This is a genomic window from Phyllobacterium myrsinacearum, assembly GCF_014138285.1.
Classification (GTDB): Bacteria; Pseudomonadota; Alphaproteobacteria; order Rhizobiales; family Rhizobiaceae; genus Phyllobacterium; species Phyllobacterium myrsinacearum_A.
Genome location: NZ_JACGXN010000011.1, coordinates 57,672 through 115,342, shown reverse-complemented (window position 1 = coordinate 115,342; position 57,671 = coordinate 57,672). Strand labels below are relative to the sequence as shown.

General features: G+C 55.2%; 51 protein-coding genes and 4 pseudogenes (1 of these 55 only partly in view). 18 read left to right on the top strand and 37 right to left on the bottom strand.

Going from position 1 to position 57,671, the window contains the following annotated elements:
* Nucleotides 1-828 precede the first annotated feature (828 nt).
* Nucleotides 829-1,212 (bottom strand): annotated as a pseudogene (locus FHW16_RS23435) (IS110 family transposase); the annotation flags it as partial.
* Nucleotides 1,213-1,508: 296 nt separating this feature from the next.
* Here FHW16_RS23435 and FHW16_RS23430 point away from each other — a divergent pair.
* Nucleotides 1,509-2,219, top strand: a pseudogene (locus tag FHW16_RS23430) (type IV secretory system conjugative DNA transfer family protein); the annotation flags it as partial.
* Nucleotides 2,220-2,529: 310 nt separating this feature from the next.
* Nucleotides 2,530-2,694, top strand: coding sequence for a WGR domain-containing protein (locus FHW16_RS23425; protein ID WP_432652077.1), 165 nt, complete (start codon nt 2,530-2,532; stop codon nt 2,692-2,694).
* A gap of 170 nt (nt 2,695-2,864) precedes the next feature.
* Here FHW16_RS23425 and greA read toward each other — a convergent pair whose 3' ends face one another.
* The 4 genes and pseudogenes from greA to FHW16_RS23405 all read right to left on the bottom strand — a co-directional run.
* Nucleotides 2,865-3,347, bottom strand: a complete 483-nt coding sequence (gene greA / locus FHW16_RS23420; RefSeq protein WP_182551709.1) for a transcription elongation factor GreA — start codon at nt 3,345-3,347, stop codon at nt 2,865-2,867.
* Nucleotides 3,348-3,509: 162 nt separating this feature from the next.
* Complete coding sequence (locus tag FHW16_RS23415) at nt 3,510-4,457, bottom strand: MYG1 family protein (protein WP_182551708.1); 948 nt, start codon at nt 4,455-4,457, stop codon at nt 3,510-3,512.
* Between the two features lie 564 nt (nt 4,458-5,021).
* On the bottom strand, nt 5,022-5,348 hold the full coding sequence (locus FHW16_RS23410) for a DUF736 family protein (protein WP_182551707.1): 327 nt from the start codon (nt 5,346-5,348) through the stop codon (nt 5,022-5,024).
* Nucleotides 5,349-6,059: 711 nt separating this feature from the next.
* Nucleotides 6,060-6,167: pseudogene (locus FHW16_RS23405) on the bottom strand (IS5/IS1182 family transposase); the annotation flags it as partial.
* A gap of 51 nt (nt 6,168-6,218) precedes the next feature.
* Between FHW16_RS23405 and hxlB the strand changes: the two are divergent.
* Nucleotides 6,219-6,788 (top strand): 6-phospho-3-hexuloisomerase, encoded by a 570-nt coding sequence (gene hxlB / locus FHW16_RS23400; protein WP_182551706.1) that lies wholly within the window; start codon nt 6,219-6,221, stop codon nt 6,786-6,788.
* A gap of 174 nt (nt 6,789-6,962) precedes the next feature.
* Here hxlB and FHW16_RS23395 read toward each other — a convergent pair whose 3' ends face one another.
* The gene (locus FHW16_RS23395) at nt 6,963-7,862 is read right to left on the bottom strand and encodes a LysR family transcriptional regulator (RefSeq protein ID WP_182551705.1); all 900 of its coding nucleotides are present in this window, start codon (nt 7,860-7,862) and stop codon (nt 6,963-6,965) included.
* Between the two features lie 111 nt (nt 7,863-7,973).
* Between FHW16_RS23395 and FHW16_RS23390 the strand changes: the two genes are divergently transcribed.
* From FHW16_RS23390 to FHW16_RS23370, 5 genes are all read left to right on the top strand, one after another.
* Entirely contained in the window at nt 7,974-9,056 is a 1,083-nt protein-coding gene (locus FHW16_RS23390) for a 4-oxalomesaconate tautomerase (protein WP_182551704.1), read from the top strand.
* Nucleotides 9,057-9,104: 48 nt separating this feature from the next.
* Nucleotides 9,105-10,106 (top strand): ABC transporter substrate-binding protein, encoded by a 1,002-nt coding sequence (locus tag FHW16_RS23385; RefSeq protein ID WP_182551703.1) that lies wholly within the window; start codon nt 9,105-9,107, stop codon nt 10,104-10,106.
* Nucleotides 10,107-10,117: 11 nt separating this feature from the next.
* Entirely contained in the window at nt 10,118-10,948 is an 831-nt protein-coding gene (locus tag FHW16_RS23380; RefSeq protein ID WP_182551702.1) for an ABC transporter ATP-binding protein, read from the top strand.
* Nucleotides 10,932-11,708, top strand: a complete 777-nt coding sequence (locus FHW16_RS23375) for an ABC transporter permease (RefSeq protein ID WP_182551701.1) — start codon at nt 10,932-10,934, stop codon at nt 11,706-11,708. Before FHW16_RS23380 ends, FHW16_RS23375 begins: the two co-directional genes overlap by 17 nt.
* Nucleotides 11,709-12,035: 327 nt before the next feature.
* Nucleotides 12,036-12,953 (top strand): LysR family transcriptional regulator, encoded by a 918-nt coding sequence (locus FHW16_RS23370; protein WP_182551700.1) that lies wholly within the window; start codon nt 12,036-12,038, stop codon nt 12,951-12,953.
* 14 nt (nt 12,954-12,967) lie between these two features.
* Here FHW16_RS23370 and FHW16_RS23365 read toward each other — a convergent pair whose 3' ends face one another.
* The 16 genes from FHW16_RS23365 to FHW16_RS23290 form a co-directional block, all read right to left on the bottom strand.
* On the bottom strand, nt 12,968-14,320 hold the full coding sequence (locus tag FHW16_RS23365) for an MmgE/PrpD family protein (protein ID WP_182551699.1): 1,353 nt from the start codon (nt 14,318-14,320) through the stop codon (nt 12,968-12,970).
* Nucleotides 14,321-14,358: 38 nt separating this feature from the next.
* On the bottom strand, nt 14,359-15,348 hold the full coding sequence (locus FHW16_RS23360; protein WP_182551698.1) for a serine hydrolase domain-containing protein: 990 nt from the start codon (nt 15,346-15,348) through the stop codon (nt 14,359-14,361).
* Nucleotides 15,345-16,127, bottom strand: a complete 783-nt coding sequence (locus FHW16_RS23355) for an ABC transporter ATP-binding protein (protein ID WP_210278249.1) — start codon at nt 16,125-16,127, stop codon at nt 15,345-15,347. Before FHW16_RS23355 ends, FHW16_RS23360 begins: the two co-directional genes overlap by 4 nt.
* Complete coding sequence (locus tag FHW16_RS23350) at nt 16,124-16,990, bottom strand: ABC transporter ATP-binding protein (RefSeq protein WP_182551696.1); 867 nt, start codon at nt 16,988-16,990, stop codon at nt 16,124-16,126. Before FHW16_RS23350 ends, FHW16_RS23355 begins: the two co-directional genes overlap by 4 nt.
* Nucleotides 16,983-17,915, bottom strand: a complete 933-nt coding sequence (gene nikC, locus FHW16_RS23345; RefSeq protein WP_182551695.1) for a nickel transporter permease — start codon at nt 17,913-17,915, stop codon at nt 16,983-16,985. Before nikC ends, FHW16_RS23350 begins: the two co-directional genes overlap by 8 nt.
* 8 nt (nt 17,916-17,923) lie before the next feature.
* Entirely contained in the window at nt 17,924-18,985 is a 1,062-nt protein-coding gene (locus FHW16_RS23340) for an ABC transporter permease (RefSeq protein WP_432652080.1), read from the bottom strand.
* A 21-nt stretch (nt 18,986-19,006) separates the two neighbouring features.
* On the bottom strand, nt 19,007-20,644 hold the full coding sequence (locus FHW16_RS23335) for an ABC transporter substrate-binding protein (protein WP_182551693.1): 1,638 nt from the start codon (nt 20,642-20,644) through the stop codon (nt 19,007-19,009).
* A 98-nt stretch (nt 20,645-20,742) separates the two neighbouring features.
* Complete coding sequence (locus tag FHW16_RS23330) at nt 20,743-22,170, bottom strand: M20 family metallopeptidase (RefSeq protein ID WP_182551692.1); 1,428 nt, start codon at nt 22,168-22,170, stop codon at nt 20,743-20,745.
* Between the two features lie 45 nt (nt 22,171-22,215).
* Nucleotides 22,216-24,042 (bottom strand): S9 family peptidase, encoded by a 1,827-nt coding sequence (locus tag FHW16_RS29230; protein WP_348643928.1) that lies wholly within the window; start codon nt 24,040-24,042, stop codon nt 22,216-22,218.
* Nucleotides 24,039-25,007 carry a prolyl aminopeptidase gene (pip, locus tag FHW16_RS23320; RefSeq protein WP_182551691.1) on the bottom strand — a complete coding sequence of 323 codons (969 nt, stop codon included), beginning with the start codon at nt 25,005-25,007 and terminating at the stop codon, nt 24,039-24,041. Before pip ends, FHW16_RS29230 begins: the two co-directional genes overlap by 4 nt.
* 351 nt (nt 25,008-25,358) lie before the next feature.
* Nucleotides 25,359-26,900, bottom strand: a complete 1,542-nt coding sequence (locus FHW16_RS23315; RefSeq protein WP_182551690.1) for an FAD-dependent monooxygenase — start codon at nt 26,898-26,900, stop codon at nt 25,359-25,361.
* Nucleotides 26,901-27,269: 369 nt separating this feature from the next.
* Nucleotides 27,270-28,655: an NAD(P)H-dependent oxidoreductase gene (locus FHW16_RS23310; RefSeq protein ID WP_182551689.1), complete on the bottom strand. Its 1,386-nt coding sequence runs from the start codon at nt 28,653-28,655 to the stop codon at nt 27,270-27,272.
* Between the two features lie 45 nt (nt 28,656-28,700).
* On the bottom strand, nt 28,701-30,224 hold the full coding sequence (locus FHW16_RS23305) for a tripartite tricarboxylate transporter permease (protein WP_182551688.1): 1,524 nt from the start codon (nt 30,222-30,224) through the stop codon (nt 28,701-28,703).
* A 54-nt stretch (nt 30,225-30,278) separates the two neighbouring features.
* The gene (locus tag FHW16_RS23300) at nt 30,279-30,779 is read right to left on the bottom strand and encodes a tripartite tricarboxylate transporter TctB family protein (protein ID WP_182551687.1); all 501 of its coding nucleotides are present in this window, start codon (nt 30,777-30,779) and stop codon (nt 30,279-30,281) included.
* Nucleotides 30,780-30,838: 59 nt separating this feature from the next.
* Nucleotides 30,839-31,822 carry a Bug family tripartite tricarboxylate transporter substrate binding protein gene (locus FHW16_RS23295; RefSeq protein ID WP_182551686.1) on the bottom strand — a complete coding sequence of 328 codons (984 nt, stop codon included), beginning with the start codon at nt 31,820-31,822 and terminating at the stop codon, nt 30,839-30,841.
* A gap of 77 nt (nt 31,823-31,899) precedes the next feature.
* Nucleotides 31,900-32,952 carry a 4-hydroxythreonine-4-phosphate dehydrogenase PdxA gene (locus FHW16_RS23290; RefSeq protein WP_432652079.1) on the bottom strand — a complete coding sequence of 351 codons (1,053 nt, stop codon included), beginning with the start codon at nt 32,950-32,952 and terminating at the stop codon, nt 31,900-31,902.
* Nucleotides 32,953-33,135: 183 nt separating this feature from the next.
* Between FHW16_RS23290 and FHW16_RS23285 the strand changes: the two genes are divergently transcribed.
* On the top strand, nt 33,136-33,819 hold the full coding sequence (locus tag FHW16_RS23285) for a GntR family transcriptional regulator (RefSeq protein ID WP_182551684.1): 684 nt from the start codon (nt 33,136-33,138) through the stop codon (nt 33,817-33,819).
* A 127-nt stretch (nt 33,820-33,946) separates the two neighbouring features.
* Nucleotides 33,947-34,069 (top strand): annotated as a pseudogene (locus tag FHW16_RS23280) (ABC transporter ATP-binding protein); the annotation flags it as partial.
* A gap of 255 nt (nt 34,070-34,324) precedes the next feature.
* Here FHW16_RS23280 and FHW16_RS23275 read toward each other — a convergent pair.
* Nucleotides 34,325-35,038 (bottom strand): DUF2076 domain-containing protein, encoded by a 714-nt coding sequence (locus FHW16_RS23275; protein WP_182551683.1) that lies wholly within the window; start codon nt 35,036-35,038, stop codon nt 34,325-34,327.
* A gap of 475 nt (nt 35,039-35,513) precedes the next feature.
* Here FHW16_RS23275 and mqo point away from each other — a divergent pair, with 475 nt between their 5' ends.
* The gene (mqo, locus tag FHW16_RS23270) at nt 35,514-37,172 is read left to right on the top strand and encodes a malate dehydrogenase (quinone) (protein ID WP_182551682.1); all 1,659 of its coding nucleotides are present in this window, start codon (nt 35,514-35,516) and stop codon (nt 37,170-37,172) included.
* Between the two features lie 138 nt (nt 37,173-37,310).
* Here the strand turns inward: mqo and FHW16_RS23265 are convergent, their stop codons facing one another.
* From FHW16_RS23265 to FHW16_RS23255, 3 genes are all read right to left on the bottom strand, one after another.
* Nucleotides 37,311-38,609, bottom strand: a complete 1,299-nt coding sequence (locus FHW16_RS23265) for an MFS transporter (RefSeq protein ID WP_182551681.1) — start codon at nt 38,607-38,609, stop codon at nt 37,311-37,313.
* 81 nt (nt 38,610-38,690) lie between these two features.
* Nucleotides 38,691-39,587 (bottom strand): dihydrodipicolinate synthase family protein, encoded by an 897-nt coding sequence (locus FHW16_RS23260; protein ID WP_182551680.1) that lies wholly within the window; start codon nt 39,585-39,587, stop codon nt 38,691-38,693.
* Nucleotides 39,584-40,894, bottom strand: coding sequence for an MFS transporter (locus FHW16_RS23255; protein ID WP_182551679.1), 1,311 nt, complete (start codon nt 40,892-40,894; stop codon nt 39,584-39,586). The genes FHW16_RS23260 and FHW16_RS23255 overlap by 4 nt, the downstream gene beginning before the upstream one ends.
* A 150-nt stretch (nt 40,895-41,044) precedes the next feature.
* Between FHW16_RS23255 and FHW16_RS23250 the strand changes: the two genes are divergently transcribed.
* Entirely contained in the window at nt 41,045-41,731 is a 687-nt protein-coding gene (locus tag FHW16_RS23250; RefSeq protein WP_182551678.1) for a FadR/GntR family transcriptional regulator, read from the top strand.
* Nucleotides 41,732-41,751: 20 nt separating this feature from the next.
* Here the strand turns inward: FHW16_RS23250 and FHW16_RS23245 are convergent, their stop codons facing one another.
* The 6 genes from FHW16_RS23245 to FHW16_RS23220 all read right to left on the bottom strand — a co-directional run bounded on the left by FHW16_RS23245 (nt 41,752) and on the right by FHW16_RS23220 (nt 48,711).
* On the bottom strand, nt 41,752-43,464 hold the full coding sequence (locus FHW16_RS23245; protein ID WP_182551677.1) for an IlvD/Edd family dehydratase: 1,713 nt from the start codon (nt 43,462-43,464) through the stop codon (nt 41,752-41,754).
* A 19-nt stretch (nt 43,465-43,483) separates the two neighbouring features.
* Nucleotides 43,484-44,266: an SDR family oxidoreductase gene (locus tag FHW16_RS23240; RefSeq protein ID WP_182551676.1), complete on the bottom strand. Its 783-nt coding sequence runs from the start codon at nt 44,264-44,266 to the stop codon at nt 43,484-43,486.
* The gene (locus FHW16_RS23235) at nt 44,263-45,177 is read right to left on the bottom strand and encodes an aldose 1-epimerase (protein ID WP_182551675.1); all 915 of its coding nucleotides are present in this window, start codon (nt 45,175-45,177) and stop codon (nt 44,263-44,265) included. Before FHW16_RS23235 ends, FHW16_RS23240 begins: the two co-directional genes overlap by 4 nt.
* Before the next feature lie 3 nt (nt 45,178-45,180).
* Entirely contained in the window at nt 45,181-46,131 is a 951-nt protein-coding gene (gene araH / locus FHW16_RS23230; protein WP_182551674.1) for an L-arabinose ABC transporter permease AraH, read from the bottom strand.
* A 10-nt stretch (nt 46,132-46,141) separates the two neighbouring features.
* A complete protein-coding gene (araG, locus tag FHW16_RS23225) occupies nt 46,142-47,653 on the bottom strand; it encodes an L-arabinose ABC transporter ATP-binding protein AraG (protein WP_182551673.1) in 1,512 nt (503 codons plus the stop codon).
* 65 nt (nt 47,654-47,718) lie between these two features.
* Nucleotides 47,719-48,711: an arabinose ABC transporter substrate-binding protein gene (locus tag FHW16_RS23220; protein ID WP_182551672.1), complete on the bottom strand. Its 993-nt coding sequence runs from the start codon at nt 48,709-48,711 to the stop codon at nt 47,719-47,721.
* A gap of 176 nt (nt 48,712-48,887) precedes the next feature.
* On the opposite strand from FHW16_RS23220, the gene FHW16_RS23215 reads away from it, so the two are divergent.
* The 3 genes from FHW16_RS23215 (at nt 48,888) to FHW16_RS23205 (ending at nt 51,726) form a co-directional block, all read left to right on the top strand.
* The gene (locus tag FHW16_RS23215; RefSeq protein WP_182551723.1) at nt 48,888-49,646 is read left to right on the top strand and encodes a FadR/GntR family transcriptional regulator; all 759 of its coding nucleotides are present in this window, start codon (nt 48,888-48,890) and stop codon (nt 49,644-49,646) included.
* Between the two features lie 14 nt (nt 49,647-49,660).
* Complete coding sequence (gene dgoD, locus FHW16_RS23210; protein ID WP_182551671.1) at nt 49,661-50,809, top strand: galactonate dehydratase; 1,149 nt, start codon at nt 49,661-49,663, stop codon at nt 50,807-50,809.
* Between the two features lie 431 nt (nt 50,810-51,240).
* Nucleotides 51,241-51,726 carry an RrF2 family transcriptional regulator gene (locus FHW16_RS23205; protein ID WP_182551670.1) on the top strand — a complete coding sequence of 162 codons (486 nt, stop codon included), beginning with the start codon at nt 51,241-51,243 and terminating at the stop codon, nt 51,724-51,726.
* 27 nt (nt 51,727-51,753) lie between these two features.
* On the opposite strand, the gene FHW16_RS23200 is transcribed toward FHW16_RS23205, so the two are convergent.
* From FHW16_RS23200 to FHW16_RS23185, 4 genes are all read right to left on the bottom strand, one after another.
* Nucleotides 51,754-53,256 carry a mechanosensitive ion channel family protein gene (locus FHW16_RS23200; protein WP_182551669.1) on the bottom strand — a complete coding sequence of 501 codons (1,503 nt, stop codon included), beginning with the start codon at nt 53,254-53,256 and terminating at the stop codon, nt 51,754-51,756.
* 96 nt (nt 53,257-53,352) lie between these two features.
* On the bottom strand, nt 53,353-53,769 hold the full coding sequence (locus tag FHW16_RS23195) for a cupin domain-containing protein (protein WP_182551668.1): 417 nt from the start codon (nt 53,767-53,769) through the stop codon (nt 53,353-53,355).
* 79 nt (nt 53,770-53,848) lie between these two features.
* On the bottom strand, nt 53,849-54,604 hold the full coding sequence (locus FHW16_RS23190; protein ID WP_182551667.1) for an SDR family oxidoreductase: 756 nt from the start codon (nt 54,602-54,604) through the stop codon (nt 53,849-53,851).
* A gap of 108 nt (nt 54,605-54,712) precedes the next feature.
* On the bottom strand, nt 54,713-55,192 hold the full coding sequence (locus tag FHW16_RS23185; protein ID WP_182551666.1) for a carboxymuconolactone decarboxylase family protein: 480 nt from the start codon (nt 55,190-55,192) through the stop codon (nt 54,713-54,715).
* A 251-nt stretch (nt 55,193-55,443) separates the two neighbouring features.
* Between FHW16_RS23185 and FHW16_RS23180 the strand changes: the two genes are divergently transcribed.
* Both FHW16_RS23180 and FHW16_RS23175 read left to right on the top strand, forming a co-directional pair.
* Nucleotides 55,444-56,358 carry a LysR family transcriptional regulator gene (locus tag FHW16_RS23180; RefSeq protein WP_182551665.1) on the top strand — a complete coding sequence of 305 codons (915 nt, stop codon included), beginning with the start codon at nt 55,444-55,446 and terminating at the stop codon, nt 56,356-56,358.
* 49 nt (nt 56,359-56,407) lie between these two features.
* Nucleotides 56,408-56,812, top strand: a complete 405-nt coding sequence (locus FHW16_RS23175) for a LysR substrate-binding domain-containing protein (protein WP_182551664.1) — start codon at nt 56,408-56,410, stop codon at nt 56,810-56,812.
* A 53-nt stretch (nt 56,813-56,865) separates the two neighbouring features.
* Here FHW16_RS23175 and FHW16_RS23170 read toward each other — a convergent pair whose 3' ends face one another.
* A complete protein-coding gene (locus FHW16_RS23170; protein ID WP_182551663.1) occupies nt 56,866-57,240 on the bottom strand; it encodes a winged helix-turn-helix transcriptional regulator in 375 nt (124 codons plus the stop codon).
* Nucleotides 57,241-57,287: 47 nt separating this feature from the next.
* Here FHW16_RS23170 and FHW16_RS23165 point away from each other — a divergent pair, with 47 nt between their 5' ends.
* On the top strand, nt 57,288-57,671 hold the start of the coding sequence (locus FHW16_RS23165) for an SDR family NAD(P)-dependent oxidoreductase (RefSeq protein WP_182551662.1). It continues 426 nt past the right edge of the window; 384 of the gene's 810 nt are visible here — the first part of the coding sequence; the start codon lies at nt 57,288-57,290; the stop codon falls past the right edge of the window.

Sequence of the window (57,671 nt, the reverse complement as noted above, 5' to 3'; positions counted from 1 at the left end):
CGTTACGAATAGACGATTCATTCCCCTGCTTAGAACAATTAGTTGAGATTGTTCTTCTTCCCTTGTTTCTCCAGAGTGCACCAAGCGTTGGCACTGCAGATATTCAGAACTGATTGAACAATTCTCAATGTGACAGCATACCAGATTTATAATGAGCCTGTTCTCCCCCAATTGGGGGAGGGAGTAGACGGCGCACTAAAAACTATCCAGCGTTCAGGAAGACCGGAAGTTCTTCCGTAGAGGATGCCAAGCAAACGACACAAGCCTGAAGAGATTGTCATGAAACTGCGTCAGATGGACGTTTTGAGTCCTGGCCAAGTGCGACCTGGCAGAGAGTTGGCAAGCTATTCTCATTATCGCATCCTCGCCATGCTCCGGGCACCGGTTATACGAAACGGATGTTCAGAGGCCACTTTGTAATGCGAAGTCGACCCAAGATAGCGAGGCTACGAAAATTCGCCAGCGCCCTGTGCCGCGTGTTCGGCCGGGATCCAAGATTGTCGCTACGCATCATTCATGGGAAACGACAAGGGTCAGGTTCTCGATATCAATGTCTATGCGAATGCTCGCACATCTATTTTGTTTCAAGAATCCAGCGTTCCACGAAGAACTCGAATGGCGTCTGTTGACAACACTTCTGCCCGCGGGTCGTGAGGTTTTTGACGTCCATCCTATTCGGAACATGCTCAAACCTTTCCGTGCCATTCATCTGAAAGGCGAAGAAGAAAAAACGCTGATAACAAAAGTTGTAATCGGACCGAAGAATGTCACGCCTATCCCTGTCGTGGAGGCTTTTCTCAAGAGCAGAAAATTTTTCGATATTGAGGTGATAAGGTCGTCTTCAACGTATGCCACAGCACTGGCTTGCGCTTCTTCACTCTTGACCGAAACAAAGCGCATAGTTGGCCGTTGAGCTGCCTCGCAGATAGCTTCAGCATCTGCGGCATCATTCTTCTGGCGTTTGACGAAAGGTTTAACATAGGCCGGTGGGATGAGACGAACTGAATGACCCATTTGGGCAATCTGCCGTGCCCAATGATGGGCTCCGCCGCATGCCTCCATGGCAACAAGACATATCGGCTGAACCGCAACGAATGCCAACACCTTGTCGCGGCGTAGTCGCTTGCGAAAAATGACGCTACCTGCAGCATCGGCACCATGTACCTGAAACACGTTCTTCGCTAGATCCAATCCTATCGTGCTGACTTCCATTGTGGACACCTCCTCTGGAGCAATGATATTACTGACTTCCATTTTGGCATATTGAAGCCGCTGATGGGGCGTCCACACCATCATTAAAGGGGCACAGATATACGGTAGCGAGCCAGCTGCTTGATGCGCTATCCCTCACTGAGGAATGCGACAGTCGAATCAAGCGAATGCAGGTGGTGAGGATGCAACATATTCCAGATGATGCGTGGGATGCTTGGACACCGGAACTGCTTTTTGAGCGTTTCCGCTATCAGCACCCGCCCTGGTATGTTGTTGGTGGCTGGGCACTAGACCTGTGGCACGGCTATCCGAACTACGCCGCGCTGGTATCGGGCTCCAGTTTCAAAACCGAAGATCTCGCAGACAGCAATGTGGATGTATTCATCAATCTTGATCTGAAGACCCTTGAGAACCATGCGGGGATCGCAAGGGTGATTATTGGGTCCTTCCTCAACGCGGTTTACAATCGTAACGGCGATATTGCGGGACGTACTCTGTTCCTGTTGGACGAAGTGGCAAGGCTCGGTTATATGCGCATTCTTGAAACCGCACGCGATGCCGGCCGTAAATACGGAATAACCCTCACGATGCTGTATCAATCGATCGGCCAGATGCGGGAAGCCTATGGTGGCCGCGATGCGACATCGAAATGGTTTGAAAGCGCTTCGTGGGTTTCGTTCGCGGCGGTCAATGATCCTGAAACGGCGGACTACATTTCCAAACGATGTGGCGCGACGACCGTCGAGGTCGATCAAGTGTCCAGAAACTCGAAGATGTCGGGAACGTCGCGAACCCGCTCCAAGCAATTGTCGGCAAGACCGCTCATTCAGCCCCATGAAGTCCTGCGCATGCGCACAGACGAACAGCTCGTTTTTACAGCAGGCAATCCACCACTGAGATGCGGAAGAGCAATCTGGTACAGGCGGAAAGACATGACAGCCTTGATGGGCGAAAATCGCCTTCACGAAACGGAAAATGCCTCTGTGGAGATGAGCAAGACAGTTTAACTCGACGACTGTTGTGAAGAATGAGGCTGGAAACTTGATCGTGGCTTCGGGGTTATTGGTGAAACGTCCATAGGAATAGTTATTTGATCCAAGACATGCTCGTAGCCAGGGACCTTGCCCGACCGAGACGCCGATCACGGTCAAGCTATTACAAATAACTCCAGTGTGCCACGCATAACGAACATGAATCGATGCCGTCACTTCGATTCAAAAGTCTCATTGGACGCGTGAAACTGAGGGCGTAATTCTGTATGAATGATGGTTCAACCTTATCATCTCCTATGTTGAGCGCATCGACCGTGAGAAAAACATGGCGCGGTTCTATGGGCTCGCCATCCGATGCTGGGATCGGATAGGAACACAGGGTCAGCAGAAGGTTCAGTTATTCAGTCATGAGACCGAGGCCGTTGACATATTTCTCGATCTCGCGCGCGTGAAAAGAAGAAGAGGTTATCGTCCGGGCCTGCAGCGTTAACAACGGCTTCACACCATAACGAGACTTACATTTCTTTAGCTTAGCGACAGCAACGATTACTACTGTGCAACTAGAGAATGATCGCATACCAAAGGGTTTGCGATAGCCATAAATTGGTCTGAGAATGCACCGTAGATTCGTTGCCGTCGCATGATGGCCATATGGGCGTTCTACGAGATGGCAATAATCTCGAGCTCTTGACCACCCACGTCTACTACATCACCGATAGCTTTACCCATGAGAAATCTTGCTACCGGGGATACGAAAGAAATCGATCCAGCCTTGGGGTCCGCTTCGTCCTCCCCCACGATGCGATATCTTTGCACGCGCCCATCGTCACGGCTAAAGGTCACTGTGCTCCCAAAGGCAACAGTGTCAATTGAAATAGGATCTGGGACAAGCTGGGCGGTGCGAACTCTTGCCGCAAGATAGCGCGTATCACGCAGCGGGTGTGCGGCTTGCCGCCGTCTTTCATTAACATCGTCAATTGCGCTCGTAGCTTCATAGGCCTTGCGAGCTTGTTGAAGTTGCAACTCGAGCGCCTTTAAACCCGCTTGCGTAACAAGGTTCGGGTAAGCTGAAATCAGACGGTCAGGTAGCAGGGTTTCCGAAGCAGTTTCGGAACTCTCTTCCTTGGTGAAAGCAACGGACAATCTCTAACTCCGTTTAGATGCAGCGCGCTCTTAAAGCACGGGCGATACCGTATATGTTTGTCACAACCATCAATACGAAAAGAATAGATGAACCGCCAATTTCGACCCCTGAACGGCTCGCAATCCTGCAGATCCTGCTTGACCGCTTGCGGATATACGAGTTTAGCGGCCGCTATTTGACCGATCCTCGATGGTGAGAGCCTCCCTTACCGCCAGTTCGGCCATAGCGAGAGCAGCTTCGCGGGACGTAGCTGCGGCAATGAAGCGGCCATTATGGCAAAAACTGGCACCAACTATGCCGCAAGCCGCCTCCAGATCACTATTGGTCAGACCAGCCCACGCTGCAGGCAGATCGGCCCGCAGCTCAAACCCCTCGTCCGCGCGGCGAATGCCGGTCAGGCACCAATCCCTTTCGCGCGGGTGAACGACAAATAGCAAGTGGTCGGCGCCCGCCTTCAATATGGCGGGACGGAAGGGCATTCCCATTGGGAGCTCCAGAATACGCCTTTGACCTGTATCTTTGATTGCCTGTTGTACAAGGGCCTCGGCCCGCAGTTTTGCGGCGCGTTGACCTATGCTTGCTTCGACAAAACTACGGGCAATGGCGAGGGCGTTGTGGAACCCGATATCTTCGGCCTCGGAGTTTGTCTCGTCGAAAACGGGTTTCAAGGTTTCCAGCAGAGCCGGCAACGTAAGCCCGGCCAGCCGCCCGGCAACCGAGGGGTTCAGCGCACCATTGTCCACCAGATCGACCGGCTGTACAAAGCTGGCATCGAAAGCGGCGTGTACCGCATCGATATGCGCTTCTGGAAGACCAGAGGCGGCAAGATAATCACGGCCATAGTGCTTCCAGATCAGTCCGAACGAACTGTACGGTTGACCATCTTCCCGCAGTGGTGCGCCACGCTGGTGATGATCGAAGATCCGCTCGGCAGCATCGTATACTCCGCCGACATCGTAGATAATGCGGTCTAAACCAGGTGCGATCCATTCCGGCGCCCTGCTACGGATGAGGCGAGCCTGTGGGAAAAGCCGGGTCAAAATAACGCTGGATAGCAGTTCATCGGCATGGAAGCCGCCGGAATGGGTGACAAGGAAATCTGGGACCATGCAGATATGCGCCTAACTGTTCGTGAAGAAGTGGTTTGCGGTGAGCATCAGATAACCATTGCTGGAAGCCATCTCAACCGGTCATTTGTTGATTTGGGTGGCATTGTTCTTACCGCGTGATCTCAGACGATTGTGCGCCTCCGCTGCCGGGCGTCAGGTCTCTGGCTATAGGCTTTTCTGCGATGAACGCAACACTGTCAGCCATACCAATTGCTTGTGCCTTCATTTTGGGCCGAGGCCAGAAATGCGGTTGTTTCGATAACTGTTTGCCAACTTCCGCACTTGCGTCAAGTGTTGCTACGGCTTCTCCATAGAGTGTGACAGGAGCGGCTTGCGTCGCCCCTCACCTGTCGTTCTCCCGTCTCTTCGAGATCATAGGCGCTTCCGTGCCCCCTCAATGGTCGAACAATCGGTCCATAGGCTTGCCGGGTACACAGATCCATCACCTGCCATGTAACATTCTTTGAGGGTTCGATCGTGTTGGTCATCGCTCGCATCCTTTCGATTTTCGTTGACGCTTTCAACGAAAAAGACCCCTTACGGGGCCTTCTTCTGCTTCGGGAATCAATCCCAAGGTATGACCGCCATGAGCGTTGTGTCGTCCTGTCCGGGGTATCTCCCGAGGTTGGCGTTGAGCTTGTCGTAGCCGGTGTTGATGGACACGGTGTAGTAAGTTGTGCCCTTGCCGGTGCTTGTCTTTTCCCAGATGCCGCCGATTTCGATCCTGCGGCCGCGGGGTGTCTTGGCGAAGAGCTTGAAGACCGGAGCCTTCGGGTTGTCGCTGTTCAGCTTCTCGCCTGTGATGTCGATGTCGAAGGCTACGGTGGCAATGTTGCCGGTGAGTGTATTGTCTTCGTTGATCTGGATGAAGTTAACGAGGGTATCGGTCATCGCGTTTGCTCCTTTGTTCGCGTTGTCGATGGACACGTTCAAGGACCGGCAAAAGGCCGGGATGCATCGGAACGACCGAAACGCATGTGAAGGACGGCCGGGGGCGAAGCGAGGCCGCAGGCTGAAGCGGATGATTTTGCCTCGCGAGGAATGACCCATGGTCAGGGGAAAATCATTCGGACTCGCCGTTGCTTACCGGACAGCCGGTTCTAGTGATCCATTACAAGACAACGCGCCGAACAAGAGCAGTAATAGCGTGATTTCGGCTACCCTCAGTACATTCAGAGCAATGGGGACGGCACATCTTCATCATCCATGATTCCTGCCACGCGGTTTTCATATTGTCTGCCACGGGCCAGCATCACAACGAGACAAGACGGAAAGATCGGACTTCTACAACGCTATTCAGCTGATCCACCCAAGCTACTGGCCCGATCAGTTGGTGCAACGTGCGAAAGACGGCCGGGATGGTCCGCGACTCCAAAACCACATCGACCCACACTATGACAAGCCATTCGCCATAAACTCGCGCTGTTCCAATAAACCGGATGATCTCGCCTTAATTGGCGTTCATGCCGATTGAGGGCAAATCATGAGGAGCCCAGCAATGGGTTTTTTTGTACGGGAGGGTCAAGGAATGCAGATTGACCGGTGTGAGGCGCTGGTGCATGGATCTGGAATTGAACGAATGGAGATCTTTGAAACAACTGATCATGCCGTGGCTGCCTTTCGGCGGACGGATTTCGGGCGTGCGCAGTCAAGCATGCGGTTGAGAACGGCGCTGCCGATGGCGACTTCGGTGTGCTGACCAGAAAAGCTGATAGGCTCGACATTTGAGATCAAACCGTTTGTGTCCGGGGAGGAAAACCGATGACAGATTTTCAATCAGAGGCGCGTCTGTACAGGCGGGCAATGCAGGATATTGGCCAGGCTGCCGAGGGTATTGATGATACTGTTGTCGATCGAATCGTAGACGCCATATCCACGGCACGCCATGTGAGCGTATTTGGCTGCGGGCGTGAGGGATTACAAGTACGCGGTTTCGCCATGCGGCTCTTTCATTTGGGGCAATCGGTATCCGTTGTCGGCGAAATGGTAACACCGGCAATCGGAAAAGGTGACCTGTTCCTGGTAACGGCCGGGCCGGGAGATCTTGCCACGGCATCCGCTTTGGTAGAGGTGGCAAAAAACGCGGGTGCCCGGGTGATTACGATTACCGCTCAACCACAAGGACGGGTACCTCAAGCGTCAGATGAGGTTCTGGTGATCCCTGCTCAGACAATGGCAAATGATCGGGATTCCGATCGCTCCCTGCTGCCCATGGGCTCGGTTTTCGAAGGAGCTCTGTTCGTGCTTTTTGAGGTCATGATTCTTAAACTCAAGGCAAAGCTGGGGGTTTCAGACGAGACTATGCGCAGCAATCACACCAATCTTGAATAAGCCAAGATGGATATGCGACTTCTCCGGTATTTCGTTGCCTGTTCTGAATGCAAGACCGTGCACGCTGATGCTGAAACTGCTGGTGTCTCACAAGCGCGGCCATTCCGGTCATTTTGTGCACCTCGCCCCAATCAACAGACAAAGTCGCAACCCGAACGCCAATTCTGCATGCATCTAGCCTTCCGACCACGTACCGATCAGCATGTTCAGAAACCGTTCGGCAGCCGGTGACAATGTTCCTCCCCGCCGCCTGACAACACCAATGGTTCGCGAAATTTCCGGATTGCGGATCGGGCGGGTTACAAGGAACGGATGCTCGTCCTGTGGCGTTGCCAGCTTGGGCAGCACGGAAATCCCCAATCCAGCTTCGACCAAACCCAGCGATGTCGACAAGTGTGTCACCTCGTAAAACCAGCGTAGTTTCAGATTGGATTTTGCCAGCGCCGCATCCAGAAGGGTCCGGTTGCCACTGGACCGGTGGACCGTGATGAGGGGGTAAGGCGTCAGGTCTTCCCATCCCAGTTCGCTCTTGGCCGCAAGCGGGTGGTCCTTGCGTGCCGCAAGCACGAATGGGTCCTCGATCAACCGGTCGAAAATCAGATCGGGGTCCGCTGCACCCATGATGTTAATACCGAATTCCACTTCGCCACGGGCAACGGCCAAAAGCCCGTCAGTCGCGGGAAGATCAAGAATACGGAACCGGATGTGCGGATACTCTGCGTTGAACTGCTTGATAACAGTTGGCAAGAAATAGAAAGCGGCCGTGGGCAGGCAGGCGATGGTTACAAGCCCACTGCGCTGGGCTCCGATGTCACGCACCGCAAAGAGCGAGCCGTCAAACTCCTCCAGCATACGCTGAACGAGCGGAATGAGCTCACTCCCCACCGCCGTTGCCGACACATGGCGTGTGGTCCGCTCCAGAAGCGGCGCACCAATTGTTGCCTCCAGCTTCTGAATGCGGCGGCTCAATGCGGGCTGCGAGAGATTAAGCGCTTCTGCTGCCCGGTGAAAGCTCTCCAGTTCCACCACAGCGAGAAATGCCCGCAGATCAAGTATCTCACAATTAATGCTCATATCGCATCAATCCTCATAAACTTTGCATTTCACATATCAATTATCTTACCGCAAAATGCAATAAATCAACAGATTGTTTTGTTGAACGCATGAATTAAAGAGCATTGAGCCATGAATGACCTTATTCGCATACCCTGTGTCCTGATGAGAGGCGGTACGTCCAAGGGTCCTTTTTTCCTGGCGTCTGATCTTCCATCCAATCCGCGTCAGCGCGATCAGATTCTACTGTCCGTGATGGGTTCCGGCCATCCCCTGCAAATCGACGGTATTGGCGGCGGCAACCCCGTCACCAGCAAAGTTGCAATCGTCGGCCCGGCAACCGTACCGGGCGCAGATGTCGACTACCTCTTTGCCCAGGTTCGCATTGATCAGCAAATGGTCGATACATCGCCCAACTGCGGCAACATGCTCGCGGCAGTCGGTCCGTTTGCCATCGAAGCCGGTCTTGTCAAAACGACAGGACCGATAACGCGGGTGCGGATACACAACGTCAATACGGGCAAGCTAATCGAGGCGGAGGTTCCAACGCCCGAAGGCCGTGTTGCTTATCTCGGTGACGCATCTATTGACGGGGTACCCGGACACGCTGCGCCGATTGCCCTGACGTTCATGGATGCAGCCGGTGCGCGGACGGGCAGTCTCTTCCCGACTGGGCAGACGCGCGAGTTTATCGACGGTATTGATGTCACCTGCATCGATTGCGCCATGCCCATGATGATCCTCGAAGCCGCCGCCATCGGAGCAACCGGCTATGAGACCGCAGCCGAACTCAACGCCAACTACGTCTTACGCGAGCGGCTGGAAAATTTGCGGCTGCAAGCGGGTCAGCGCATGGGGATGGGAGACGTACGGGCGCAAGTCACGCCGAAGCCTGTACTGATCTCAAAGCCAAAAGCAGGCGGCGATCTGAATGTACGCTACTTCATGCCGCACGAATGCCACCCCTCGCTTGCCACAACGGGAGCCGTTGGCATTGCCACGGCTTGCATCAGTGACAACACCGTCGCATCGGCTTTGATCGGCGAGCGCAAGCCTCCCGTTGTCCTTATTCTCGAACATCCAAGCGGACGCTTGGAGGTAAAGCTGGATTCGCGGGATGGCAAAACGGTGGCCGGCATATTGAGGACCGCCCGCCGCCTGTTCGAGGGCCAGGTCTTTGCAAAACCTGTGGCGCAAATGGTTTGCGCGGCATAATTGAACGCGGTTGCCGGGAGGGCAATCGCACATCTGGGAGAAAATACCATGCATAAACTTATGCTCGCTTTGGCGGCGACTGTTGCATTTACAGGGTCAGCGTTCGCCGAACCTGTCCGCATCAGCGTCGGCTCTTACAATCTCAACAATCTGCCATTTCCGGTCGCGTCAGGCCTGGGTCTTTACGAAAAAGAAGGCCTTGATGTCACCGTCGAGAATTTCGCCTCGGGCGGTTCCAAGACACTGCAGGCGCTTGTCGCCGGTTCCACCGACATAGCCGTTGGCTTCTACGACCACACGATCCAGATGCAGGCACAAAAGAAAGACGTCGTTGGCATTGTCTTGCTGGCGCGAAATTCGGGTCTGGTGCTTGCAGGCGGCAAGAACACAACGTTTGATCCGGCAAAGCCAGAAACCATCAAGGGAGCGAAGATCGGCATCACCGCCCCCGGTTCCTCATCTGATTTCTTCGTTCGATATTATCTGCAGCGTCACAAGCTCTCGGCCGATGACGTATCCCTCATCGGTGTCGGCTCGGGCTCCGCAGCCGTTGCTGCCCTCGAACAGGGAAAGGTTGACCTGCTGGTGAACTACGATCCGGCCGCTACCTTCATTGAAGCCAAAGCCGTCGGCAAAATCCTGATTGACGCGCGCAGTGACGAAGGCGCCAAGGAGATTTACGGCGGCATCTATCCGACCTCCGTTCTCTATGCCACGCAATCCTACATCGACAAGAATCCGGAAACGATCCAAAAAGTCGTCAACGCGACCGTCAAGGCACTCGAATGGATGAACAAAAGCGCACCGGAGGAGATCGTTCAAAAGCTCCCCGAAGCGTTCATTTCCGGAGACCGCGATACCTACGTGAAGGCCGTGGCAAATGCCAAGCCGATCTTCTCCGTCGATGGCCGCTTCGATGAAACCGACGTTGAAACTCCGCTGGCTGTTCTGAAGAGCTTCAATGACAAGGTGGCCGCAACGGACATCGATCTGAAGAAAACTTACACGAACAATTTTGTCGACAAAGCGCCCCGCGAAGGCACGAACTGAGGGAGAAGACCATGGCCCTGGCAATGGTAAAACCGGTTGTGCCGGCAACAGTCGAGCAACAACGAAAAGCGATGGTATCCATCGATTCCGTGACGATATCATTTGGCACGTTCGTTGCGGTGGAGAATGTCAATCTGACCGTGGCCGACGGAGAGTTTCTCGCCATCGTCGGCCCCACCGGGTGCGGCAAGAGTACGATACTGAACGCTATTGCCGGACTGCTCAAGCCATCGGGCGGCCGCGTTTCGATCGACGGCAATCCGGTGTCGGGCATTCAGAACGATATCGGTTACCTCTTCCAGCAGGATGCCTTGCTGCCCTGGAAAACATCTATCGAGAATGTGGAACTCGGATTGTTGTTCAAGGGCGTCGCAACAGCAGAACGCCGGGAACGGTCGATGATATGGCTTGCCAAAGTTGGGCTGAAAGGCTTCGAACATCGATACCCGCATCAGCTTTCCGGCGGTCAGCGAAAGCGTGTGCAGATGGCACAGGCACTGATCAGCGGCCCGAAAGTCATTTTGATGGACGAGCCTTTCTCAGCGCTTGATATTCATACCCGGCATTTGATGCAGAACGAACTTCTGCGCCTCTGGCAGGAAGAGCGCCGTGCCGTCGTGATGATCACGCATGATCTGGAAGAAGCAATAGCGCTTGGTGACCGGGTGGCAGTGCTCGCCGCCGGTCCCCGCAGCCGGGTTATCGACAGCTTCGATGTAGATCTTGCGCGGCCCCGCGACGTCGCTGAAATCAAACTGGATCCGCGGTTCATGGATCTGTACCGCAATATCTGGGCGTCGCTGCGCGGCGAAGTGGAGAAGAGCTATGAACGTCGCGACTGAACGACTTATTCAACTGGGTTTGCTTGTTGCCATTCTGGGCGGCTGGCAATTGGGGGTTTCAACCGGCGTCATCGACGTCTTCTTCTTTCCGGCACCGATCGACATTTTCAACCAGATTGTCACCTGGATCATCGATCCCAATTTCTATCGTCACGTCACGATCACGCTGACGGAAACCGTGCTCGGCTATGTCATAGGAACGGGGCTTGGCGTTGCAGCTGGCGTATGGCTTGGTCTCAGCCGCAGTGCTGCCCGCATTCTTGACCCTTTCATCAAAGGCCTGAATGCCATCCCTCGCGTTGTACTGGCACCAATCTTTGTTCTTTGGCTTGGACTTGGCCTCTGGTCGAAAGTGGCGCTTGCCGTCACACTCGTTTTCTTCATCACATTCTTCAATGCAATGCAGGGCGTGCGTGAAGTCAATCCGGTGGTCCTGGCCAATGCCCGCATTCTCGGGGCAAAGCGTTCGGAACTTCTGCGTCATGTTTATTTTCCCGCTGCGGCAAGCTGGATCCTGTCCTCTTTGCGCACCTCGGTCGGGTTTGCGGTCGTTGGTGCCATCATTGGTGAATACCTCGGCGCATCCGCGGGCCTTGGTTATCTGATTGCCCAGGCTGAAGGCAATTTCGATGCCGTTGGCGTCTTTGCCGGCATCATCATCCTGGCCATATTCGTTCTCGTCATTGACCGCGTGCTTGATGTGGTGGAAAGCCGCCTGATCAAGTGGCGGCCGAATGCTGCAGAAGAACGCACGGCCTGACTTAATCGACGACACAGGCTCAGCAAGGCATCATTGTTGCCGGCCTGTGTCGCAAAGCTTCCAGATGGACACAAGAAACGGCGCAATATCCGCTTGTCACGCAGCAGTGACGATTAACGGCGGCTACGTGCAGAGCAAACCTATATTTGCAGATCAGGCTGCGAGTGCAGCCAGCACGGTGTCCGAATGAATGATCAATTTCGTGCCAAATCCATAGTTTGTGACACAACAAGCTTTAAAGCGCATGTTGCATTCGCGTCGAAACCCGCAGAAGATATTCCACCAGTTGATGAAGGGTGTGCCACTTGAAATTGAAAGGCTGAATGCTTGGAACTCAAATGGTTTGAAGACTTTGTCAGCTTGGCGCGTTGCCTAAACTTTTCGAGAGCGGCGAGTGAGCGCAATATAACACAACCAGCTTTGAGCCGCCGTATCAAGCAGCTCGAAGATTGGCTGGGTGCTTCTCTGATTTCTCGCAAGACATATCCGGTGCAGCTTACCCCGGAAGGCCAGGAATTCTTTGCCAAGGCAACGGAGATTATGTCCACCCTTTCAGAACTGCGAAGCAGCATGCAGCAGCGTCATTTTCACAATGCCGATACACTCACTTTTGCAACGTTGAACACACTCTCACTTACTTTTTTCCCCCACTGGATTAAGTCCGCTGGATTTGCGACCCGGACACGTTTTTCCGAACCGAAGTCATCGTTTCTCGGGAATATTTCGTCACTTTTCAACGGCGAGAGTGATTTTTTATTAACTTACGCGCATGATTCAATTCCCTCAATGAAGCAACTTGAGGGATATGCTTTCCTGCCGCTCGGTCAGGAGAAAGTCATCCCGGTATGTGCTCCGGATATAACAGGGAAGCCGCTTCATCCATTGACCACGGGTCAAAGACCAATCGAGTATCTCAGCTATGGCGATTGCTCCTTCTTCGCCCACATGCTCAATCACGTATTTTCGCGCAGGCCCTTACCGCTCAAAACCATTTATGAGAATGGAATGGCGGCTGGGCTCAAGGCAATGACGCTGTCTGGCAGCGGCGTTGCCTGGATACCTGAGAGCCTCATAAGGACGGAGCTTGCAACCGGCACTTTGGTCTGCGCGGGTGACCGCAGCTGGGAACTTCTCGTGGACATCAGAGTATATCGACCGCTCGTATTTCGCAGCAGGCATGCGGAACAGTTCTGGCGAAAAATCGTCACTCAGGAGCAAGCTGTCGCCGAGCTCGCAGCTGAATAACACTGCCGGCTTTTTCACAGTGCAAAAACCGGTGTCAGAAAATGCATATCGTCCTGGTGTTCCAGCGCGCACAAACGTCTGTAGATATCCCTGCCGTTAGCCAGATTGCCACAACAGTCCATAAATTTTTTTTCGCGGTCCTGTGCGTCAAACGGGTCATCCAGTGCCCCCTTGGGTGCTTGCCGCTTTGCCTTCAATGTCCGTCCGTCAGCAAGGTGGATTGTTACGACGTGCGGTAACTTTGAACCACTGACAAGTTCCTGCTCTTCGGTATAGGGCGTCATGCTTACCCTGCCCATCAGTTCGACATCAGGATTGTTCCTCACCGCTTCCTGGGTGAAATCCGAAAGAACAAGAGAGTCGTTGCGCAGAATACGCGCCACACAATATTGCATGGAGAAACGCGCCTGCATTTCGTCCTGCGGCCGAGGATAGGAGAGGTTTCGCCAATTGGAAATGCCGACCAGCGTTTCAACTGACACGACATTATCAATCTCGAATTGCTCCAAGGCTTTCAGATCGAGAATTGCATCGCTTATCAGATGGGTAGAACCGCAGCATGGGTGACGCTTGGGAAGGACACCAGCCGTTTCGATCGTGTGCTTTACGGTTGCTGCGATGGCCCTGGCGTCCCATTGGCCGGGATGGCGGCCTCCAAACAATTCGCGAAAACCTTGTTCACCCTCCAGAATATCGAACCGGCCAGTCATACCGCTTGCAGCCATCTTGGCCGCATCGATTGCATTGCGTGCAGCAAGTCCAGCATGAAGCGGTTTGATAGGCGTCCCAAACTGACCTTTCATGCCGGATGCCAGACTGACGGCATTGCTCAAGCTTCGGGCGATTCCGTCCGCATCGAGACCGATCAACCAGGCGATGCCGGCCGCAGTACCAATCGTACCGATTGTGGACGTGCCGTGCCAGCCCGCGGTATAGTGCGAAGACCCGACGCCATCACCGACGAAAGCTTGTGCCTGTAGGCCAATCAGATAGGCATCGATCAAAGAGCTGCCGCCAGCATTGCGGGCTTCTGCGATCGCAAGCAGCGCAGGTACCAGCACTGCGGACGCATGGCTCATACCAGGCAGAAAATTATCGTCATAATCGAGAGCGTGAGCAGCTGTGGCGTTGATCAACGCGGCGACCGCTTCATTGGCCTTTCCGCCACCAACAATGCTCGATGGACCGTCCGGTGTAAGATAACCAGCGAACGCGCGCCTTGCCGCTTGCGGAGAAAAATCACTTTGTCCCGCAAACATGCAGCCGATCGTGTCGGCAATTGCATGCTTTGCGTGTTCGCGTGCCCCGTGACTGAATTCTGTTTGCGAACTGCACCACGCAGCAATTGTTTCGATGATACTGGTCATCGCTGGTCCCGTTCAGTTATTGTGAAATTAGTGGCCCATCAGTTTCTACGGGCCGCGAGCAGAAGTTTGAGCAATTTGCCGAACTGGAACCGGTCTACTTCCCGGTCTGCAATATCCGTATTGACGCGATGAATGATGACAAGATCGAATGCCGGAATAATCAGGCAGAAATGACCGCCTGCACCAAGGGCGTGATAGCTGTCGTCAGGCAAAACAACCTCGGGAAACGCGATACCACTGCGGCAAATCCACCACATATAACCATAGGCGCCGCGTGTCCCGGCGTCGGAGTAGGGCAACACACTGGTTGTCACCCAGTCCCGGGGGATGATCTGCCGGCCGTTCCACTCCCCCTGTTGCAGAAACAACTGGCCGAAACGGGCAAGATCACGTGCCGACATGCGGAAAGGATAGGCAGGGTGCCACGAACATTCGTCGGGTTGCAGCCCCCCGTCCCTACGCTCCTCGTCATAGCGAAAATCCTCCATGCCGAGCGGCTTGGCGATAAGGTTATTGAAGGCATCGTGAATGTCGAAACCAGTCAACTGGGTGTAAATCGTACCCAGCGCGTTAAAATCCCAATTGCTGTAACACCAATGTGTTCCCGGAGCATGCGAATGGCGCGGGGGTTTGAGGGACCTCATCCACGCCGTCTCGTAACCTGCCGGGTGATAAATACCGGAACGGGCTGTCAGAAGATCAAAGATCGTTGCCTGTTTCTCGACAGAGCTCAGGCTCTCCTTGTCATCGATATCGAGTTGCTGCAGCGTCAGTGAGAGATCGATAGTGCCTTTTTCGACTGCAATGCCGATCAGTGCGCTGAGAAAACTCTTGCGCATGGAATGGCACTGATACCGACATTCAAGATCGCCGTAATTTGCAATCAATCTGTCGCCCTGTAAAACGATCAATGCATCACTTGCAATCGTGGCGGCATAGGCCCTCATCGCTTCCAGACCATGCCGTGACCAGCCACGCGTTTCTACATCCTCATCAAGGTTCAGGACCAAACCGTTCGAAGTGGTCATGATGCATATTCCATTGGCTTATAACCGATGCTGGCCGCGAGAAAGTTACGGCTGTATTCCTCCTTGACCTCCCCTGCCCGAATCCGCTCCACCGTCATTTCTTCCAGAATGCGGCCGCTGTGCATGATGGCGATACGTTCACAAAGATGCGTAACGACGGCAAGATCATGTGTGACCATCAGATAAGTGAGACCTCTCTCCCGCCGCAGCGTTTTCAGCAGATTAAGGATTTCTGCCTGTACCGAGACATCGAGGGCCGAGGTCGGTTCATCCAGCAGCAGAATTTCCGGCTCAATGATCAAGGCACGCGCAATGGCCACACGCTGTCTTTGACCGCCGGAAAGTTCGTGAGGGTAACGGTACCGGAAAGCCGATCCCAGCCCCACAGCGTCAAGCGCCGCACTGATCCTCTTCTGATGATTGTCGAAACCGTGAATAATCAACGATTCAAGCAAAACATTCTGCACCATCTTGCGGGGATGAAGCGAAGCATAGGGATCCTGAAATACCATCTGGACACGACGGAAAAATGCCTTGTCACGACGATGTCCCACCTCCTTATTGCCGGACAGGATTGATCCCGAGTAGTCGGGGTTCAATCCCGCAAGCGCACGCAGGATCGTTGACTTGCCGCAACCGGACTCGCCAATCAAACCAAACGCCTCTCCTCGATCGAGGAAGAACGACACATCGTTGACTGCGGTGGTTGACGTAGCACCACTTCCGAACGCGACAGTCAGGCCAACTGTTTCGATGATCTTGTCGGTTGTCACGTTCATACCCATTCCCCGCTTTTCAGAACAGGTCCGTTCAGCCACGCCGCATCACGCGTCGGGATTTGAAGCATGTCCACCGGACGATCTATGCGGGGCAGGCTTTCCAACAGCGCCTGCGTATAAGGGTGTTTGGCGTTGTGCAGCTCACTGGCGGGCAGATCCTCCATGATCCGTCCGGCATACATGACCAGAACGCGGTCGCAGAAATCCGCAACCAGATTGAGATCGTGGCTGATAAACATCAATCCTGCATTACGCCGGGTAATCAACTCGTCAAGAATACTCAACACTTGTCGGCGCACTGTTACGTCAAGTGCTGACGTAGGCTCATCTGCAATGATCAGATCAGGCTCCGGGATCAGCATCATAGCGATCATGATCCGTTGCCCCATGCCCCCGGAAACTTCGTGTGGCAGGAGTTGGAACACGCGATCCGGATTGCGAATGTGTACCGCCTCGAGCATTGCCAGTGCCTTTTCCCTGGCAATCTTCACGGTTGCCCGATGATGCAACCGATAGGCCTCCATGATCTGATGGCCGACCCGCATCAACGGATTGAGCGAGAATTTCGGATCCTGCATAATCATCGAAATACGGTTACCGCGGATTGTACGCATCTGGCGTTCGGAGGCCTCAAGCAGATCAATGCCATCGAACGACATTCTGTCGGCTGTTACCTTCGCCGCCTTGGCTGTCAATTTCAGTACAGAGCGCCCGGTAAGCGATTTGCCGGAACCGGATTCGCCAACAATGCCGACCTTTTCGCGCCCTATGCTGAAGGAGATACCCCGGACTGCATGGTTGACACGCTGTGCCGTATGAAAATTTACATTGAGATTTTCGACTCTGAGAAGAGGTTCAGCCATTGCGGGGATCCAGTACATCGCGCAAGCCGTCGCCAAGCAGATTGAAGGCAAGGCTGGTCAGGAGAATTGCACAACCAGGTATGGCGGCAATCCACCAGTTCGTCAGCATGAACTCCCGACCCGAGGAAAGCATGGTACCCCACTCCGGGCTGGGGGGCTGAGCACCCAATCCAAGAAAGCCGAGCCCCGCAGCAGTCAGAATAATCGCTGCCATATTGAGCGTTACCCGCACAACGACCGAGGACATGCACATCGGCACGATATGTCCAAGAATGATACGCAACGGCGAGGCGCCCTGAAGCCGGATCGCCGAGATGTAATCGGACTTGCGAATAGTCAAGGTTTCGGCGCGGGCGAGACGGGCAATTGGCGGCCATGAAGCCAGCGAAATAGCGATGATGGCATTCTGGATGCCCGGCCCCAGCGCCGCTACGAAAGCAAGCGCCAGAATGAGGCTTGGAAAAGCCAGAAATATATCAACGATACGCATCAGAACGATATCAACCCAGCCGCCGATGTAACCGGCACTCGTGCCTATCAGCAGGCCAATCGGGGCAACAATGATGGCTGTCAGACAAGCGATATAAAGCGTGATACGCGCGCCAAAGAGCAAACGGCTGTATATGTCGCGGCCGAGTTCGTCAGTACCCAGCCAATGAATGGCTGACGGGCGCATGAGACGTTGGGCAAGGTTCTGTTCGAAGATGTCATGCGTCGCGAGCAAAGGGGCAAATATAGCTACAGCGAGGATTGCCAGAATGACGCAAAGGCCGAAGAGAGCTGACGCATTGGACCGCAACCGCCACCATTTCAGCCAAAGTTGCTGTGTGCGAGCCTGGAACGGTGAGGTCGGCACAGGTGCGCGAAGCCATTCGCCAATGGTCGTCGGCAAAGGAGCGGAATTATCGATGATCTTGTCTGTCATGATTGTTCTCACCGGGTTCGAGGATCGCAGATGCGATAAAGAAGATCGCAGAGCAGATTGAGGCTGACGAAAATCACACCGACCAGCAGTGTACAGCCAACGACAGCATTCATATCTCCCGCCAACAGTGCATTGGTGAGATAACGGCCAAACCCGGGCCATGCGAACACCGTTTCCGTAAGGACGGCGCCTTCAAGCAGGAAGGCATAAGAAAGTGCAACGACCGTCACAACCTGTACGGCGATATTGCGAAAGGCGTGTCCCCACACTGTCCTGTGCCATGACAGACCCTTCACACGCGCGGCTACGATATATTCCTGGCTGAGCTGCTCGATCATGAAGCTGCGGGTCATGCGGCTGATATAGGCAAGCGCGCCAAACCCCAGAATCGATGCAGGCAGGATGATGTGGCTGAAGACATTGCGGAAGACGTCCCAATTGCCTGCCATTGCAGTATCGAGCAGGTAGAAACCGGTGACCGGTTGGATATCGAATTCATAAATGAGATCGATGCGGCCAGGCCCGCCGATCCATCCCAGCCCCGCATAGAAAAGTACAAGCCCCATCAGGCCCAGCCAGAAATTGGGAGCGGAGTAACCGAGAAGCCCAATGAACCGTATCGTGTGATCAATCCAGGAATTGCGGTACATCGCAGCCAGAACCCCTGCGGGGATTCCCAGCCCTGTGCCGATAACGATAGCCACGCTTGCCAGCTCCAGCGTCGCCGGAAAAACCCGGGCGATATCGTCGATAACCGGCTTCCCGGTTGTCAGAGCCTGTCCGAGATCTAAAGACAGAATGCCTTTGATATACACGCCGAACTGATACCAAAGAGGTTTATCCAGCCCGAGCTGGCGAACCATGTTGTCATAAGCTTCCTGCGTTGAATTATCTCCAAGAATGGCAACAACAGGATCGATTGGCAAAAGCCGGCCAATGAAAAAGGTCAGGGCTGCCAGCCCTAGAAGGGTAACGCAGACAGAAAGAAGCGTTTTCCCGGCGAATGTGACCCAGGACGGCAGCAGTTTCCGTCGCGTCCCCGCAATCGCGCGGGGCGCTGTTTGTGTAATGTCCACCATTGGTCGCGCCCCCTATTTATGGGCTGAACTGTAGTAGACGCGAAAGCCGTTCCACGACCAGTCCTTAACCTTGTCGCTTGCGCCTATGATGTTATACATCTGGAACATGACCGCCATGGGTCCCTTTTCCATCACATCCTTTTGCAGACTAAAATAGAGCTGGTTACGCTTTTCGGGGTCACCTTCCAGCAATGCTTGCTGAACGCGGGCATTGAAATCTTCATTCTGGAACGATGCCCTCCATGCCGGAATTTGGGTCAGCTTGGCTTCGGCACGGTTATCGGGGTTGTAGACCAGACGCGACGCGTTGCCATGTGCATCGGGCACACCTGTCTGCCATGCCAACATGCCGCTCTTGAATTCGCGTCCACGGATGCGGCTGAAAAGCTGAGCATTGGCCATCCGTTCAAGATTGAGCTTCACGCCGACCTTAGCCGCATTCTGTTGAATACTTTGAGCAATCGGCGCCGAGTGCGGCAGTGTTCCGAAGAGAACATTGCTCTCGAAGCCATTTGGATAGCCGGCTTCAGTCAGCAGCTGTTTGGCTTTGTCGAGATCGAGAGAGAAAGGCTGACCTTCCTTCTCGTCAAGAGCACCGATGGCGCCGATCTGGGCGAAACTTGCGCGCGGTACACCCAGATAAGGCATTACCGATTTGGCCAGGCCGTCATAGTCGATAAGGTAACGCATGGCGAGACGCACCTTCTCGTCTTTAAAAACCGGATCTGCGGCATTGAAAACCCAGAAGAACAGTTGCGGCTTCAACACCTTTTTGATTTCTATGCCAGGCTTTCCGTCAAGGTCGGCCAGATCGTCAGGCGAAAGATCGCGCGCTATGTCGACGTCGCCTTGGGTCAACAGCAAACGCTGTGTGCCAGGCTCGGCAACGTGACGGATCAGAATGCGTTGAAGCTTCGGCTTTTCACCCCAATAATTGTCATTTGCCTGTAGCACGATCGACTCGCCGGCATTCCATTGGGCAAGTCTGTAAGGACCGACACAGGCTGTATTGGTGGCGAGATACTTATTTCCAAGATCACCGTTCACCTGCTTTTCCATGAGGAGCTTCATGTCCATCAGGCCAGACACGCGATTGGCGCCGATCGCCTGCAGGATGAGGTTCGTCGGATAAGGTTTATCCAGTTTCATGACCAGCGTATTGTCGTCAGTCGCAACGATGCGCTCTTTCACATTCTCCTTATTGAAACCGTATTCGGTAAGGGTCGCGGCATTCCCGAATCCAAGCGTGACGACGCGCTGCATCGACCATGCAAGTTCATGCGCTGTTGCCGGGTTACCCGAAGGCAGGGTGAGACCCGCATTGAGATGAAAAGTGATCTGTTGCCGGTCCTGCGATACATCCCAGGTTTTCGCCAGACCCGGCACGACCTTCGACTCGTCAGACGGGTCAAAATCCACGAGGGAATCGCAGGTGTTCTGAATCAGTTCATTGGTAACCACTTCACCAACCTGAGCCGGATCAAACGTGCTGATGGCGTCAATGTTCCACGCCATGACAAGCGCCGAACCCGGTGTCGCGGCCCGTCCAGCCAACGGTAGGGCGGCAAGCCCAATGGCAGCCCCTGCGATGGTCGCGGTCAGTGTTCTCCTCAATCGTCGAAAAGTCTTTCCATTTCTCAATTTGCTCATTTCGGATCCCTCTGGAATTTGATTTTTATGATTGGAGCAGGTTGGAAATACCGATCCGGATAGCGATATCCGCAACCGGATCGGTGCATTGCTTCCCCTCAGGCAGCGTCTTGTTTTGGTTGCAGGGGCGGCTTCACATCGGCAGGGATGGGACAGACATAGGGTGTCTTGCCAAGGCGGTCCTGATGGTCTTTCTTCGCTCGCGCCATCAGGGTTTCGTCGTTGATCAGGTCAAGCGCGGTGGCAGCCATGACTTTCGCGACGTAGACCATGCCTTTGTGGGCCGCTGCCATTTTGCCTTGAGATGTAATCTGCCAGGAATGCCCCGGCGTGCCGATTGCGTGAGTGGTGGCATGTGCCTGAACAGTGGGCATGACCCAGCTCACATCGCCAACATCGGTGGAACCAACCATAGGTTCGCCGCGTACGTCCAGCGGAACGATGAAATCGCAAAGCGGTGTATTCGCCCTCCTTGCAACACCGACCCGGGCATAGTCATTATCGATATCGTTGTCGCTCAAAGTTGCCTGAATTTTCGCGGCAAAAGCTTTATCGGCATCATCAAAGGGAACAGGGCCAAGCCGTTCAATGTTACGCTGCATCGCCTCTTCCAAGGGCCGATTTGGCAGAAGGTTGGAAACCGCGCTCATGATGCTGATAGAAACCTTGGTTTCGGTCATCAGCGCGGCACCTTCAGCGATTTTCTTGACACGCTCGTTCAAGGCAAGCATTCCCGAAAGATCGCGTGCACGGATTGCATAACGCACGGCAGCGGTGGCCTGCACAACATTTGGCGCGATACCGCCGGAATCAAGCATGGCATAATGGATGCGCGCGTCGGACGGCATGTGTTCGCGCATATAGTTGACGCCAACATTCATCAGTTCGACCGCATCGAGCGCGCTGCGTCCAAGATGTGGCGCGGCTGATGCATGGGAAGCTCGTCCCGTGAACTTGAAATCCATGCGTGTATTGGCCAGAGAGTGTGCACGCGCCACTTCCGTGAAGGAGGCTGGATGCCAGGTGATCGCGATATCTACATTGTTGAAAGCCCCTTCACGGGCCATAAATGATTTTGCCGCACCGCCTTCTTCTGCAGGACAACCATAATAGCGGACGCGGCCCGGCGTTCCTGTCTCTGCAAGCCAGTCTTTGATTGCCGTTGCGGCAAGCATTGCAGCCGACCCGAGTAGATTGTGACCACACCCATGGCCATGGCCATTACCGGGAACCGGGCGTGGTTCAGCAACACCGGCTTCCTGGCTCAAGCCTGGAAGAGCGTCATACTCTCCCAGAATAGCGATGATCGGGCCTCTCTCTCCCGCCTCTCCCATGACAGCGGTAGGAATGCCAGCCACATTCTCGGTCACGCGGAAGCCCTGTTGCTTGAGCATGGCAGTGTGTTCGGCAACCGAACGATACTCGGTGTAGGCAATCTCTGGCATGCCCCATATGCGATCGCTCAAAGCTTCAAAAATGGCCTTCTTGGTATCAACCAGGTCCCATACAATCTCAGAATTTTTCATCGCTTTCCTCGCTTCAAATATTGATGTCGCGCCATCTTCAAGGCTTCACAGATACTGTTCGATGAAATCGGCCAGTGCGCAGAAGACCTCATGCTTGTGTTCAATCCGGCTGAACCCGTGTCCCGCATGCGGGATGCGCAGGTATGTGACAGGACGTCCCAGTCCGCGCAGGCAGGAATAAACCATCTCGCTTTCGCCCGGCGGCACGCGTGGATCATCCATCCCTTGCACAACCATCAGCGGAGCACTGATGTTGCCAATGCTGTTGATTGGGGAAAAACGTTCCAGCTCGGCCGGCATTGTTTCGACGTCGCCATACTCTGCCGCACGCAAATAGCTTCGCCATGGGCCGGTCGTTTGCAACAATGTCTTGAAATTGGCGATGCCGTAGAACTCGATCCCGCACTTCCACAGATCAGGGTATTCAGTCATGGCGGAAAGTACCATGAACCCGCCATAGGAACGGCCGAACACCGCAACGCGGCTATCGTCGGCCTTTCCGAATTCCCGCACCCAAAGACGCACCGCCTTCAGATCGGCAACACTGTCCATTCGCAATTCTCGGTCATCAAGGTGACACCAGACTTTACCATAGCCCGTGCTGCCGCGAACATTGGGAGCAACCACCATAACGCCTTGCGCCAACAGGTATTGGATGTCGGCACGAAATGTCGGAATCCACTGCGCCTCTGGTCCACCATGCACAATGATGACCGCAGGATAACCGGCTTCCGGTGAGGGACCGGCCGGGAGATAGACGAGGAACGGCACTTCAGCGCCATCGAAACTTGTTGTGCGCTTTGCCACCGGTTCAACAAAGTTTGACACATCGATGTTGAATTGTTCGCGACGTGTCAGATTGCTAAAGCTCTTCGCCGCACACTCGTAACGCCAAATGTCAGGTGGCGTGGATGCCCCTTCAAGCGAAAAGACAAGACTGGCACTATCCTTACTCCAAACAATCCCATCGACAACACCGGGTGGATGCCCTTCAACGTGGGTTTCAGCCTGGGTACCCAGATCATGGATGTGTATACTGCTCCAACCATCTGTATTGGCGACATATGCAAGCTTCGTCTTGTCGGAAGAAAGAGCTATCGCCTCTATATCCCGCCCTTCCAGCCGGATACACCACTCAAGCGCGGCGCGTGGAATGGAGTAGAAGGCGACACCCTGGAACTCGCTGTCCTGATCGGTAATGAGAAAGAAACCATCGGCCGCCATTTTCGGCGCCAAATAGCGTGAATACCCTCTGTGCGGAAGCAAAGGCTCATACGTTCCGGTTTCAAGGTTCAGCAGATAGAGGTCCTGATCGCGCATCGAACGACGGGAATCGCGAACCAGCAAATGTTTATTATCGGGCAAGAACGCCAACGGCTCGCGGTACCGGTCTGCCTGAAGCACCATACGCGGCGTGAGCGTTGCCATGTCCATCACATATAGGTCGATATGTCGGCGGTCACGGGCATTTGAGCCATAGGCAATTCGCAGTCCATCCGGAGACCAACTTCCCCAGACGTTGACGACCGTTGGATCCGTGGTCAGCGCGACCGGCGTGTCTGATCCTTCTTTCAGCAACCAGAGTTGATGACGCTCGTCGCCGCCGGAATCCACTGTGAAAAGCATGTTCCGGCTGACTGGACTGAAGGAAAGTGCACCAACCGGCTCGGCCATATGCGTGAGCTGCCGCGCCAAGCCACCGGACAACGACTTAACCCAGATCTGATTGAATCCGCTTTCATCGCTCAGATAGGCCATCAACTGCCCGTCGAATGATAGAGCCGGCGATTTCGATGAAAGGATATCGAAATAACGGGTAATCGATATGAAAGATGGTTCCGGCTCAACGGAATGAAGTATTGCTGTTGTCACGCTGCGCTCCTCGCCAATTTTTCTGCAAGACGATCAGTGGCCTGCCTAAGCGCTGTGACCATGGGTTCGACCGTCGATTGATGATTGGCGTCAGTCACAACTTTAAACCCAGCCTCGGGCCATGCCGTTTTAAGCGCCCATGCCGCCGACATGGGTGTCACGGTGTCATAACGGCCCTGGACGATTTCGCATGGCAGATGCCGGATGGAATCGATATTGCGTATGAGTTGCTTCTCGGCCATGAAGGCACCGTTTATGCAGTAATGTGTAAACAATCGCGAGACGGCCAGCGCGGCCTGAGGATGCGTGAGTGAGCGGACATGCTCGGGATCTGGATGAAAAGTCTGCGTGAAGCCTGAAAAAGTTCGCAAACGGATCGCGGCATCAAGTTCGGTCTTGCTGTCGCCGCAGGTAAGCCATTCGTAATAGGCGGGCAACAGGGCATGGCGTCTTTCAACGGCCACAGGAGCCGCAAACTCTTCCCAATAATCAGGGAAGATCGTGCGGCTTCCCTGAAACCACCACTCAATCTCGTGTGGTGCAGCGAGAAAGATACCGTTTAACCGGAAGCCGAGGCAGCGTTGCGGGAAACTCTGCCCGTAGGCCAATGCAAGACAGCTTCCCCACGACCCACCCGCCACAATCCAGGTATCGATCTCAAGATGCACGCGAATTTTCTCAATATCGGCGATCAGATCCTGCGTGGTGTTCCTTTCGATACTGGCATGTGGCGTGGATTTACCTGAACCCCTCTGGTCGAACAGAATGACCCGAAAGACGTCGTGATCGAATGTTGCCGCGTGCTTGACATTCAGTCCCGCGCCCGGCCCGCCGTGCAGAAAAATCACGGGCACCCCCTTTGGGTTTCCATGTTCCTCGATATACAGATTGTGCAGATCATCGACCTGCAACCTATACAAGCAGGCCGCGTTGGTACGATCAACTTTGTCCGCGGCAGAATCCATGCCGATCCCCAGAATGCTTGAAACCTGAATATGCTCGCGGGACTGGGCGCAGATATAATGCCTATATTTTACGCGAGCCTATTTTCTAGACATCTGAATGGATGAGTCCGAAAAAATCCAATGCATAATTTCTCACAACTATTCCAAAATGGAATAGTTGTGAGGTCAACGCACTTTTAGGAATGGGTTCAGGCAATAGGCGAAATCGCGGACCGAGCGACCATGGCAACGTTCACACGCTTTGGCTGCGTGACCATCGTTGGACGGTCCTGTTGCAGATGGTAGAGTTCACCCCGATGCCAACTCTCACTTTCGTCAACTCCCGGGTGATATTTCGCTCTTCACGTATTTCTAAACTTTGCCGAACCATCGCGATGCAGCCTGTACAACTTCCTCCTGGTTCGGAGCAGCCTCACTGACCCAGGCGACGATGCCATCGGGGCGCACCAGCACGGCGCTCAAGCCAAGCCTATCCTTGACATCACTTGCAACGTACAAGATCCGGCCATTCCAGCGGTTTGCAAGCCCCTGAAGCGGTGCACCAGGGTCGAAGTCCAGTAAAATGCCCGTCCCGTTTCTGAGATAGTCTCCGAGCTTCGTCCCGTCCGCCAGCTCGAAGTCGGGACTACTGCGGCCGACCAGCGGGTGACTGCCGCCAAGATCATAGCGCAGAGACACGCCCCAGATCCGCTCGGAAAAGTATGTCGCCCCGTCGCGTGTCTCGATAAGATCACGGATGATCGCTTCAAGCGCGCGCGAACTCCGGCTTGGCCGCATGAGTGCCACCTGGGCCCGCGACCAGTCAAGTATCTGCGATCCCACCGGATGCCGTTCGGCAAAATAGCTATCGAGCAGACCGTCCGGCGCGTCGGCACGGACAGTAGCTGCCAGCTTCCATCCAAGATTCATCGCGTCGCCGAGCCCGAGGTTCAACCCCTGGCCACCCAGAGGGGAATGAATGTGTGCGGCATCGCCGGCAAGCAGCACCCGCCCGTTGCGATAAACCGTCGCCTGGTAGGCGCGGTCCGTCCACGTGGTAGCAAGCTGGAGCGCCGTCAAAGTGACATCGGTGCCGGAGATATGGCGCAATACGGTCTGCACGTGCTCAAGTGTAACCGGTTGGGTCCGGTGAAAAGCGCCTCCGTCGAAATCGACAATCGCAATGGTCCCGGGCTTTTGATAAGTGTACATGCCTGTCGGCGTATAATGCCGGCCTGGGACAAGCTTATCCGGATCAGCCATTTCGACTTCAACGGAATAGCCGGTGAACTCGGGTTCGGTACCGACGAACTCAAAGCCGCCAGCCTTGCGCACGGTGCTGCGGCCACCATCGCATCCAACGAGCCAGCGTCCGCGAAAGGTCTCAACACCCGCACGAATAATCACCTCGTCATCCAACTGGTCGAAGGCTTCCACACCAAGGCCGCGCCTGACCCCTACCCCCATCGCGCTCGCGCGAGCGGCAAGGACAGATTCGATATGCTGCATGCTGGTGGCCAAGTTGGTGGTAGCCGGACTCGGAAGGCGATACGGCCACTTCGAGGTGTCGATATTGTCGTGAAAGAACTGGATGCCGGCGAAATGGCCGCCCGGACGGCGCGGCTGTTGCATCCAGTGCGCGGCAGTCGTAGCACTGCTGTCGCCCGATGAACCTTTCGCGTGTTGCGGCGGCGTGATGTCGTCCAGCAAGCCACGACGGTACAGGGCTTCAATAGTGGGCGCAGACAGGCCGCGCATCCCGAAGGGAAGCCCTTTTAAGGGGGACTGCGGGTCTTCGGCCTGCTCCAGCACCAACACCGAGAGATCAGCAAGGCGCAACTCACAGGCGAGAAACAGGCCTACAGGACCTGCACCGGCAATCATAACATCATAAATCTTGGACAAATCACGCATGAACTACTCGCTTGGGTCGTTCGACCGGAGCAGTTCGTCATTCTGAGAACCACACGGACGAACAATAGACGCTTGGACAGCATCCGATGTTCGTCGAGGGGAACACATGCACAAGGCAGGGACAGAGCTTCCGTTTCCAGAAGGACTTGGGCTTACCAAACCAAGTCTGCCTTTTCCGACGTGAGCAATATAGCGTCGAGACGATCGACCTGCAACAGAAGACATTATCGTCTCCGAATGTCTGCAATTGGCCTAACCAAGTCATTGGCGGCGCCCCGATCGCCTCTGGCGATATCAGCAATCATTTCTTGCGGATGGCTGGAATGATCTTGCAGGAAGCTGGTGAAACGCGACGACGCTCAACCCCGGTCATGCGCCGTTGGAAAAAAAGACAATATCCTGCCGTCGGCGCAATTCAAGGAGGAGAGAGTCTTCTAAAGCAACATCACTGAGACGGATGGCGCCGCCCCCCTTTACTGAACGGACCAGGCGGCGGTTGGCTATGAGATAGAAGGGTGCCGGCCGTTCTTCGCCAAGTGGCTCTCCCGGGACGAGCACCGACGAAACATTCTCAATGGCATGATGGTGGCCGGTTGCTGTCAACATTGTTCCGGCACTGAGATCGGCTTCAGCCACGGCAACAAGATCAAAGGCTGGCCGAGTTAACCGCGAGCCGCTGGATATGCCCTTGATCCCCGCTTCAAGAATACTGGTCGCAGCTTCCAGACCCAGCAGATGACGCGGAAGATAGATCATTGCCGTCGCACCGCTGCGGCTGAGAATGTGGCCTTTCCCGGCAAGAAGTTCCCAACTTGTCACGTCACGGCAACGGACGACAACAAAGACCCCGCCGGCAAAGCTGACTTCGCCAGGAAGGCGTAGGCAATGAAATACGTCCATCCGGCGCTCTCCTTCGAGAAGCCCTCCATCTGTGCGAGTAGAAAAGAAGGTTGGCACCTCTGAAATACGAGCGATGGGGCAATGGAGATCAGGGCGGTCAGGGCTGAGCGCGACGGATTGGGATGTAACGGCGAGTTCACAAAGGTCGGGGACAGCACGCTGGGGCAATATCGACGCCGTGCGTGACCTTGCTGCGGCGATCTCGGCAACGTCGCGCTCACCAAGCTCGAGATGATCGGCAAAGTCGGGGGCGTCGATCGTGGTACCGTTACTTGTCAAAGTACCGGTCCCAGGATCGAAGACGAAATCATATTCACTCGACTTTCCAGCGCAGACGATGTCAAATCCAAGAACCTCTGCCCAGGTGACCAAGCCAATGAGAAGGCTCGGTTGATCGCCATCAACCGGGGTCACTATTTTTCCCGTTTGCGCGGCTAATGCAGCAAGGCCGGGACCAATCACGCTGGCGACTTCCTTGGAAACAAGTGCCAGATGCTTGCCCGCTTTAATCGCCAGCTCGGCATGACGGGCGCCCGCTTCCGGATGGCCAGTTGCTTCCACCACCACGTCAAATGGCAGATGGACAACATGCGAAAGGTCGCCCGCGGCAATGGACAGACCGCTGTCCCAGGCGCGAGTGGCTTCTTCCTTGCAGTGGCACTCGGCAACCGCCTCGACACCGACCGATTTCAGCGCCGCCGACGCCGTCGCGCTATCGATTTCGACTGCAATACGCACATTCATCAGGGGAACGTGCAGGCCTTGTGCCAGAAAACTGCGACCAAACCCGCCCGTGCCGACGATGCAGGCTTCGACTGCCCGGGCGGCGCCGGCAAAGTGGTCGGAATAGTTCATGGAGATCAATCCTTTCAAACACATGCAGTGAAGGATGGCTGGCCCTCAGACCTTGGCTGAATGCGCAGCAGAACGGCAGCGAAGGCTGCATGCACCGATGACCTTTGCGATGAGTGGCCAGACAAGCATCAAAAGTGCGAGGGCCATGATGCCGGAAACCAGTGCGTTCGACCAAAAGATGGTCAGTGAGCCGTTCGACATCAGCATAGACTGGCGAAAAGCATCCTCGGCCTTGTCACCAAGAACCATGGCAAGAACGAGCGGTGCAATCGGATAATCCAGTTTTTTGAAGAGATAGCCGAGCACACCGAAACCAAGAACAAGCCACATATCGAACGTGGAGTTGGCGATCTGGTAGGCACCCGAGAAGATGACGGCGACGATCACAGGACCGACTATCGAAAAGGGTACCCGCAGGATCGAGGCGTAGAGCGGAACGGTTGCGAGGACCAGAAGCACGGCAACGACATTGCCCAAGTACATCGACGCAATGAGTCCCCAGACAAAGTCAGGGCGCTCGATGAACAGCATGGGTCCCGGCGTCAACCCCCAGATCATTAGCCCGCCCATCATCACGGCGGCGGTTGCCGAACCGGGAACACCGAGGGCCAGCATCGGCAATAGTGCCGAAGTGCCCGCCGAATGATCGGCAGTCTCGGGCGAAATGATACCGCGTGGATCTCCCTTGCCGAATTGCGACTTATCCTTGGCAAAGCGACGGGCAAGTCCATAGCTCATGAAAGATGCAGCTGTCGGGCCAGCAGGTGTAATACCCATCCAGATGCCGATCAGCGTCGAACGCAGAATCGCCCAGCTGTGGCGCGGCATTTCCTTCAATGCCTTGAATACATCGATGGGCCTGATCCGGGCTTTGATTCCCTCAAAGCGCAAGCCCTCCTCCGTGGTGAGCAGCAACTCACCGATCCCGAAGAGACCCATGACGGCGACAAGAAAAGAAACACCCTTGATAAGGTCGGGTATGCCGAATGTCAGCCGCAATCCGCCCGAGATCGTGTCCATGCCAACGGTGGCAAAAGCAAACCCCAGCATCATCATGACCAAAGTTTTGGCGGGCGCGCTTGTGCCCATCCCGATGAAGCTGGCAAAAGCGAGGAAATAAACCGCGAAGAATTCCGGCGAGGAAAACTGTAGCGCAAAGCTGGCGACCCATGTGGAAAGCAGCGTGATCATCACCACACCCGCCAGGGCACCGATGCCGGCAGACATGAAAGCAAGAGTAAGAGCCCGCGTTGCCTGGCCATTTCGGGCCATCGGGTAGCCGTCGAACGTCGTCGCAACGGAGGACGGTTCGCCGGGAATGTTGAAAAGGATCGAGGTCGTCGAGCCTCCGAAGAGCGCACCCCAATACATGCACGAGAGCAGGATGATCGCCGAGATCGGATCCATCGTAAAGGTGAGCGGCAGCAGAAGTGAAACACCGTTCGGCGCCCCAAGACCCGGCAGCACACCGACAAGGATACCCAGCATGACGCCGATGACCATAATGACAATGTGGTGCATGGTGATGATAGTGGCAAAACCATCCATCAGATAACCGAAATTGCCCATTGTCTGTTTCCTCCCAAGTGGTTCGAACGTTGCGATGATCGCCGCTTATCCAGATCAGTGGATCCCGAGCCAGGTTTCAATCGGCCCTTTGAGCAAGGGAACCTGAAAGCCGATCTCGAACACAAGATAGAAGAGAGCGGTGACAATCAAAGCCACAAGAGCAGAGATCCACCCTCGATAGCCGCCCTGCCACTTCATGGAACCAGTGATGTAGAGCGCTGTCCCGGCGTAGAGCCCAAGCAGGAGCGAAACGATGATGAATGCGAGGAGCGGCAGAAAGAAGCCAAGAACTGGCTTGGCCCGTTTGAGGTCGAGGAAAATCTCTCCTTCATGCTGGTTAAGGAACATAGTGCGCAGCAGTGTTACCAAACTCCCAAGGATAACCAGGACACCAACATAAAAGGGGAAATAACCTGCATCCGGCCCCATGTCGCTCCAGCCGATACCACTTCGCCATGATCCATAGCAGATGGCCATACCCGCCCCTGCTGTCAGGAATGCCGTGACGATTTCCATCGTCTTGCGGGAAACCGATCGTTTTTCAAATACGGCCATGCTCGCCTCCGATACACCGTGGAATCATGGACGCCCGGTTGGGCGCCCCCGCTATCACGTTATTCGACCAGCCATCCCTCGCGTTTGAGCACCTTGCGGACGTTCTCGCGATCTCCTGTCTGGTACATGTTGAAATCATCGCCCGCCATGAACTGCGAAGTCTGTGACGTTTTGGCGACGTAATCTGCCCATTCCGGTGTTTCGGAGACTTTCTTCAGGACGTCGCGATAGAAGGCGACAGCGCCCTCGTCAACGCCGGCCGGCAACCAGACAGTGCGCGGCATCCGGTAGCTGTGGACAGCAAGGCCAGCCTCGGCACAGGTTGGAATATCGTTCCAGCCTTTCCCGTCATGTACCGGTTCGCTCTTCGGAAAGCGGTCTGGCCGGAAGACGCAAAGCGGCTTCACCATGCCGGCCTGCCACTGACCACGATTTTCGTTGGGATTGTTTACATTGGCGTCGATGTGCCCGCCGGCCAGTTGAACGGCTGCCTCGCCGCCACTCTTGAACGGAATATAGCGGAACTCGGCCCCTGTCGCGTCAGCGATGGTGGAAACGAGGATCTGGTCAGTATCCTTGGACTGGCTACCTCCAAACTGGACTGCCTTCGGCTTGGCTTTCGCTGCCTCGATGAAAGCTTTGATATCGGTCATCTTGGATTTGCCATTCACCCAGACCAGGAATTCGTCCAGTGCGAGTGCAGCGACAGGCGTCAGATCCTCCGGTTTGTAGGGAACGGCAGCAACACTTGGCAGAAGATACTCATTGTTGGTGCCGAATGTCAGCTTGTAGGGATCGCCTTTATAACCGGCTGCGTAGACAAAGCCCTCAGCCCCGCTGCCACCGCCCTTGTTGGTAACGACGATCGAGGCGTTCATCAATTTATGTTTGGCGATGATGGATTGTACCGTTCGGGCAAAATTGTCGGTACCGCCGCCCGGACCCGATGTCACCACAAACTCGACGGGCTTTATTGGCTCGAAGGCAAGTGCAGGGGTGGCTGCTGCGACCATAAGCAGTGCCCATGTCATTCTCTTGAACATGTAGGTTCCTCCCGGTTGTCGGACCGCCCCGCCACAAGCTCCCACCCGGTGGAACGGCCCGCTTTCATTAATCAGTGTTATGCAAAGGACGTTTCTTTCAAATTTGCCTGACGCAAAGCCATTCTCGCCGCCAACAGCACGGCCTCACGCGAGGCCCCGACATCCGCGACCCCCTGCCCGGCAATGTCATAGGCGGTGCCATGAGCCGGGGTGCAAAGTGGGAATGGCAGACCTCCCATCATGGTTACCCCCTTGTCGAAGCCCATCATCTTCATCGCGATCTGGCCCTGGTCATGGTACATGGTCAAAACAGCGTGGAAGCCTTGCTTCAGCGCGCGCAGAAAGACAGTATCGGCAGGAAATGGCCCCTCCACGGCATAACCCGCTGCCTTTGCCTGCGCCACTGCCGGTTCGATGATTTCAATTTCCTCCAATCCGAAGCTGCCGCCTTCACCGGCATGCGGATTTAACGCCGCTACGGCAATTTTCGGATCGTCGATTCCCGCAAGGCGCAAGCAAGCAGCAGTCAATTCAAGCTCCGCCAGAATAGCGTCCACGCTGAGATGAGCGGACACTGCAGAGAGCGGGATATGCGAAGTTACCCGTGCATTCCAGATCCGTTCCAGGACATTAAATTCACGCATCTTTCCTTTGAATGACAACACGTCGGAGACAAATCGGATCTCGTCGTCGTAACCGGGATAAGCATAGCGCATCGCCTTTTTGTTGAAAGGCGTGAAGCAGATGCCATCGACGCGGCCTTTGTCAGCCAGATGCAGCGCCAAACGAAAATTCTCAGTCGCGAACGTGCCGCCGGCAAGTGTCGCTTCGCCACGTGTGACATCCGCAGGATCGAGATGGCCAAGATCAACGAAGACGGGCCGTTCAGCCGGGTTGATCGGCACATCGTTTGCCGCGCGATAATCAAGGTCTAGCTTGACGCCCGCAATCGCTGCGCCGTCATCCAGGATACGGCGGTCACCGATGACGATGAAATGTGCGGCGCTCCGAAGCCCCGGCAAGCAGAGTATTTTAGCCGTCAGTTCCGAACTGATTCCGGCCGGATCTCCCATGGCCAAAGCCAGAACCGGTCGCCTTGTGCCTGCTTTGTCAGCTGGATCGCTCGTCACCATGAAAATCTCCTCCGACTAACCTGCCACCACAGATAAAGCCAAAATTTCCAGGTTGCAAGTATTTTGTATACAGTATTACGAATAACGTATTAGTGGGATATCATTTTTCTGCAACCGGTGCGAGAATGGGAGCTGATAACCCAGGCAACCAGGGTAAAAGTGAGTGGAGAAAAAACAGCAATGGCTTCAGAGATGACCGGGCAAGCAGGGCGTCGCACATTAGCGACAATCTCCCGCCAATCGCTGCATGGCGAGATAGTCACACGGTTGCGTGACATGATCATCGAGGGCGATCTGCAACCTGGCGAGCGCATCTATGAGAACCAGCTCGGTGAAGAACTTGGCGTCTCGCGCACACCGCTGCGGGAGGCACTGAAGTTCCTGGCCAGTGAAGGGCTGGTCGAGCTGGTGCCAAGCCGCGGTGCCGTGGTCAAGCGTTTCTCGGCGAAAGACGTCGAGGACATGCTTATCGTCCTCCGGTCCATGGAAATGCTCGCAGGACGCATAGCATGCACGGAGGCAAGCAATGAGGGGATTGCGCAAATAAGATCGCTGCACGACGCGATGGTGAAACATTACCATGCCGGCGAGCGGCTTGAGTACTACAAGCTGAATCAGCAAATTCACACCGGCATTGTCGCCCTGGCCAACAACTCCCCCCTCGCCGAAGTTCACGGGCTGCTGCAATCACGCGTGAAACGTGTCCGTTTTATCGGACATGAAGGGGCTGAACGATGGGCAGGTGCCGTTGCCGAACATGGAAGAATAATCGCAGCTCTTGAGGCTCGCGATGCCGAGACTTTGGCCCGCGAACTGGACGTTCACCTCGCCAATGGCTGGGAACGGGTCAAGTCCGTCGTCTGATTCTTCGCGGCGCTCGAAATACCGATATTTTGTCTATGGCCGAAGGCCCAGTTGTTTCATCTCGCGCGATGCAATCCTGATCGCAACATGGCGCGATATTATTTTGATGGCACCGCCGATTGTGGCTGACGAAGCGGTGGCTGCCGCGCTTACCGCTACCAAAACTGTCGCACTTGCCGAAAGGCCCATGGATGAACTTTCTGGCGCACAACGTCAGCGGATCTGGATTGCTATAGCGCTGGCATGGCAGCAGAATAAGGCTGGAATTAAAGAAAGCGGCGCCATATCGGGGCGGCAACAACCCCGCTTGGCTCGCGGCTGATTTCAACGCCGGGCGTGGCAGAAACGCCAGACCACAGAACCGATTTCGCACCAAAAAAATTTCAGTCCTTTATGGTTGCCGCAACATCCGTCCACTTTCGGGTGCTCACTTATGGTGGCGAGCGGAGCGGTCCGAGCCCAGCTGATTACAGGTTGAATGAGACGTCGTTGCTCGGACCGTGCTCTATGCTACGTTGTCGTCATCGGTATCAGTGTCCAATGAATCGTCATATGCGTCGTCGAGACGATCCATCTCGGCGTCATTGTTCTGCGTGTCAGTGTTCTTGTCATCGTTGTAGTAGTTGTTAATGACCGTCTCGCCGGCACCGCTTTGCGGAACGCTGCCGGTTCCACCGCCTGACCCGCCAAACAACGAGTTTCCGCCCATCATGTTCTTGATGCCTTCGAACATGAGAGCGCCGCCCGCGACACCGGCTGCCGTGCTCAATGCTCCTTGCAAAAAGCCGCCACCTTGAGCCGATGATTGCAGCGGTGCCGCCCAGCGCCCGGCCTGTTGTGGCTGCCCCTGCGGCGCATAACCATCCTGGGGAGCTGCCCCACCCCAAGGCCCGCTGAAACGGCCGGGAGACGGTGGAGATGATTGCGCACTTTGGGAACTGCCGAAGATCGAACCCAACAAGCCACCCGACTGCGGTTGTGCAGGCGCGGCATTCTGCAAATCCTTCACTTGGGCTTCCAGAGCCTGAATACGCTCGTGACATGCATTAAGACCCTGCTCCTGGACGATGACGGCCTGAGCCAAGAGATAGGGAGCCGACGGCTGACTCTTGATTTGGTCCACAATGAAACGTTCGGCTTCAGGGTCCCGTGTGGTATCGGCCGCTTGCCTTGTACGATCAAAAAGGCCACTGAGAAGTTTCTGTTCATCAGCATTCATTTTCGCTCACCTCCATGTAAGGGAAATCTGATCTCGATCCAGATTCATGGCAATTAGATGACTTTAAGAAAATGTAATCTTGCGACCGCCGCAACTCATCGCAGGGAAAATTTAGCCGTATGAATGCGCTCCGGCATGAGAAATGCTGCCGCTACTGCACGACTGGGTGCGTGGGAAGTTACCCCGGGCGCTTGAACCCCTGCATTGGAACGATCCGCGTCCAAGCGATCGCTTGTGGCAAGATCGACACCTGAACGATCAGGGCCGTGTCAACGGCGCCTGTACCAAGTCGCGAGATTCCGCCGGTCGGCAGAAAACAGCTTTGAGTGACACGATGCCGCGCATCAGCTTGTCAGGATATTTATTTTGGCCTATAGCCGCAGACGGGAGGATCGAAAGCCGACATCAGAGGTTAACGGTGCCAAACGATAGCAAGAGTTCCAGCCTGCACACCGGACATTTCCCCGAATTTACCATGAATCGCCGGCAGCTCCTTGGCTCTGCAGTGGCAGGTGCTGCTGCCTTGAGCCTTCCTGCGCTTCCAGCCTGGGCCACGCCAGCGGAAAGGACAGTTGATGTCCTTCTTGTAGGGGGTGGCATCATGAGTGCTACGCTTGGCGTATTGCTGAGCGAATTGGAGCCATCCTGGACGATCGAAATGATCGAACGGCTCGACGACGTCGCTATGGAAAGCTCCAATGGCTGGAACAATGCCGGGACGGGCCATTCTGCGCTGGCTGAACTGAACTACACGCCGGAAGATGCAAACGGCAACGTACAGATCGCCAAAGCTGTTGAGATCAACGAGGCCTTCCAGATTTCCCGCCAGTTTTTCACCCACCAGATCGGGGCGGGTGTTCTGAAAGATCCCCGCTCTTTCATAAACTCCACACCGCATATGAGCTTTGTCTGGGGAGACGATAATACCAAGTTTCTGGAAAAGCGTTATGAAGCGCTGAAAGCCAGCCCGCTCTTTTCCGGAATGCGATTTTCGACTGATCACGATGAGATCGCCAAATGGATTCCCCTCATGATGGAAGGGCGCGATCGATCACAGAAGATCGCGGCGACCTGGAGTCCGCTGGGTACCGACGTGAACTTCGGCGAGATCACTCACCAGTACATCGCGCATCTCAAGCGCCAATCGACATTCAATCTACACACTTCTTCCGAAGTGAAGGACATTCAGCGCAACGCGGACGGCACATGGCGTGTTTCCTATACGAATACAAAGGACAACTCGGCAACAGGTACAATCAACGCGAAGTTTGTGTTCCTTGGTGCCGGTGGTGGCGCCCTGCCGTTGCTGCAGATGTCGGGTATTCCCGAGGGCGATGACTATGCCGGTTTTCCTGTTGGCGGCTCGTTCCTCGTCTGTGACAAACCTGGTCTGGTGAACCAGCACCTGGCCAAGGCCTATGGTCAGGCATCGGTCGGCGCGCCGCCCATGTCCGTCCCGCACTTCGATACCCGTTTTCTCGACGGCAAGCGTGTGGTGCTGTTTGGGCCGTTTGCCACGTTCTCAACCAAATTCCTCAAGTACGGATCCTATTTCGATCTTCCGGCCTCGGTGACGTTGGATAACATCTGGCCAATGCTCCAGGTGGGCTTTGATGAGTTCAACCTGGTTGAATATCTGGCCGGTCAGCTCATGATGTCGGATGAGGACCGTCTGCAGGCCTTGCGTGAATATTTCCCGCAGGCAAAAGCAGAGGATTGGAGATTATGGCAGGCCGGACAGCGCGTCCAGATCATCAAACGCGATCCCGAAAAGGGCGGCGTTCTGAAATTGGGAACCGAGATCGTATCCTCTGAGGATGGCAGCATTGCTGCACTGCTCGGCGCGTCGCCCGGCGCATCGACCGCCGCGCCCATCATGCTGGATCTCCTTAAAAAGGTTTTCTCCAAGAAACTTGCAACGCGAGAATGGCAGGCAAAGGTACGCACGATCGTGCCGACCTACGGCGTGAAACTCAATGATAATCCGGAGACGCTCGCCGCAGAATGGGCAGCTACCGCTGATCGGCTGCAGCTTGCCATCACCCCGCCCGCAATCGATATTTCTGCGTTGGCAAAGCCAGACAACGTCAAGCCGGGTGGGGAAGTAAAACGCGTCCCCGATATGGCACTTTGAACGGCGCCAGGACGAAACTGCCGTCAATCATTGGTCTGGGTTCCTGGCTGATACATTTGATCTAGTGGAAAATTGCGGACGGCCGATCGGGATACTGATCGGCCGTCCGCTCTGGTCCAACCAGCATCCGGACCCGCTTCAAGAAATTCTTCCGTTTTCTTGAGACCGCTCTTCGCCCCGGGAAATCAGTCGCTCAACGAGGAACACAAGGCATCCGGCCACCGTCAGACATGCTGCCAGAAAGAACATGGGTGCAATCGTGCTTCCAGTCGTATCCTTGATCCACGGCACTACATTCTGGGCTATGAAGCCGCCCAGATTACCCACTGAGTTGATCGCCGCCAGACCTGCCGCCGCTCCAGCGCCTCGGAGAAACCGCGAGGGCATGCTCCAGAACACGGGTTGCCCGGCGAATATACCGCCCGCTGCAAGGCAAAGAAATGCAAACTGCAGAGCCTGATTGGAAAGCACGGCAGAGAAAATCAGACAGATCGCGCCAAAAAAGGCCGGTATGACGATATAGGGGGTCTGCCAGCGTGCCCGTGCAGCCATATGCGGCACGACATAAAGCGCCACAGACACCACCACCCAAGGAATAATGTTCAGAAAACCGTTGGCAACGTTGCCGATGCCGAAGCTTTTCAAAACAGTTGGCAGCCAATAACTCAAACCATATGCCGAGAGCGGAAAGCCGATAAAACATACCGACATGAGCAAGACACGCGGATCAAGCAGAGCCTTGAATGCATGGCCGCCTTCTGTCCCGAGATTTGAATTCTCGTCGTCAATGCGCTTTTTCAGCCAATCCTTTTCCGCCGCTGTCAGGAATGTCGCCTTTTCCGGCCGGTCGTCCAGATAAAACCACGTCACGATCCCGGCAATCACCGCGGGCACGCCGGTAACAAGGAATACCCATTCCCAGCCTTTGAGGCCAAGAAGGCCATCCATGGCCAGCAACGATCCGCCAAGCGGCGCTCCGATCGCATTTGCAACGGCGCTGAATATCATGAAGAGACCGACCATTGCGCCGCGATAGCGTGCTGGATACCACAGCGTCATGAGGTAAAGCACGCCGGGGAAAAAGCCAGCCTCACACACACCAAGCAGAAAACGAAGAACGTAAAACATGCCGGCGCTCTGTGTGAATGCCAGCGCGATGGTCACGATGCCCCATGAGACGAGAATCCGGGCGAACCATTTGCTTGCGCCGAACCTTTCCAGAAACAGGTTGCTTGGGACTTCAAAGATGAAATAGCCGATAAAGAATAACGATGCACCGAGCCCGTAGGCATATTCGCTCATGCCCAGAGCATCGACCATTTGCAGTTTGGCAAAGCTGACGTTCTGCCGGTCGATATAGGCGATCAGATAGAGGATGCCGAGGAATGGCATCAATCGCCAGGATATCTTGCTTATCAGCTGTTTCTCTACGACCATGATATTCTCCAAAAGGCTTTGTGGTTGAGACTACCACATCCATTATACGGATTGTTGTCGGGTACCGGTCATCGGTGGTTGTCAGAACCGGCCGAGACGCCGGGCGTGAAGCTGCACCAGCTGCTCGCCGAAGCCGGTCGGCCGCATCGCCGGAGCCCGATCGAAAACCTCGATCCCGGCCCGCGCGGCAAAGAGACGTTTGCCATAACACATCAGATGTTCAATGCCCTGCATGACAAAAGTCACGGCGGGCAGCATCTGCGCATATATGTCTTCCGCCGATGCCAGATCGCCAGCCCTGTAATCCTTATAGGCCCGTACGGCGTAATCAATGATATCGGGCGCAAGGATGTAACCGGCACAGCCACCATTGAGCCCATCGATCAGCTCAAGACCACCGCGTCCATTGAACACCGGAACACGACCGCCTATCGCATGAATGAGGGTTTCTACATCCACCGCCGATGCCTCGGCTTTCAACAGACGGATATTGGGATGACCGGAGGTAAGAGCCGTCATATCCGCAGCCCCAAGGCCCCGGCCCAGAAATGCCGGTGCGTTCTGTATAGCGACGGGCAATGAAGTGGCATCGGCTACCCTTCCGAAAAAGGCTATATACTCCTGTGCATTGAAGCTTCCGGCAATGGGCGGCTGGAGGATGATCCAGTTCGCCCCTGCGAGCTCGGCATGACGCACCTGCGCGACCTGTTCGGCAACAGATGTGCCGAAGATTGTAAAAGCCAGCGGCAGGCGTCCGGCATTGTCCTCGGCAAGCCAATCCATGACTGTCCGTCTCTCGTGTTCGGTCAATTTGGCGACTTCTGTCGCCAACCCAAGTGCAGCGATCCCCTGCACACCGGTCGAAATGGCAATCTCGGTCTGCTTGCGCATAGCTTGGCGATCGAGCTTTTCGTCCCGGTCGAAGAAAGCGTACAAAATGGCATGGATGCCGGAAAAGTCATTGGATGGGGCGTTCAAAATTGTTTCCTCAGGATGGGCGATGGCAAATTGGAACGGGTACGGCGCGCAAGACCAATACCCAGCACACCGCCGATGACGAGCGCAGCAGCAACAAGACCCAAAGGCACATTATAGCTGCCTGTCGTTTGCCGGATACTACCGATAACTGGCGGCAATAAGAGACCGGCAACGTTTGCCAGAGCGTTGATCAAAGCGATGGAGACAGCAGCGGCCACACCGGATACATATTCCGTGGTGACAGCCCAGAAAATCGGAATGACCGCCCAGTTCAATCCAACGGAAAGAACCAGCAACGCATAGCGGACGTAGATGTCGCTCGATAAAATTGCGGCGATAATGGCCAAACCGGACGCAATGAGGGGAAGGCCGAGATGCAGTGCCCTTTCCCCGGTCGCATCTGAATGCCTGCCATTGAGAAACATGAAAATACAGGCTGCAATAAACGGCACGGCTGAGAGCAGACTGACAGTCAGATTGTTGCTGCCAGACAGATCCTTCACGATCAAAGGCATGAAAAGCGTCAGCCCGATGGTACCAAAAGCCTGCAGAAGCCAGAACACCGCAAGCAGCCAAATGTGCAGATCAGCGAATGCCGCCACCCATGAGGCCTTATGCGATACAGTGGCGGCTTCCATCTCTTCATTCCGGATCACCTGCTCCAGACCACTCTGTTGCTCCGGTGTAAGCCAGCGGGCATCGGCGGGCCGGTCCGGGAGGAGCCAAAGGACCAGGAAGCCCAACAGGATTGCCGGCACGCCCTCGATGAGGAAAACCCATCGCCAGCCCGAAACACCCAGTACACCGTGGGCATTCAACAACAATCCCGAAAGGGGCAACCCGATAACGGAAGCCAGTGCCGCACCGATGTAAAAGAACGACATGGCGTGGGCGCGATCCCTGGATGGATACCATCTGGCGAGGTAATAGATAATACCCGGCGTAAACCCGGCTTCTGCTGCACCCAGCAGAAGACGCATGCCGTAAAGCTGATAAGCGCTTGTTACAAATGCCATCCCAGCGGCGATAATTCCCCATGTCACCATAATGCGCGCGATCCACCGACGTGCGCCAAATCGCGTCAACGCGACATTGCTGGGAATTTCAAAGACGATGTAGGTGGCGAAAAACAGACCCGCGGCGATCCCGTACATGCGCTCCGTAAGCTGCAGTTCCGCATTCATTCCCAATGCCGCCACGGAGATGTTCGACCGGTCGATATAGGCGACCAGATAAAGCAGCATCACGAACGGCAAAATACGCAGGTTGACGCGCCGGATCGCGTCGGACGTGTTGTAAGCGGTCATCTATTCCTCCCATAGCCGCTCTCCCAAGCGGTGTATCAAACATCATATGTTTAACATATGATGTTTGATAGGCAAGAAACTTTTTTCAAGTTCCATACCGATTGTGTATGGGTGATGAAGCGCACAACAGTTGATCGATGAGGTAAACCCATGAGAATCCGGAAGCCGAACCGAACCCGGATTGTGGTGGCAGCGCTCGGGGGCCGCATAGCAAGCGGCGAGTTCTCCCCCGGTACGTTCTTGCCCTCGGAAACAGTCCTTGAGCATGAATACGAGGTCAGCCGTACAGTTATTCGCGAAGCGACCAAAATCCTGTCGGCCAAAGGTCTTGTGACCGTGCGCCAACGACACGGGACGCATGTAAACCCGCGTGAGCAGTGGATGTGGATGGATGGCGAACTCGTCAGCTGGCTGGCAAACGGCAGGGCTGCCAAGAGCGACCTTCTGGCATTCGCCGAGGCGCGCCAGATCATCGAGCCCGGCGCTGCAGCTCTTGCCGCTCTGCGTGCGACGTCGAAGCAGCGTGGGGAGATCGTCGCAGCCTATGAGCGAATGAAGACAGGCCACGCATCGCCGCAAGAGGCGATACTGGCGGACAAACAGTTCCACCTTGCTATTCTGGACGCAACACACAATCCTGTTCTGCAAAGCCTGCGCCAAACGATCGAGTCCATTCTGGATGCCATTTTTCCCCATACGGTTGGCACGTTCACCCACAACCTCGACAATCATGGCGAGGTTGCCGATGCGATAGTGCGCGGCGATCCCGAGGCCGCGCGAATCCACATGGAAAAAGTCCTGCAGCACACCACGCAGTTTCTGCAATCCGCCGGTTGAGGCGAGCAGTGAGCCAAGCTCTAATGGCTCTCACGCGGTATCCCGGCACCGCGGCATCCCACCAGGAAGTCAAGGTCCGCACCACGGTCAGCTTGCAGCACACGCTGCGTGTAAAGATGCTGGTACCCGCCGTCCATTGCCGGTACAGGAGCCTGCCAGGACCGGCGGCGCACCTCCATTTCGGTGTCAGACACGTCCAGATGAAGTTTGCGGGCCTCGACATCAAGTTCGATGAAGTCGCCATTGCGCACCAGGGCCAGCGGCCCGCCGACTGCAGCTTCCGGTGCGACATGCAGGACAACCGTTCCGAAAGCCGTCCCGGACATGCGGGCATCGGATATGCGCACCATGTCACGCACACCCTTCTGCAGCAGTTTCTGCGGCAGAGCCATATTGCCGACCTCGGCCATCCCCGGATAGCCCTTGGGACCGCAATTCTTCAGCACCATGATGCATGTTTCGTCGATATCCAGCGCCGGATCGTCAATGATGGCCTTGTAGTGGTCGATGTCTTCAAACACCACGGCCCGTCCGCGATGACGCATGAGTTCCGGCGATGCCGCAGAAGGCTTTATGATCGCGCCCGAGGGCGCGAGATTGCCGCGCAACACCGCTATGCCGCCTTGCGCTGTCAATGCTTTTTCCGTCGGGCGGATGACTTCGGGATCGAAATTTTCAGCCTGGGCAATGTTCTCGCCCACCGTTCTGCCGGTAACGGTCATTGCGTCGAGGTCAATCAGGCTGGCTATCTCCTTCATGACGGCCGGAAGTCCGCCTGCGTAACAGAAATCCTCCATCAGGAAACGTCCCGATGGCATGAGATCGAGAATCGTGGGGATGTCCCGTCCGAACCTGTCCCAATCGTCCAGCGACAGTTCGCAACCGATCCGTCCGGCAATGGCCAGTAGATGTACCACGGCATTGGTCGAGCCGCCGATAGCGCCATTTATCCGGATGGCATTGGCAAAGGCTTCGCGCCGCAATATCGCCGACAACCGCAAATCTTCATGAACCATCTCAACGATGCGGCGTCCGGTCATCCGTGCAAGCCTTGCACGATGAGCATCGACGGCCGGATAGGCTGCGTTTCCCGGCAGTGCAATTCCCAGCGCCTCGACCATCGAAGCCATCGTTGACGCGGTGCCCATGGTCATGCAGTGACCCGGTGACCGTGACATCGCACTTTCGGCGTTGGCAAACTCCTGTTCGCTCATGACACCAGCCCGGACATCCTCGGAGAATTTCCAAACATCAGTTCCTGAGCCGATCTGCTTTCCCTTGAAACGGCCATTCAACATGGGACCACCCGATATCACGATGGACGGCAGGTCGCAGGATGCCGCGCCCATGACGAGAGATGGCGTGGTCTTGTCACAGCCTGCCATGAGGACCACGCCGTCCATGGGATTGCCCCGGATCGACTCCTCGACATCCATCGACGCCAGATTGCGAAACAGCATCGCCGTTGGCCGCAGATTGGATTCGCCACAAGAGAACACCGGGAATTCCAGCGGCAAGCCGCCTGCCTCAAGTACACCCGCCTTGATGTGCTCGACCAGTCCGCGGAAATGCGCATTGCATGGCGTGAATTCAGAGAATGTATTGCAGATACCGATCACCGGACGACCGTCAAAGGCATCGTCCGGCAAGCCGCCATTTTTCATCCAGCTGCGATGAATGAATGCATCCTTGCCATTACCGCCAAACCAATGCTGGGATCTTCTCTTCGTCATGATTGATGCTCTGTTTTTGCTAGTTATTCGGGTGTTGCTGCTGGCTGAGGCCGCCATCCACGACAAGCCAGGCAGCGTTCATGAACGGGCACTCATCGGAAATCATGAACACAGCTGCCTGCGCGATCTCCTGCGGTGAGGCGATGCGCCCGCCCGGATGAAGAGCGAGTGTCTTGGCGCGCGCTGCTGCGGGGTCTTCAAAGCTGTTCCAGTAGTCGAGAACCTTTTGCGTTTCCACATAACCGGGAGCCAGCGCATTCACCCGCACTCCTTTTCCCGCATATTCGAGTGCAATGGATTTTGTCAGGCCAAGCAAGGCGTGTTTGGCCACCGGATAAGGAAATGTCTGCGGTATAATCGTAAAGCTGTGGGTCGAGGCAATGTTGAGGATAACGCCGCCGCCCTGCTCCAGCATCGATGGCAGTACGGCTTTGCTGCAGTTCCATGCGCCTTTGACATTGACATCAAAGTTGCGGTTCCATTGCTCTTCCGACGTTTCGAGAGGCGTGGAAAACACATTGATGCCTGCGTTATTGATCAGGGCATTGATCGCACCGATTTCCGCATTCGCCTGATTGACTGCCGCAGCAACAGCCGCACCATCGCTGATATCGGCCACAGCGAATCCCACTGAAGTTGCCCTTGCCCGCAGTTCATCCACCACACTTTCAAGCAATGTGCGATCCCGATCGATGAGAAAGAGACGGGCATCTTCTGCCAGACATGCTTCGGTAATTGCCAGACCGATACCCTGTGCCGCGCCTGTAATGACTATCCTTTTTCCGACAAGACGGTTCGTCATAACTCCTCACTCCCATCAATGACTGTCAGCGACAGCCCGCCGCTGATCTTCTCTCCCGGCGCCAGCAATTTGAGACCCATAGGATCCGTTTCGACAGACGCCAGCGCGTTGGGTGTATGACTCATCGGCTCGAAACAGAAGAAACTCTGGTCGGAGTACGGTGCGAAGAGCATAAACCGCGAGAAAATTTCCGTGGCTTTCAAACGCAGAGAAAGATTGTGCTCCGGCCATTTAATGATAGCCCTGCCGTCCCATCCCTCAAACGCATTGTTGATCCAGGACGTCGGTATCGATGTCGAACGCGCAAAAACCATATCCGCAGGCAGCGGCCTGCGGGCATGCGGAAGGTGTGACGGCGTCTCCGTCCACCAGCTACTGGCTGCCGCCTCAAGGGTTGTTCCGGGGGTTCGCGGAAAGAAGGGATGAAATCCAATTCCGAAAGGCAGTATCTCATCGCCGTTATTGACTATGGAAAGGTGCATGTCGAGTGTGGTGCCGTCGAGCCGGATTGTTTGTGTTGCCCTGTAATCATAAGGGGAATTTTCGTCCGCCTTCCTGCTGAACTCCATTGCCACCGCTTCGGCCGATACCTCCAGCACATCCCAATCACCAAGCCAGCCGTCGCCATGCAGATAAAGGCTCTCCTGTGTGTTGGGAACAAGTGACCGACGTTTACCGGCAAAGTGGAATCCGTTGCCCGCGACCCTGTTACCGACTGGAACAAGCGGAAAACATGCCGCCCGTTGCACCATGAATTCTTGTTGCGTCCCGGCGTAGGGACGCAGAAAGAAGCGGTTATCCGAGGTCTTGCCGTCCACCACCGCGCCACCTTTTGTGGCGACGCGGACAGCCATATGCACATTGTGCAGGATCAGAAAATCCACCGGTACTGACTGTTTTCCGGACAGCATCCTCTATCGCCGGATAAAAGCGCTGGACCGCAAGTTGTCCAGCATGACCGCCAGCAGCAGGATGAGGCCACGCACGATGTACTGATAAAACGCGGGAATATTCATGAGGTTCATGACGTTCTCGGCAATGCCCATGATCATTACGCCCACAATGACACCCGCCATCGTGGCCCGTCCGCCTGCAAGCGATACGCCACCAAGAACGCACGCGGATATAACTGAAAGCTCAAGGCCGACGGCAGCATTGGGTTGGCCTGATGTGATGCGGGATGCGAGCAATATTCCCGCTATTGCGCAGACCATTCCCTGCAGGGCGAAGATCCAGATTCTGGTCTTGTCGACATTGACACCTGCAAGACGGGAAGCCTCGGGATTGCCGCCAATCGCCAGTGTGTTCTTGCCGAAAACCGTGCGGTTCAGCACAAAGCCAAAGATAAGAAACAGACCGGCAAGTATCCAGACCGGTGTCGGGATACCGAACAGTTTGGAGAGTGCAAGCTGATAGAATCCGGGATCATTGATGCCGATGGCGCGACCGTCCGACGATATCAGTGCAAGGCCGCGCACAATCTGCATGGTCGCCAGCGTGGTGATGAGGGCATTGATCCTGAACTTCGCAATGACGAAACCATTGACGAAACCGACGAACGCGCCACACAGAAGCGCTGCGCCAATCCCCACCAGTATTGATCCTGTGGTGTTCGATGCCATGACCGCGACCATGCCTGTAAAAGCCGCAGTCGAGCCAACTGACAGATCGAAGTCACGCGCTGCGAGACAGAACATCATCGTGCAAGCGACAATCCCAACCGTAACCACGGACTGCAACAGGCCAAGCATATTGCGTTCGGTGAGGAAATTGGGAACCAGCAATGCCACGATCGTGAAGGCCACGATGAATATCAATACGATGCCTTGGTCACCCAGCAAAATCTTCTTTAAATGATTGGTCATGCCCATATCCTCAATACGCAATGTCGGTTGGCTGCTGCACGTCCGGAAGCGCTGCTGCCAGGATCGCATTCTCTTCAAACTGATCACGATTCAACCCCGCCGCGATTTTCCCGGCGCACATGACCAGGATACGGTCACAGATACCCATCACCTCTGGCAGCTCGCTCGAAACCACCACGATGCCCATGCCGCTTTCGGCAAGTTCGTAGAGAATCTCGTAGATCTCCGACTTGGCTCCGACATCAATGCCGCGTGTGGGTTCATCGACGATCAGAATCTTCACACCCTGCTCCGCCAGCCAGCGACCCAGTATGACTTTCTGTTGATTGCCGCCGGAGAGGTTGACGATGTCCTGTTTGCGCGATGGTGTGCGGACCTTCAGGCGTTTGATGAAAGTCTCCGCAACCTCCACCTCCCTCTTTCGGTCAAGCAATCCGAACGGGCTGTAATGGCGGCGGGACGAAACATTGATGTTTTCTTCGATCGAACGCCCCTGGAGAATGCCGTCATGCTTGCGGTCCTCCGAGCACAAGACAATGCCTGACCGGATCGCCTGACGCGGGCTCCCGGCTTTCACCAGGGTACCGTCGATCGAGGTAGTACCGGAAAACTGCGGATCAGCCCCGAAAACCAGTCGCATGAGTTCGGAACGGCCGGCGCCGATAAGGCCAAAGAAGCCGACAATCTCACCTGCATGCACATCAAAGCTTGCTGGCACAGGCAGGCGTTCCCCGGAAACCTTCTCGACCTTCAGACGTACCTTGCCTGCCTCGCGGCCGCGCCATCCCCAGATATCGCTGATTTCCCGCCCGACCATTTCGGCCACGATCTGATCACGTGTCACACCTTGCAATGTCTCATGGTGTGCGGCGAGCTTACCGTCGCGCAAAACCGTCAAGCTGTCGCAGAGCCTGAAAACCTCGTCCAGCCGATGCGATACATAGAGGATGATCTTGCCTTCCGACCGCAAGCGGTTGATCAGCGTGAAAAGAATTTCACTTTCGCGGGACGAAAGAGAAGAGGTCGGCTCGTCAAGGGCTATCACCCGTGCATCCAGCATCACCGCCTTGGCTATTTCCACCATCTGCCGTTCACCGATGGACAGCGTCTTTACCTTGCGGCGCGGATCGATGTCGATTCCTGCACCCTTCAGCTTCTCGGTAACATCGGCGAACATTTTGGCAGACGCGACAATTCCCGCCTTTGCCGGAAACCGGCCAAGATAAAGGTTTTCCGCCACAGTCAACTCGGGAACGAGTTGCAACTCCTGATGGATGACGATTACACCATGCTCAAAGGCATCTCTTGAAGAGCCATACGCCTGAACTTCGCCATCAATACGTATTTCACCTTCGTTGGCGTGCTGATCTCCCGATAGAATCCGGATGAGGGTTGATTTTCCGGCACCGTTCTCCCCCATCAATCCATGCACGGCACCCTTGCGCACATCAAAACTGATGCCAGACAGCGCTTTTACGCCAGGATAGGTCTTCGTAAGATTTGAGAATTGTAAAAACGACACGTGCTTCCCCTCCAGCTTGGCGGCGGAGCAAACCGCCGCCAGTGATATCGATATACGGGCGAGGATTACTCGATGCCGAGTTCCTTGCGCACTTGCTGGAAAGTATCCCGCTTGGCGAGAGCGCCCGATGTCAGAGTGAGCTTTTCCGGCTGCTTGTCGTTCGCAACCCACTCGTACATATTGGTGGCAGTCTCATAGCCATGACGCTTGGGAGAAATGATAACGGTCCCGACAAAGCCCGTGGCCGTTGGCTTCTTGAACTCGTTGATCGCCGAATCCGCCCCGCCAATACCGATGCCAATCACACCGTCCGCCGGAATGCCCACACTCTCCGTCGCGCGCACGGCACCGAGTACCGCTTCGTCATTGAGACCGAAGGCAACCCATTTCTTGATACCCGCATGCGCATTCAGCACCACTGTTGCAGCATTGAGTGCAGCTTCGGTATCTGTCTTTGCCTGCGGAGCGGGAAAGATGTTCTCAGCCTTGAAGCCGTTTGCCTTCAGCACTGAAATGGCACCCTCGACACGGTCGACGGCCGTCGGCAGTTGATCGTAGGAAACTCGAATTGCTCCTACTTCTTCCGGCTTCCAGCCGCGCGCCTTCATCTCATCAACAATGCCCTGCCCGACGGCTTCGCCGATCTTGGTGGCGGAAATACCCATATGGGGTACATCCTCAAGCGGCTTGCCGGCGGCATCGACCAAACGATCATCGACCGTCATCATCTTGAGATTGTTGGCAGCCGCCTTGGCGACAATGCCTGGTCCGAGCTTCACATCAGGCGTACAGACGATAAAGCCCTGAGCACCCTGTGCACCAAGATTGTCGATCGCCGACATCAGCTTTTCGCCATCCTCAGCGCCGATTTTGACAAGGGTAAACCCCTTCTCCTTGGCTGCCTGATCGGCAAACTTCCACTCGTCCTGGAACCATGGTTCCTCGGGTTGCTTCACGATGAAGCCAATCTTGGTGTCCTGCGCATTTGCAGGAACCGCTGATACTACCGACATGGTTGCGAGTGCGCCGGCGAGAATCGCCGTCTTGATCAAATTCATCGTCATTCCTCCCAAAAGCACGATCCCATTTTTCCGATCGTGATGATACAATTAATCAGTTTTATCATACTCGTCAATTGCTCTGGTATGATAAATAGTCTAAGGCTTCAGGGATTGGAATTCGGGACGCAATGATCGATAAGGCACTGCACGATCGCGTCGCAGAGGGGGGAATGATGAACCAGATCACTGATCCGTCAGTTGCAGGCGTGCAGAAAACACGGCGCCCCCGCGTCATGCCGGACGTGCTGCGCGCACTTGCCCGGGATATATTCGCAGGCCGTTATCCAGGCGGCAGCCTTTTGCCGCGCGAAAACGACCTTGGCGATGAATATGGCGTCAGCCGGACAGTGATCCGGGAAGCACTGAAGGTTCTGGCAGCCAAGGGGCTGGTCAGCAGCCGTCCGCGTATTGGAACAACCGTATGTGATCCGGACAACTGGAACATCATTGACCCTCAAGTATTGGAATGGCATGCACCGCACCTTCTGGACGACCGCCTGTTCGACGCAATCCTTGAAACACGCCGCGCTATAGAACCGCTGGTGGCGGAACTTGCAGCCAGCAGAGCCACGCTGCAGGAAATTGCGGATCTTGAACTTGCCTGGCAGGGCATGGCCGACGCAGCAAACGACGTGGAACGGTTCTCGCGTTCAGATATTGCGTTCCACCAGATTCTCTATGCCGCAAGTCATAATCCGGTGTTCCGCCAGATTGGCGGGCTGATCGACGCGGCGCTGAAATTTGTTCTCGAAACCACTGCCACCACCTCCAACGACCAGAGAAGTGAAGCGATCAAGGCTCACCGTGCCATGGTCGAGGCTTTGCGGATGCGTGATGCGGCGGCGGCACGTCAGGCGGCCAGTGACATACTGGACCTTGCTGCGCGCGATCTGGCAGCAGCAAAATCCATCAATGCGGACAAAGCTGGTTAAAGGGTCAGACAAAGATGAAAATCACGGCACTCAAAACATTCATTGTTCCACCGCGCTGGCTCTTTTTGAAAATTGAAACCGACGAGGGTGTGAGCGGCTGGGGCGAACCTGTTGTCGAGGGCCGCGCGCATACTGTCGAAACCGCGATCACGGAACTTGCCGATTATTTGATCGGTAAAGATCCGCGTCTGATCGAGGATCATTGGACGGTGATGTATCGCGGCGCCTTCTATCGCGGCGGCCCCATCCTGATGAGTGCGATTGCCGGTGTCGATCAGGCGCTTTGGGACATCAAAGGCAAGGCACTGGGCGTGCCCGTCCATGAACTTCTTGGCGGCAAACTCCGTGATCGGATCAAGGTATATTCATGGATCGGCGGTGACCGACCCGCCGACATCGCCGCCGGAGCGCTGGATGTCACCAGCCGGGGTTTTACCGCGCTCAAGATGAACGGGACGGAAGAACTGCAGATCGTTGACAGCCACGACAAAATCGATGCGGTCGTCGAGCGCGTCGCATCTGTGCGCCAGGCAGTCGGACCGAACATCGGAATTGCCGTCGATTTTCACGGCCGTGTCCACCGCCCGATGGCGCGGGCCCTCGTCAAGGAGCTTGATCCCTATCGCCTGATGTTTATCGAAGAACCAGTGTTAAGCGAGAACCGCGAGGCGCTCAAGGAAATAGCCTCGTTCTCCTCGGCGCCGATTGCACTGGGTGAGCGCCTTTACAGCCGCTGGGATTTCAAGAGCGTTCTCGAGCAAGGGGCTGTTGACATCATCCAGCCTGATTTGTCCCACGCCGGCGGGATTACAGAATGCCGCAAGATCGCAGCGATGGCCGAGGCCTATGATGTGGCACTGGCACCCCATTGCCCGCTTGGCCCGATTGCGCTGGCAGCCTGCCTGCAACTCGACGCTGTCAGCTACAACGCCTTCATTCAAGAACAAAGCTTGGGTATCCATTACAACAGCACCAATGATCTGCTCGATTACGCCAGTGACAAGTCCGTGTTTCAATATGAAGACGGGTATGTAGCCATCCCCGATGGCCCTGGTCTGGGAATTGAAATCAATGAAGAGTACGTTATGGAACGCGCCAAGGAAGGGCATCGCTGGCGCAACCCGATTTGGCGGCACAAGGACGGCTCCTTTGCCGAATGGTGAAGACGATAGGCAGCAGGCTATCGCTCGCCTGGCCAGCCGGACTGTGCCGTGAATGGCATTACCTAAAGTACCGCCGACGCTAGCGGCCGACACTTATCGATAACCTCTAGCAATACCCCCAATACGGTGCAGTCGCATTCGCTCATCAAAATCAGTCCTAAAATCCGTATTCCAAATCTCGTCGGAATCAACGAGAAGGTTGCGCAGCGACGTTTCTACTTTGCAGGAACAGGACATTTTTGCCGCTATATGGAGATGTCAACGAACGGATTTCAAGTAGCTTGGCATTCTACCATCCCGCACGACTGGAGACCATAATACTGTTGACAACAATATCCGCTGATTTACAAACGCCCCATTTAAGGATACTTTATATCCTTAAATAACTGCAACCCGTAACGGCGGCATTCTCGCGCGTCGCGGAATTACACATGATTTTGAAGAGCCAGGTTGAATGGGTTTTGCATTGCTGCGCTATTCTGGCAGGACTTCCTGAGAACCGCTACCTGTCGACCAAGGCACTGGCAGAATTTCACGGCGTCCCGAAAGAATATTTATCGAAGGCACTGCAAAGCCTGTCGCAGGCCTCGATCGTTGTAACGACATTGGGTCCAAGCGGTGGCTATCGCCTCGCAAAAGTTCCCTCCGAAATTACATTTCTCGAAATCGTCGAAGCAGTCGAGGGCAAAGCGTCAACTTTTGTTTGCAGCAATATCAGGACGAACAACCCGTGCCGCCCGGCTGATTACTGCGAAACCAAACCCTGTGCCGTTGCCCGGATCATGTGGGAGGCTGACGAGGCATGGCGAGCAAAGCTGCGCAGCGTAAAGCTGTCCGATCTGGTCGATACTCTCTCAAAGGAAATTCCGGCCGACCTTTGGAAAAGCAGCTTTGAATGGGTATTGCAGCGCACCTGACAATCCAGATGCCGTCTTGTTGAAACGCTAGCCGCGAAAGATCGTTCGTATGGATTTCAGAAGTGCCATGACCGAACGTTCCTGTCGCTCATCCGGTGCCTTGTCGTTTATCCCCGAAGCTGCCCGCCTTGACAATATGAATGCGAGATCCTCTGTCAAGGCCGGCCGGTCGAGCAACAAGGGTGCAAAGCTCTGCTGGTTGATTTCATAGACGACGACATGGGTCAGAGCCTGCAAGGTCGATGCTTCGCCCATTCCAGCCAGCAATCCCGTTTCGCCAAAGAAATCACCCGGAGCAAGCCGGCCGACTTCTTCATTGGCGCCGTTCTCGCGCAGCATGACAACTACACCAGCCCTGATAATCATGAGGGAGGACATCATTTCGCCCTGGCGAACAATGGCTTCATCTTTTCGATAGGAACGGACCGTGGTCGTTGCGGCCAGCACCTCTCGTTCTTCATCGGTCAGAGTTGTGAATATGGGCACCGCGTTGATAAGGTCGATGGGCGTAACCTGAGGCGGCCTCGCGGCCTCCTCCGACTGCAGGTCCGTGACGGCAAATATGGATGATGCAGGCTTTGCCAAAAGCAGACCAGCCGACTTGCAATGGCGATAGACAAGGTCCAGCACCTCATTCCTGGCCTGTACCCTTTCGGCCACATGCGCCACCTGAAAGATCAGTTCTATTTCCAATGCTTCGGCGTTAAGTGACTTCAGGGCGACCACGGGTGGCGTCTGTTTCAAAATGGTGTTGCAGCTCGTCAGAGCCGTTCGCATCACTTCCAGGATAACTGCAGGCATTCTTGTCGGCGCCAAACGCACGGTCAGTATAATCCCATGTGTTTCATCCGGACTGCTGACATTGGTCAGGCCAAGTTTGGCAAGAAGGCTGTTTGGCAAAACCACGACATTGTGCATTCCGGTCAACAGATGCGTGGAGCGCCAGTTGCTCTCCACAACCCTGCCCTCGGTGCCATCACTCAGCACAATCCAGTCGCCCAGAACATAGGGGCGACCCAAATTGAGTGCGATGCCCGAAAAAGCATCGCTGAGCGTGTTCTGAAGAGCAAGCCCAAGAATGATGGCGAATACACCGGAGGTTGCTATCAGCGTTCCGACAGGAACCCCGAAGACAAAGGCGGCAATGGACAACGTCAGTCCAAGATAGACAGCCCCAACGACGATATCCTGAAGCAGGCGGGCTTCTCTTGGTGTTTGTTCAAAGACAAGATAGATGCGTACAAATCCGATCAACGCCCAGGCAAGATGGACCCACCAGATCGCTTTGACTGAACCGATCAGAATGGCACCGGATGATACAGTCGAGCTATTTTCGAGCACATAGGGAATAACGTTCTGGCCCGGAAGCATGGCTGACAATGCGATGAAAAAGACAATCTGCACAACAAGTCTGAGATTGGCCAAAGACTTTGGAATAGCGCGCCAGACCGCCATGCCAAGAATTCCGACCAGATCGATGTAGACAAGCGGAGATGCGGACGCGATTGCCGTGGAAAGTAGATGGAGCATAGTCTCCAGGCCCTGTATTGATCTTCCGGAGTATGGAAGCGGCCCGTCTCTTCAAAGCCGTGAGCCGGGCCGCTTCAACCAGAGAAAACGCCGATTTTACTTCTTGATCGGCGTCGTCAGATCTTTCTCATCGGTATTGACGACAAACACGGCCAGAAGCCGGGCCGGTTTTGTTTTGCTGGCATTGGCACTGACGCTGTGGCGGTCGCCCGGCATCTCGGAAAAATTCTCGCCGGCACGATATACCTTGGCCGGGTCATCGTTGACCTGACTGCGAATGGCGCCCTCCAGCACAGTGGCGTAAATGAATGCCGAATTCGGATGCATGTGAGCCGCAGACCGGCCACCTGGCGCATACTCGACCAGGATCCCTTTGATACTCTTGCCGGGCACATTGGGAAGTTCGTGCTCATAAACCAGAGTGACTTTTGCATCATTGCCGGCAGCTTGAGCACCGGCCACGGAAGCGGTCAGAAATACGAAGGCTAATGCAGGGAGGGAATGTCTAAACATGTTTGATCTCCAATAGTTTGGATTTGAGAAGTGTGGCCGCCCTTTCGGCCGCCACTGGAACGTCGGAATGCGTGGGAATTCACTTCGGGTGTGATGTGGTTTTGAACCATTCGTCAAAGCCGATCGATCCGAGACGCGCTTTGCCAACCGGCACCAATGACTGGTCGTTCAATTCCGCCCCAAAATATTTTGCATGGACATCCGCCTCGATCGTACGGGTATCGTTCATGGCGTTCAGATAGCGCCCGACCAGTTCATGCAGCCGCACGCGCTCCGGTCCGGCAATCTCAATCGTGCCGTTTGCCGGTTCCGCAAGGGCCACAGCAGCCATTGCGTCGGCCACATCATCGGACGCGATGGGCTGAACATAAGCCGGCGAAAGATGAACCGTCTGGCCGACGGTTCCCGATTGCGCGATTCCGCTCAGAAATTCAAAGAACTGCGTTGAATGAACAATGGTGTAGGGGATTCCGGAGCTTTTGATCAGTTGCTCCTGTGCCAGCTTTGCGCGGAAGTAGCCGCTGTCCTGCAGACGCTCTGTGCCGACTACCGACAGCGCAATATGATGCTTCACACCCGCAACTGCCCCGGCAGCAAGAAGGTTTCGCCCGGAAGTCTGGAAGAATTCGAGGACAGCCTCGTCTTCAAAGGATGGGGAGTTGGCAAGGTCAAGAACGATCTGTGCACCCTTGAGGGCCTCCGCCAGACCTTCGCCGGTGATTGTGTTTACGCCCGAATTGGGAGACGCTGCCATGACCTCATGACCCTTCTTGCGCAAGCGTTCGACGGTTTTGGAGCCAATCAGCCCCGTACCGCCAATGACAACGATTTTCATGACGTGTTTCCTTTCACGGTCCTTGCTGAACCAGGTTTGTTGAATGTTTTTGTGAGCGATTGAAGCGGATGGCACAGGTCAATCATCACCGGCCTTGACGTTCAATTTCTAGCTGAGGCGAGCCTTGTCGAGACCGAAGGCCTTGTCGGCGGAACCAGGAACCGTCCTGAACGCAATATTTGCACGGTTCCACGCATTGATCTCCATGACGCTGAACGTGAGATCAGACAATTCCTTTTCCGAAAACTGCCCACGCACACGCTCGTAAATGTCATCAGGAACACCCTGCTCGGGAATTCTCGTTAAAATTTCGGTCCATGCCAACGCAGCGCGCTCGCGCGGGACGAACAATGTCGACTCCCGCCAGATCGCAACATGGTAGAGACGAAGTTCGGTTTCGCCGTGTATCTTGGCTTGCTTGACATGCATGTCGAGACAAAACCCGCAGCCATTCATTTGGGAAGCGCGGATATGGACAAGATGCAGGATTGTTTCATCGGTCACGCTGTTCTTGAGCGCCATGCTGAAATCCATGAACTTCGTCGTAAACTCAGGTGAGTGATGAGTGTAATTCAGACGCGCCGTCATCGCGTATTTCTCCTTTACGTTATTAAGGATGTATAATATCCTTAAGGACACTAAATATCCGAATTAGAGAAATGTAAATCAGCCCTACGGTCCAGCAAGTTGCAGCATGCAGGGTCTCTCAGAGGCAGTATCTACATAACCACCTGATTTGGCGTCATTTTTTTGGATAGAACATTGTGTGGCGGCATCGACATGCATAACACTTATGCCCGAATGTATGAGGCTGTTCCTGGTTATAGCGGGGGAATAAGATGGACATGATTTCTGCTCTGCAGACTTTTCTGCGTGTGGCCGAGACCGGATCTTTCTCGGTAGCCGCCAGTGAACGTCACCTGACGCAACCTGCCGTTTCGCGAAAGATCACAGCACTTGAACAGCATTTCGACACACGTCTGCTGCACCGCACCACGAGCGGGGTGGCGCTCACTGTTGAGGGTGAAAGGCTTGTTCCCTTAGCACTTCGTATAATCGACTTGTTCGATGAATTGGGAGACTCTGTCGGGACTGCCAGTACGCACGCCTCTGGCCATGTCCGTATCAGCGTTCCCACACCACTTGGTCTTTATCTGAGCGAACGGATCGGAGATCTTCTGGGTTCACACCCAGATCTTTCTCTAGACCTGATTTTCAACGAAGGTACGTCTGATCTCATCAGCGAGCGTCTGGATCTGGAGGTCCGCCTTGGAACACCGGCCGACAGCAGTCTGATTTGCCGGCGCATCGGCTGGACCACTGCTTTTCTGGTGGCCTCCCCATCTTATGTGGCGCACCGTTCACCCCTGCAAAAGCTTTCCGACATCCATGGTCACGATTGTATCTCCTATGGCAGGGTCGGAGACGGATATGTTTGGCACTTCTCGACCGGAGCAGAAGACGTCTGCATGAACATTGCACCTAAAATGTTGGCGAACAACGCACTGGGGGTCCATCGAGCTGCAGTGGCCGGTGCCGGTCTGGCCGTTCTGTCACACATTATCGCAGCGCCGGATATTACAGCTGGCAGGCTCGTCAATCTCCTGCCCGCCTATCCGCCGACCCGTTTTCCAATCTATGTGGTCTACCCGTCGAGGCGTAATATCCCTTTGCGCGTTCGAACCGTGCTCGACTTCCTAACAGCGGCCGTTCGGGAGGACCCGTTAATGAATGGCGTGAGTACCGTCGATTAAGATCCCATCAGTTTTCGCTTTCGCCCCGTCGCCAGTACGAGACAACAAGATGTGTTCAAACGTTACGACTCGCATCCAGCAACTTGAGGCGGAGATTGGCGTACCGTTGTTTCTACACAACAAGAAACGCATGACGCTTACCACGCAAGACGAGTCCTATCTCGACTACGTGGACAGAATTCTCAAAACGTTCAAGGAGCGTTTCCTGGTCCAGGAGGTTAACTCCTGTCATGCAATGTACGCCTGCACGGCGGCGGGGTCTTGCTTCAGCATTATGCCGCGCAGCGTGGTTGAACTGATGCGTGGAGCCACAGCGGTCGAAGAAAAGCCGCTGATGACAGTCGATACATATCTGGCTTGCCGTCCCGGCTTTGCAACTCCGGCTTTTGAGGCTTTCAGGGATACGCTTGTCCAGTTTTCGAATATCAGGGACGGCAGTGATGCAACGAACTGAAAAGAGGCGTGCCTATGACTGGCCCGACATCGTCGGGAAGGCTGCTGTGTTTTCTAGGTCGGGTGACGCACTGAAAACGTCCTCGCTGCCATGAGCACAGGCATAAGCCCTCGCCCCCTTTCGGTAAGCTGATATTCGACGCGCGGCGGCTGCTCGCCGTAGTCTCGCCTCTCGATCAGACAATCATTCTCCAGTTCGCGCAGGTGTTGTGTGAGCATCTTCTGCGAAACACCCGGCATGTCCCTTTTCAACTGCAAGGTCCTCAATGATGGTGCTGCATAAAGACGGAACAAGATTGGCAGCTTCCAACGTCCGCTGATCATCCGAAGCATTCTGGTGACGTGCGCGACAGAACCATTCGGACCAAGGCAGGCTGACCGCTCCTCGTGTTCTATGGGTACTATTAAGTGCGTACTTGTCTCGGTCATCTTTCCATCCATTGTGTGGGCCTTGGACTCAAGATAGGTGCTGGGCAATGGATTTGAAACTGGACGGAAAAGTCGCGCTCGTTACCGGGAGCAGCAAAGGCATAGGGGAGGCGATAGCCAGAGGGCTCGCTCGTGAGAAAGTGATCGTCGTCGTCCATGGACGTGACAGAAGCCAGACCGAGCGGGTCGCTCGCACCATCTGCGAGCAAGGAGGGCACGCGTATGCCGTCGTTGGAGACCTCACTGTTGACGATGAAGTGCAGTGTCTGGTCGAGGAGGCACAGTCTCTCGCCGGCCCGATAGACATCCTGGTTAACAATGCCGGTGGTTCAGGCGATACGGAAGACTGGACAAACAGTCGTGCAGCTTCCTGGGCCTCGGCCTACGACCGAAACGTCCTTGCCGCTGTGAGGGTCACTACCCGGCTGCTA

What these genes read in the sequence shown, in the direction of transcription:
- FHW16_RS23380 (WP_182551702.1), top strand. Translation starts at nt 10,118, where the DNA reads ATGGCCCTGGCAATGGTAAAACCGGTTGTGCCGGCAACAGTCGAGCAA.
- FHW16_RS23220 (WP_182551672.1), bottom strand. Translation starts at nt 48,711, where the DNA reads ATGAATTTGATCAAGACGGCGATTCTCGCCGGCGCACTCGCAACCATG.
- FHW16_RS23180 (WP_182551665.1), top strand. Translation starts at nt 55,444, where the DNA reads ATGGACATGATTTCTGCTCTGCAGACTTTTCTGCGTGTGGCCGAGACC.
- FHW16_RS23415 (WP_182551708.1), bottom strand. Translation starts at nt 4,457, where the DNA reads ATGGTCCCAGATTTCCTTGTCACCCATTCCGGCGGCTTCCATGCCGAT.
- FHW16_RS23355 (WP_210278249.1), bottom strand. Translation starts at nt 16,127, where the DNA reads ATGAACGTGACAACCGACAAGATCATCGAAACAGTTGGCCTGACTGTC.
- FHW16_RS23285 (WP_182551684.1), top strand. Translation starts at nt 33,136, where the DNA reads ATGGCTTCAGAGATGACCGGGCAAGCAGGGCGTCGCACATTAGCGACA.
- FHW16_RS23245 (WP_182551677.1), bottom strand. Translation starts at nt 43,464, where the DNA reads ATGACGAAGAGAAGATCCCAGCATTGGTTTGGCGGTAATGGCAAGGAT.
- FHW16_RS23390 (WP_182551704.1), top strand. Translation starts at nt 7,974, where the DNA reads ATGAATGACCTTATTCGCATACCCTGTGTCCTGATGAGAGGCGGTACG.
- FHW16_RS23360 (WP_182551698.1), bottom strand. Translation starts at nt 15,348, where the DNA reads ATGACCACTTCGAACGGTTTGGTCCTGAACCTTGATGAGGATGTAGAA.
- FHW16_RS23425 (WP_432652077.1), top strand. Translation starts at nt 2,530, where the DNA reads ATGGCGCGGTTCTATGGGCTCGCCATCCGATGCTGGGATCGGATAGGA.
- FHW16_RS23295 (WP_182551686.1), bottom strand. Translation starts at nt 31,822, where the DNA reads ATGTTCAAGAGAATGACATGGGCACTGCTTATGGTCGCAGCAGCCACC.
- FHW16_RS23350 (WP_182551696.1), bottom strand. Translation starts at nt 16,990, where the DNA reads ATGGCTGAACCTCTTCTCAGAGTCGAAAATCTCAATGTAAATTTTCAT.
- FHW16_RS23195 (WP_182551668.1), bottom strand. Translation starts at nt 53,769, where the DNA reads ATGTTTAGACATTCCCTCCCTGCATTAGCCTTCGTATTTCTGACCGCT.
- FHW16_RS23330 (WP_182551692.1), bottom strand. Translation starts at nt 22,170, where the DNA reads ATGAAAAATTCTGAGATTGTATGGGACCTGGTTGATACCAAGAAGGCC.
- FHW16_RS23255 (WP_182551679.1), bottom strand. Translation starts at nt 40,894, where the DNA reads ATGACCGCTTACAACACGTCCGACGCGATCCGGCGCGTCAACCTGCGT.
- hxlB (WP_182551706.1), top strand. Translation starts at nt 6,219, where the DNA reads ATGACAGATTTTCAATCAGAGGCGCGTCTGTACAGGCGGGCAATGCAG.
- FHW16_RS23185 (WP_182551666.1), bottom strand. Translation starts at nt 55,192, where the DNA reads ATGACGGCGCGTCTGAATTACACTCATCACTCACCTGAGTTTACGACG.
- FHW16_RS23170 (WP_182551663.1), bottom strand. Translation starts at nt 57,240, where the DNA reads ATGACCGAGACAAGTACGCACTTAATAGTACCCATAGAACACGAGGAG.
- FHW16_RS23310 (WP_182551689.1), bottom strand. Translation starts at nt 28,655, where the DNA reads ATGAACTATTCCGACCACTTTGCCGGCGCCGCCCGGGCAGTCGAAGCC.
- FHW16_RS23235 (WP_182551675.1), bottom strand. Translation starts at nt 45,177, where the DNA reads ATGCTGTCCGGAAAACAGTCAGTACCGGTGGATTTTCTGATCCTGCAC.
- FHW16_RS23275 (WP_182551683.1), bottom strand. Translation starts at nt 35,038, where the DNA reads ATGAATGCTGATGAACAGAAACTTCTCAGTGGCCTTTTTGATCGTACA.
- FHW16_RS23385 (WP_182551703.1), top strand. Translation starts at nt 9,105, where the DNA reads ATGCATAAACTTATGCTCGCTTTGGCGGCGACTGTTGCATTTACAGGG.
- FHW16_RS23175 (WP_182551664.1), top strand. Translation starts at nt 56,408, where the DNA reads ATGTGTTCAAACGTTACGACTCGCATCCAGCAACTTGAGGCGGAGATT.
- FHW16_RS23410 (WP_182551707.1), bottom strand. Translation starts at nt 5,348, where the DNA reads ATGACCGATACCCTCGTTAACTTCATCCAGATCAACGAAGACAATACA.
- FHW16_RS23265 (WP_182551681.1), bottom strand. Translation starts at nt 38,609, where the DNA reads ATGGTCGTAGAGAAACAGCTGATAAGCAAGATATCCTGGCGATTGATG.
- FHW16_RS23375 (WP_182551701.1), top strand. Translation starts at nt 10,932, where the DNA reads ATGAACGTCGCGACTGAACGACTTATTCAACTGGGTTTGCTTGTTGCC.
- FHW16_RS23395 (WP_182551705.1), bottom strand. Translation starts at nt 7,862, where the DNA reads ATGAGCATTAATTGTGAGATACTTGATCTGCGGGCATTTCTCGCTGTG.
- FHW16_RS23300 (WP_182551687.1), bottom strand. Translation starts at nt 30,779, where the DNA reads ATGGCCGTATTTGAAAAACGATCGGTTTCCCGCAAGACGATGGAAATC.
- FHW16_RS23240 (WP_182551676.1), bottom strand. Translation starts at nt 44,266, where the DNA reads ATGACGAACCGTCTTGTCGGAAAAAGGATAGTCATTACAGGCGCGGCA.
- FHW16_RS23205 (WP_182551670.1), top strand. Translation starts at nt 51,241, where the DNA reads ATGATTTTGAAGAGCCAGGTTGAATGGGTTTTGCATTGCTGCGCTATT.
- dgoD (WP_182551671.1), top strand. Translation starts at nt 49,661, where the DNA reads ATGAAAATCACGGCACTCAAAACATTCATTGTTCCACCGCGCTGGCTC.
- FHW16_RS23305 (WP_182551688.1), bottom strand. Translation starts at nt 30,224, where the DNA reads ATGGGCAATTTCGGTTATCTGATGGATGGTTTTGCCACTATCATCACC.
- mqo (WP_182551682.1), top strand. Translation starts at nt 35,514, where the DNA reads ATGAATCGCCGGCAGCTCCTTGGCTCTGCAGTGGCAGGTGCTGCTGCC.
- FHW16_RS23365 (WP_182551699.1), bottom strand. Translation starts at nt 14,320, where the DNA reads ATGACCAGTATCATCGAAACAATTGCTGCGTGGTGCAGTTCGCAAACA.
- nikC (WP_182551695.1), bottom strand. Translation starts at nt 17,915, where the DNA reads ATGACAGACAAGATCATCGATAATTCCGCTCCTTTGCCGACGACCATT.
- FHW16_RS23200 (WP_182551669.1), bottom strand. Translation starts at nt 53,256, where the DNA reads ATGCTCCATCTACTTTCCACGGCAATCGCGTCCGCATCTCCGCTTGTC.
- FHW16_RS23335 (WP_182551693.1), bottom strand. Translation starts at nt 20,644, where the DNA reads ATGAGCAAATTGAGAAATGGAAAGACTTTTCGACGATTGAGGAGAACA.
- pip (WP_182551691.1), bottom strand. Translation starts at nt 25,007, where the DNA reads ATGGATTCTGCCGCGGACAAAGTTGATCGTACCAACGCGGCCTGCTTG.
- FHW16_RS23190 (WP_182551667.1), bottom strand. Translation starts at nt 54,604, where the DNA reads ATGAAAATCGTTGTCATTGGCGGTACGGGGCTGATTGGCTCCAAAACC.
- FHW16_RS23215 (WP_182551723.1), top strand. Translation starts at nt 48,888, where the DNA reads ATGAACCAGATCACTGATCCGTCAGTTGCAGGCGTGCAGAAAACACGG.
- FHW16_RS23315 (WP_182551690.1), bottom strand. Translation starts at nt 26,900, where the DNA reads ATGCGTGATTTGTCCAAGATTTATGATGTTATGATTGCCGGTGCAGGT.
- araH (WP_182551674.1), bottom strand. Translation starts at nt 46,131, where the DNA reads ATGACCAATCATTTAAAGAAGATTTTGCTGGGTGACCAAGGCATCGTA.
- FHW16_RS23250 (WP_182551678.1), top strand. Translation starts at nt 41,045, where the DNA reads ATGAGAATCCGGAAGCCGAACCGAACCCGGATTGTGGTGGCAGCGCTC.